Source organism: Streptomyces sp. WG5 (assembly GCF_049974565.1).
Taxonomy (GTDB): domain Bacteria; phylum Actinomycetota; class Actinomycetes; order Streptomycetales; family Streptomycetaceae; genus Streptomyces.
On record NZ_JBNGGC010000036.1, the window covers coordinates 1 to 55,290 of the forward strand.

Annotated in this window: 53 protein-coding genes and 1 pseudogene (1 of these 54 only partly in view); 24 read left to right on the plus strand and 30 right to left on the minus strand. The window is 73.3% G+C overall.

Annotation, left to right across the window (positions count from 1 at the left end; all coding sequences use genetic code 11):
* The first annotated feature begins 170 nt into the window (after positions 1-170).
* Together ACP4IX_RS29665 and ACP4IX_RS29670 are read left to right on the plus strand one after the other, a co-directional pair.
* Positions 171-1,172, plus strand: a complete 1,002-nt coding sequence (locus ACP4IX_RS29665) for a sporulation protein (RefSeq protein WP_426557607.1) — start codon at positions 171-173, stop codon at positions 1,170-1,172.
* 137 nt (positions 1,173-1,309) lie between these two features.
* Positions 1,310-1,765 (plus strand): tellurite resistance TerB family protein, encoded by a 456-nt coding sequence (locus tag ACP4IX_RS29670; protein ID WP_426557609.1) that lies wholly within the window; start codon positions 1,310-1,312, stop codon positions 1,763-1,765.
* 133 nt (positions 1,766-1,898) lie between these two features.
* Here ACP4IX_RS29670 and ACP4IX_RS29675 read toward each other — a convergent pair whose 3' ends face one another.
* The 3 genes and pseudogenes from ACP4IX_RS29675 to ACP4IX_RS29685 all read right to left on the minus strand — a co-directional run bounded on the left by ACP4IX_RS29675 (position 1,899) and on the right by ACP4IX_RS29685 (position 4,347).
* Positions 1,899-3,227, minus strand: a complete 1,329-nt coding sequence (locus ACP4IX_RS29675; protein ID WP_426557673.1) for an LCP family protein — start codon at positions 3,225-3,227, stop codon at positions 1,899-1,901.
* 342 nt (positions 3,228-3,569) lie between these two features.
* Positions 3,570-3,888: pseudogene (locus tag ACP4IX_RS29680) on the minus strand (M56 family peptidase); the annotation flags it as partial.
* A 72-nt stretch (positions 3,889-3,960) separates the two neighbouring features.
* Entirely contained in the window at positions 3,961-4,347 is a 387-nt protein-coding gene (locus ACP4IX_RS29685; protein ID WP_426520944.1) for a BlaI/MecI/CopY family transcriptional regulator, read from the minus strand.
* A gap of 150 nt (positions 4,348-4,497) precedes the next feature.
* On the opposite strand from ACP4IX_RS29685, the gene ACP4IX_RS29690 reads away from it, so the two are divergent.
* Positions 4,498-4,764, plus strand: a complete 267-nt coding sequence (locus tag ACP4IX_RS29690; protein ID WP_426520946.1) for a GlsB/YeaQ/YmgE family stress response membrane protein — start codon at positions 4,498-4,500, stop codon at positions 4,762-4,764.
* 57 nt (positions 4,765-4,821) lie between these two features.
* The gene (locus ACP4IX_RS29695) at positions 4,822-5,397 is read left to right on the plus strand and encodes a TerD family protein (RefSeq protein ID WP_426520948.1); all 576 of its coding nucleotides are present in this window, start codon (positions 4,822-4,824) and stop codon (positions 5,395-5,397) included.
* Between the two features lie 65 nt (positions 5,398-5,462).
* Here ACP4IX_RS29695 and ACP4IX_RS29700 read toward each other — a convergent pair whose 3' ends face one another.
* Positions 5,463-5,612 carry a twin-arginine translocase TatA/TatE family subunit gene (locus tag ACP4IX_RS29700; RefSeq protein WP_426520950.1) on the minus strand — a complete coding sequence of 50 codons (150 nt, stop codon included), beginning with the start codon at positions 5,610-5,612 and terminating at the stop codon, positions 5,463-5,465.
* A 349-nt stretch (positions 5,613-5,961) separates the two neighbouring features.
* Here ACP4IX_RS29700 and ACP4IX_RS29705 point away from each other — a divergent pair, with 349 nt between their 5' ends.
* Both ACP4IX_RS29705 and ACP4IX_RS29710 read left to right on the plus strand, forming a co-directional pair.
* The gene (locus ACP4IX_RS29705) at positions 5,962-6,546 is read left to right on the plus strand and encodes a TerD family protein (protein ID WP_426520952.1); all 585 of its coding nucleotides are present in this window, start codon (positions 5,962-5,964) and stop codon (positions 6,544-6,546) included.
* Between the two features lie 422 nt (positions 6,547-6,968).
* Positions 6,969-7,625, plus strand: coding sequence for a DUF1326 domain-containing protein (locus ACP4IX_RS29710; RefSeq protein WP_426520954.1), 657 nt, complete (start codon positions 6,969-6,971; stop codon positions 7,623-7,625).
* 109 nt (positions 7,626-7,734) lie between these two features.
* Here the strand turns inward: ACP4IX_RS29710 and ACP4IX_RS29715 are convergent, their stop codons facing one another.
* Positions 7,735-8,571, minus strand: coding sequence for a DUF2182 domain-containing protein (locus ACP4IX_RS29715; RefSeq protein ID WP_426557611.1), 837 nt, complete (start codon positions 8,569-8,571; stop codon positions 7,735-7,737).
* 380 nt (positions 8,572-8,951) lie between these two features.
* On the opposite strand from ACP4IX_RS29715, the gene ACP4IX_RS29720 reads away from it, so the two are divergent.
* On the plus strand, positions 8,952-10,328 hold the full coding sequence (locus ACP4IX_RS29720) for a YncE family protein (protein WP_426557613.1): 1,377 nt from the start codon (positions 8,952-8,954) through the stop codon (positions 10,326-10,328).
* Between the two features lie 86 nt (positions 10,329-10,414).
* Here ACP4IX_RS29720 and ACP4IX_RS29725 read toward each other — a convergent pair whose 3' ends face one another.
* Positions 10,415-12,043, minus strand: a complete 1,629-nt coding sequence (locus ACP4IX_RS29725) for an ABC-F family ATP-binding cassette domain-containing protein (protein WP_426557615.1) — start codon at positions 12,041-12,043, stop codon at positions 10,415-10,417.
* Between the two features lie 334 nt (positions 12,044-12,377).
* On the opposite strand from ACP4IX_RS29725, the gene ACP4IX_RS29730 reads away from it, so the two are divergent.
* Positions 12,378-13,151, plus strand: coding sequence for a polysaccharide deacetylase family protein (locus ACP4IX_RS29730; RefSeq protein WP_426520962.1), 774 nt, complete (start codon positions 12,378-12,380; stop codon positions 13,149-13,151).
* A gap of 66 nt (positions 13,152-13,217) precedes the next feature.
* Here ACP4IX_RS29730 and ACP4IX_RS29735 read toward each other — a convergent pair whose 3' ends face one another.
* The 3 genes from ACP4IX_RS29735 to ACP4IX_RS29745 form a co-directional block, all read right to left on the minus strand.
* Positions 13,218-13,724 carry an inclusion body family protein gene (locus ACP4IX_RS29735; RefSeq protein ID WP_426520964.1) on the minus strand — a complete coding sequence of 169 codons (507 nt, stop codon included), beginning with the start codon at positions 13,722-13,724 and terminating at the stop codon, positions 13,218-13,220.
* Between the two features lie 88 nt (positions 13,725-13,812).
* Positions 13,813-15,678 carry an alpha-keto acid decarboxylase family protein gene (locus tag ACP4IX_RS29740; protein WP_426520966.1) on the minus strand — a complete coding sequence of 622 codons (1,866 nt, stop codon included), beginning with the start codon at positions 15,676-15,678 and terminating at the stop codon, positions 13,813-13,815.
* On the minus strand, positions 15,675-17,714 hold the full coding sequence (locus ACP4IX_RS29745) for a flavin monoamine oxidase family protein (RefSeq protein ID WP_426520968.1): 2,040 nt from the start codon (positions 17,712-17,714) through the stop codon (positions 15,675-15,677). The genes ACP4IX_RS29740 and ACP4IX_RS29745 overlap by 4 nt, the downstream gene beginning before the upstream one ends.
* 720 nt (positions 17,715-18,434) lie before the next feature.
* On the opposite strand from ACP4IX_RS29745, the gene ACP4IX_RS29750 reads away from it, so the two are divergent.
* Positions 18,435-20,780, plus strand: a complete 2,346-nt coding sequence (locus ACP4IX_RS29750) for an esterase-like activity of phytase family protein (RefSeq protein WP_426557617.1) — start codon at positions 18,435-18,437, stop codon at positions 20,778-20,780.
* A 93-nt stretch (positions 20,781-20,873) separates the two neighbouring features.
* Here the strand turns inward: ACP4IX_RS29750 and ACP4IX_RS29755 are convergent, their stop codons facing one another.
* Positions 20,874-22,163, minus strand: a complete 1,290-nt coding sequence (locus tag ACP4IX_RS29755; protein ID WP_426520972.1) for a phosphatase PAP2 family protein — start codon at positions 22,161-22,163, stop codon at positions 20,874-20,876.
* A gap of 308 nt (positions 22,164-22,471) precedes the next feature.
* Between ACP4IX_RS29755 and ACP4IX_RS29760 the strand changes: the two genes are divergently transcribed.
* The 4 genes from ACP4IX_RS29760 to ACP4IX_RS29775 all read left to right on the plus strand — a co-directional run bounded on the left by ACP4IX_RS29760 (position 22,472) and on the right by ACP4IX_RS29775 (position 25,565).
* Entirely contained in the window at positions 22,472-22,696 is a 225-nt protein-coding gene (locus ACP4IX_RS29760; protein ID WP_426520974.1) for a hypothetical protein, read from the plus strand.
* Between the two features lie 486 nt (positions 22,697-23,182).
* Positions 23,183-23,386, plus strand: coding sequence for a cold-shock protein (locus ACP4IX_RS29765; protein ID WP_055418803.1), 204 nt, complete (start codon positions 23,183-23,185; stop codon positions 23,384-23,386).
* Positions 23,387-23,642: 256 nt separating this feature from the next.
* On the plus strand, positions 23,643-25,178 hold the full coding sequence (locus ACP4IX_RS29770) for a DEAD/DEAH box helicase (RefSeq protein ID WP_426557619.1): 1,536 nt from the start codon (positions 23,643-23,645) through the stop codon (positions 25,176-25,178).
* 66 nt (positions 25,179-25,244) lie between these two features.
* A complete protein-coding gene (locus ACP4IX_RS29775) occupies positions 25,245-25,565 on the plus strand; it encodes an SCO5918 family protein (RefSeq protein ID WP_426520978.1) in 321 nt (106 codons plus the stop codon).
* 137 nt (positions 25,566-25,702) lie between these two features.
* Here ACP4IX_RS29775 and ACP4IX_RS29780 read toward each other — a convergent pair whose 3' ends face one another.
* The 7 genes from ACP4IX_RS29780 to ACP4IX_RS29810 form a co-directional block, all read right to left on the minus strand.
* Complete coding sequence (locus ACP4IX_RS29780; RefSeq protein ID WP_426520980.1) at positions 25,703-26,206, minus strand: hypothetical protein; 504 nt, start codon at positions 26,204-26,206, stop codon at positions 25,703-25,705.
* Positions 26,190-26,681 carry an RNA polymerase sigma factor gene (locus ACP4IX_RS29785; protein WP_003975205.1) on the minus strand — a complete coding sequence of 164 codons (492 nt, stop codon included), beginning with the start codon at positions 26,679-26,681 and terminating at the stop codon, positions 26,190-26,192. The genes ACP4IX_RS29780 and ACP4IX_RS29785 overlap by 17 nt, the downstream gene beginning before the upstream one ends.
* Positions 26,682-26,728: 47 nt before the next feature.
* The gene (locus ACP4IX_RS29790) at positions 26,729-27,379 is read right to left on the minus strand and encodes a class F sortase (RefSeq protein WP_426520983.1); all 651 of its coding nucleotides are present in this window, start codon (positions 27,377-27,379) and stop codon (positions 26,729-26,731) included.
* On the minus strand, positions 27,376-27,771 hold the full coding sequence (locus ACP4IX_RS29795) for a sortase-dependent protein (RefSeq protein ID WP_426557621.1): 396 nt from the start codon (positions 27,769-27,771) through the stop codon (positions 27,376-27,378). The genes ACP4IX_RS29790 and ACP4IX_RS29795 overlap by 4 nt, the downstream gene beginning before the upstream one ends.
* Positions 27,772-27,949: 178 nt before the next feature.
* Positions 27,950-28,153, minus strand: a complete 204-nt coding sequence (locus tag ACP4IX_RS29800) for a cold-shock protein (protein WP_003975194.1) — start codon at positions 28,151-28,153, stop codon at positions 27,950-27,952.
* Between the two features lie 239 nt (positions 28,154-28,392).
* On the minus strand, positions 28,393-28,767 hold the full coding sequence (locus ACP4IX_RS29805) for a MerR family transcriptional regulator (RefSeq protein ID WP_426520987.1): 375 nt from the start codon (positions 28,765-28,767) through the stop codon (positions 28,393-28,395).
* Positions 28,768-28,983: 216 nt separating this feature from the next.
* The gene (locus tag ACP4IX_RS29810) at positions 28,984-30,234 is read right to left on the minus strand and encodes a sensor domain-containing protein (RefSeq protein ID WP_426557623.1); all 1,251 of its coding nucleotides are present in this window, start codon (positions 30,232-30,234) and stop codon (positions 28,984-28,986) included.
* 197 nt (positions 30,235-30,431) lie between these two features.
* Between ACP4IX_RS29810 and ACP4IX_RS29815 the strand changes: the two genes are divergently transcribed.
* The 3 genes from ACP4IX_RS29815 to ACP4IX_RS29825 are packed head-to-tail and all read left to right on the plus strand — an operon-like array spanning position 30,432 to position 33,964.
* Positions 30,432-30,677 (plus strand): hypothetical protein, encoded by a 246-nt coding sequence (locus ACP4IX_RS29815; RefSeq protein WP_426520991.1) that lies wholly within the window; start codon positions 30,432-30,434, stop codon positions 30,675-30,677.
* Positions 30,674-31,426, plus strand: coding sequence for an ABC transporter ATP-binding protein (locus tag ACP4IX_RS29820; RefSeq protein ID WP_426520993.1), 753 nt, complete (start codon positions 30,674-30,676; stop codon positions 31,424-31,426). Before ACP4IX_RS29815 ends, ACP4IX_RS29820 begins: the two co-directional genes overlap by 4 nt.
* Positions 31,427-31,429: 3 nt before the next feature.
* Entirely contained in the window at positions 31,430-33,964 is a 2,535-nt protein-coding gene (locus ACP4IX_RS29825) for an FtsX-like permease family protein (protein ID WP_426557625.1), read from the plus strand.
* 183 nt (positions 33,965-34,147) lie between these two features.
* On the opposite strand, the gene ACP4IX_RS29830 is transcribed toward ACP4IX_RS29825, so the two are convergent.
* Complete coding sequence (locus ACP4IX_RS29830; protein ID WP_426520997.1) at positions 34,148-34,543, minus strand: winged helix-turn-helix transcriptional regulator; 396 nt, start codon at positions 34,541-34,543, stop codon at positions 34,148-34,150.
* Positions 34,544-34,662: 119 nt separating this feature from the next.
* Here ACP4IX_RS29830 and ACP4IX_RS29835 point away from each other — a divergent pair, with 119 nt between their 5' ends.
* Complete coding sequence (locus ACP4IX_RS29835; protein ID WP_426557627.1) at positions 34,663-35,490, plus strand: enoyl-CoA hydratase/isomerase family protein; 828 nt, start codon at positions 34,663-34,665, stop codon at positions 35,488-35,490.
* Positions 35,491-35,588: 98 nt separating this feature from the next.
* Here ACP4IX_RS29835 and ACP4IX_RS29840 read toward each other — a convergent pair whose 3' ends face one another.
* The 3 genes from ACP4IX_RS29840 to ACP4IX_RS29850 are packed head-to-tail and all read right to left on the minus strand — an operon-like array spanning position 35,589 to position 38,542.
* Complete coding sequence (locus ACP4IX_RS29840; RefSeq protein WP_426557629.1) at positions 35,589-36,137, minus strand: hypothetical protein; 549 nt, start codon at positions 36,135-36,137, stop codon at positions 35,589-35,591.
* 45 nt (positions 36,138-36,182) lie between these two features.
* Positions 36,183-37,205 (minus strand): hemolysin family protein, encoded by a 1,023-nt coding sequence (locus tag ACP4IX_RS29845; protein ID WP_426521003.1) that lies wholly within the window; start codon positions 37,203-37,205, stop codon positions 36,183-36,185.
* A complete protein-coding gene (locus ACP4IX_RS29850) occupies positions 37,202-38,542 on the minus strand; it encodes a hemolysin family protein (RefSeq protein WP_426521005.1) in 1,341 nt (446 codons plus the stop codon). Before ACP4IX_RS29850 ends, ACP4IX_RS29845 begins: the two co-directional genes overlap by 4 nt.
* Positions 38,543-38,911: 369 nt before the next feature.
* On the opposite strand from ACP4IX_RS29850, the gene ACP4IX_RS29855 reads away from it, so the two are divergent.
* Both ACP4IX_RS29855 and ACP4IX_RS29860 read left to right on the plus strand, forming a co-directional pair.
* Positions 38,912-39,367: a tellurite resistance TerB family protein gene (locus tag ACP4IX_RS29855; protein WP_426557631.1), complete on the plus strand. Its 456-nt coding sequence runs from the start codon at positions 38,912-38,914 to the stop codon at positions 39,365-39,367.
* A 237-nt stretch (positions 39,368-39,604) separates the two neighbouring features.
* Positions 39,605-39,871 (plus strand): twin-arginine translocase TatA/TatE family subunit, encoded by a 267-nt coding sequence (locus ACP4IX_RS29860; RefSeq protein WP_426521007.1) that lies wholly within the window; start codon positions 39,605-39,607, stop codon positions 39,869-39,871.
* 59 nt (positions 39,872-39,930) lie between these two features.
* Here ACP4IX_RS29860 and ACP4IX_RS29865 read toward each other — a convergent pair whose 3' ends face one another.
* Positions 39,931-41,004 carry an alpha/beta hydrolase family esterase gene (locus tag ACP4IX_RS29865; RefSeq protein WP_426557633.1) on the minus strand — a complete coding sequence of 358 codons (1,074 nt, stop codon included), beginning with the start codon at positions 41,002-41,004 and terminating at the stop codon, positions 39,931-39,933.
* Between the two features lie 85 nt (positions 41,005-41,089).
* On the opposite strand from ACP4IX_RS29865, the gene ACP4IX_RS29870 reads away from it, so the two are divergent.
* Together ACP4IX_RS29870 and ACP4IX_RS29875 are read left to right on the plus strand one after the other, a co-directional pair.
* Positions 41,090-42,052 (plus strand): LysR family transcriptional regulator, encoded by a 963-nt coding sequence (locus ACP4IX_RS29870; RefSeq protein WP_426521009.1) that lies wholly within the window; start codon positions 41,090-41,092, stop codon positions 42,050-42,052.
* Positions 42,049-42,927, plus strand: coding sequence for a serine hydrolase (locus ACP4IX_RS29875; protein WP_426521010.1), 879 nt, complete (start codon positions 42,049-42,051; stop codon positions 42,925-42,927). The genes ACP4IX_RS29870 and ACP4IX_RS29875 overlap by 4 nt, the downstream gene beginning before the upstream one ends.
* Positions 42,928-42,981: 54 nt before the next feature.
* Here ACP4IX_RS29875 and ACP4IX_RS29880 read toward each other — a convergent pair whose 3' ends face one another.
* A complete protein-coding gene (locus ACP4IX_RS29880; protein ID WP_426557635.1) occupies positions 42,982-44,655 on the minus strand; it encodes a right-handed parallel beta-helix repeat-containing protein in 1,674 nt (557 codons plus the stop codon).
* 192 nt (positions 44,656-44,847) lie between these two features.
* Here ACP4IX_RS29880 and ACP4IX_RS29885 point away from each other — a divergent pair, with 192 nt between their 5' ends.
* Entirely contained in the window at positions 44,848-45,219 is a 372-nt protein-coding gene (locus ACP4IX_RS29885) for a DUF6479 family protein (RefSeq protein WP_426521013.1), read from the plus strand.
* A gap of 266 nt (positions 45,220-45,485) precedes the next feature.
* Here ACP4IX_RS29885 and ACP4IX_RS29890 read toward each other — a convergent pair whose 3' ends face one another.
* A complete protein-coding gene (locus tag ACP4IX_RS29890; RefSeq protein ID WP_426557636.1) occupies positions 45,486-47,156 on the minus strand; it encodes a glycoside hydrolase family 13 protein in 1,671 nt (556 codons plus the stop codon).
* A 370-nt stretch (positions 47,157-47,526) separates the two neighbouring features.
* Positions 47,527-48,513: a nucleoside hydrolase gene (locus tag ACP4IX_RS29895; protein ID WP_426521017.1), complete on the minus strand. Its 987-nt coding sequence runs from the start codon at positions 48,511-48,513 to the stop codon at positions 47,527-47,529.
* Positions 48,514-49,052: 539 nt separating this feature from the next.
* Here ACP4IX_RS29895 and ACP4IX_RS29900 point away from each other — a divergent pair.
* Positions 49,053-49,829 carry a hypothetical protein gene (locus ACP4IX_RS29900; protein ID WP_426557638.1) on the plus strand — a complete coding sequence of 259 codons (777 nt, stop codon included), beginning with the start codon at positions 49,053-49,055 and terminating at the stop codon, positions 49,827-49,829.
* A 91-nt stretch (positions 49,830-49,920) separates the two neighbouring features.
* Here ACP4IX_RS29900 and ACP4IX_RS29905 read toward each other — a convergent pair whose 3' ends face one another.
* Entirely contained in the window at positions 49,921-50,793 is an 873-nt protein-coding gene (locus tag ACP4IX_RS29905) for an aldo/keto reductase family oxidoreductase (protein ID WP_426521021.1), read from the minus strand.
* Positions 50,794-50,929: 136 nt separating this feature from the next.
* Between ACP4IX_RS29905 and ACP4IX_RS29910 the strand changes: the two genes are divergently transcribed.
* Positions 50,930-51,361, plus strand: coding sequence for a winged helix-turn-helix transcriptional regulator (locus ACP4IX_RS29910; RefSeq protein ID WP_426557640.1), 432 nt, complete (start codon positions 50,930-50,932; stop codon positions 51,359-51,361).
* A gap of 114 nt (positions 51,362-51,475) precedes the next feature.
* Here ACP4IX_RS29910 and ACP4IX_RS29915 read toward each other — a convergent pair whose 3' ends face one another.
* The 4 genes from ACP4IX_RS29915 to ACP4IX_RS29930 all read right to left on the minus strand — a co-directional run.
* Positions 51,476-52,201: a GAF and ANTAR domain-containing protein gene (locus ACP4IX_RS29915; RefSeq protein WP_426557642.1), complete on the minus strand. Its 726-nt coding sequence runs from the start codon at positions 52,199-52,201 to the stop codon at positions 51,476-51,478.
* 87 nt (positions 52,202-52,288) lie between these two features.
* Positions 52,289-53,104: a TIGR03943 family putative permease subunit gene (locus ACP4IX_RS29920; protein WP_426557644.1), complete on the minus strand. Its 816-nt coding sequence runs from the start codon at positions 53,102-53,104 to the stop codon at positions 52,289-52,291.
* Entirely contained in the window at positions 53,101-54,126 is a 1,026-nt protein-coding gene (locus tag ACP4IX_RS29925; RefSeq protein ID WP_426557646.1) for a permease, read from the minus strand. Before ACP4IX_RS29925 ends, ACP4IX_RS29920 begins: the two co-directional genes overlap by 4 nt.
* A gap of 73 nt (positions 54,127-54,199) precedes the next feature.
* Positions 54,200-55,290, minus strand: the 3' portion of a protein-coding gene (locus tag ACP4IX_RS29930) for a helix-turn-helix domain-containing protein (RefSeq protein ID WP_426557647.1). The gene runs 268 nt beyond the window's last position; 1,091 of the gene's 1,359 nt are visible here — the last part of the coding sequence; its start codon lies off the right edge, out of view; its stop codon occupies positions 54,200-54,202.

Sequence of the window (55,290 nt, forward strand, 5' to 3'; positions counted from 1 at the left end):
CCGGGCGCGCGTGGGTGTTTTTTTTTGCGCCCGTGGCCCCCCGCCCCCCCCCCCTCGTTGCGGGTCCTTTGGGGGGGGTGTTGGGGGGGGGGGGGGGCCCCCCCCCCGGGGGGGGGCCCCACGGCACCTTCCTGACGAAACACACGCACGCATAAGGAGTGGACGCCACCATGGTGTTCAAGCGACTTCTCGGCTCACTCGGCGTGGGCGCCCCCACCGTCGACACGGTCCTCGACCCGGCCCCCGTCCTGCCCGGCGGCGCACTCAGCGGGCAGGTCCACCTCAAGGGCGGTCAGGCCGACTTCGACATCGAGCACGTCACGCTCGACCTCGTGGCCCGGGTCGAGGCCGAGCACGAGGAGGGTGAGAGCGAGGGCGCCGTCGTCTTCGACCGCTTCACCGTCGGCGGCGGCTTCCGGCTGGCCGCCGAAGAGACGCGCAGCGTTCCCTTCACCGTCACGCTGCCCTGGGAGACACCCGTCACCGAGCTGTACGGGCAGCCCCTGGGCATCGTGCTCGGTGTGCGCACCGAACTCGCGGTCGCCGGCGCCAAGGACAAGGGCGACCTGGACCCGCTCACCGTTGCACCGCTGCCGGCCCAGGAAGCGGTCCTGGAGGCCCTCGGACAGCTCGGCTTCGGCTTCAAGTCCGCTGACCTCGAATACGGACACATCGGCGGCACCGGGCAGCAGCTCCCCTTCTACCAGGAGATCGAGCTCACCCCCGCACCCCAGTACGCGCACCAGGTCAACGAGATCGAGCTGACCTTCCTGGCCAACCCCGCGGGACTGGAGGTGGTCCTGGAAGCCGACAAGCGCGGCGGCCTGTTCTCCTCCGGCCACGACGCGCTCACCCGCTTCACCGTCGGTCACCACGATGCCCGCGACTGGACGGCCGAGGTCGACGGCTGGATCCGCCGGCTCGTCGAGCACCGGTCCGCCTACGGGCACGGCGCGCCCTTCGCCGACCACGGACACCACGGACACCACGGACACCACGGACACGGCGAGCAGCACCACCACGACCACCAGCGCTCGGGCCCCGGCATGGGAACGGCGATCGCTGCCGGAGCCGCCGGCCTCGCGGTCGGTGTCGTCGGAGGCATGGTCGCCGCCGAAGTCGTCGACGAGGTGGGGGACTTCTTCGAGGGCGACGACGAGAGCGAGGACTGAGCGGCAGCCGGCAGCCCGCGCCGGGCCCCGGGGACGGAGCCGCGCGCTCCGTCATCCGCTTCCCCACCGCAGTACGAGCTTTCAACTGCCCCGAGCCGCGTCGCGCCGGGGCTCCTCTTGACCCGTTTGGAGTGTTCATGGCCCTGTGGGACCGCTTCAAGGAGTCCGCGTCACAGATGCAGACGCAGCTCACGGCGAAGAAGAACGACCTCAAGAGCGGCGCCTTCCGCGACGCGAGCATGGCGATGTGCGCGCTGGTCGCCGCCGCCGACGGCACCGTCGACCCGTCCGAGCGGCAGCGCGTGGCCCAGCTCATCGCCACCAACGAGGTGCTGCAGAACTTCCCCGCCGACGACCTGCGCCGCCGCTTCGAGGAGAACCTGGACAAGCTGACCGCCGACTTCGCCTTCGGCAAGGTCGGCGTCCTGCAGGAGATCGCCAAGGCGAAGAAGAAGCCCGCCGAGGCCCGGGCCGTGGTGCAGATCGGCATCGTGATCGGCGGCGCCGACGGGGACTTCGACAAGGACGAACAGGCCGTCGTCCGCGAGGCGTGCTACGCCCTCGACCTGTCACCCCACGAGTTCGATCTCTGACCGGCAGACGGGCGCTCACGCCGGAACGATCACAGTGGTGTGCCGTTCCGGCAGTCTCCCCGCCCCTCGCGGCCCGGCCCGACGCGGGCCGCCCCGCGGACGGCCGGGTTCGATCAGGCACGCGAAGCGCTGCTCACCGGATGCGTTCCGGAACGAGATCGGTTCCCACGACGAGGGTCAGCAGACCGGCAGCGGCCTCCTCGTCCCGCTGGGACCGCGCACCGGGTGTCCTGCTTGCGAGCACCTCGGCCCGCTGCTCCAAGCCGGGCGGGTAACTCACCGTGGTACTGCTGCTCGCCTCGGCGTTGCCCGTGTCGACGACGGTGAAGCCCGCCTCACGCAGTTCCTCGGCGACGGCCGCGGCTCGCCCGGGCACTCCGGTGCCGTTGAGGACGCGCACTCGTACGGCAGAGGCATGGACCGGGTTCTTCGCCTCCGCCTCCACCTGTTCCTTGTGGATCTCCTCGTCCTTGGCCAGTGACGTGAACACCTCGGCCGCCTGGGGGTACTGCCACACGACGTTGGCCTTGTCCGTGGGCACATCGGCCTCACGGGGGTAGTTCGGCACGGTGAGGAAGGTGAGCCGGTCGCCGGGGATGCCCTTGAGCGAGGAGGCGAGGCCGTAGAGCGGCTTGATGCCGGCCAAGCCTTCGTCCGTCGTCAGGGACTCGGTGGCCGACCGCAGAAAGCCGTAGAGGGCGCTGGGGTCCGTCAGCTTGGACTGTGCCTTGGCGGCCAGAGCCTCCATGAACTCCTGTTGCCTGCCGATGCGTCCGACGTCCGATCCGTCGCCGACGCTGTAGCGGGCACGGACGTACCCGAGCGCGTCCTCGTCCTTGACGGTCTGGCAACCCGCCTCCAGGTCCAGGTGGGCCTTCTTGTCGTGGATGGCCTCCTCGGGACACACCTCTATGCCGTCCAGAGCATTGACCATGCCCTTGAAGCCCTGGAAGTCGACGGACACGAAGTGATCGATGCGCAGGCCGGTGCCGGCCTCCACCGTCTTGATGGTGCAGGCGGCGGCACCGGCCACCTCGCCACTCGTACCACCGATCGCGAACGCCTCGTTGATCTTGGCGTGATGGGGTGCGGACGTCGCGCCACCGCCCTTGTCGCAGGCGGATATCTCCACCCACGAGTCGCGCGGGATCGACACGACCGTGGCCCACTCACGATTCGCGGGGACGTGCAGCACCATCAGCGTGTCCGACTGCATGGTGGTCAGGCCCTTGCCGTACTCGGCGTTGTCGCCGTCCCGGCTGTCGGATCCGACCACCAGGATGTTCTTCGAACCGGGACTGAGGTTCTCGGGGCGATCACCGCCCAACTTGCCGTCGACGTCGGCGGCGTTGATGTTGCCGTCCAGATCCTGGTAGACCCATGCGCCGACCCCGGCGACACCCAGGATGAGCACGGAGCACACGCCGGCACCCCACAGCAGGATCCGTCCCCGCCTGGTCAGCCGGGCCGGCCTGTCCGAAGAAGCGCGCCGCCTTCCCTTACCGCTCACTGAGGTCGATCCTCCGCTCAGCCGTGCCGCCCGGTTCCTGGTGTCCGGTACCCGGCGTCTCTGGCGCCGAGGAGCGAAACTCTACAGTCATGTAGAAGTTGGAGGGAATGCCTGGCGATAGCCGCACCGCCGGGCACGGTGGCTCCGCTCCCCACGGCCGCACGCGTGCCGCCTGCCGCCGGCATCCCGGCCGGCGGACCGTCGCCGAACGCCGCGAACCCGCCGCATCGGCCCGCGCCGGGATTTCCGCCGGAGTCACGCGGGCAGGTCGCGCCTGGCTCTGGACCCTCTCGATCAGAGCGGTGTCGCCGCGTGCAGGATGAAGGACATGGTCACGGCCGAGTTCGCCGTCGACATCGCCGACGACATCGCCGATGACATCGCCGACACGGCGGTTCCCGCCGCCGAGGTGGGCACCGAGGGCCGGTCACGCGGCACCGGAGCGGGCTTCAGCAGGGCAGCCGTCCCGCGCGGCACCGGCGCCGGTTCGGCCATGCCCGTCAGTGTCGCCACGGGCACGTCGCACGACACCGGCCGCCTTGCCGATCGCATGCGCCACGGCCCGTCGGCTCCCCACGGCACGGGCCGCTTCCTCGCCGGCCCACCGCCCCGCCGCGATGCCGCCCGGCCAGGCGGGAGACCGGTCGAGCGGCAAGCGGCAGGAAGAGGGGGCCTCTATGAGGCGTCAGCCTCCTCCGTCGCTCCGCGGCTGGGCCAGCAGGTCGCGCAGAAGCCGTTCGTCAGCCGGGTCGAGGGCGGTGAGGAAGCTGGTCAGCACCGCCTCCCTGTCGTTCTCCGCGTCCAGGACCCGGCGCATCTTCCGTGCCGCCAGACCCGCCGGGCCGGCGACCGGCCGCCAGACGAACGAACGGCCTGCCCGTTCACGGGCCACCACACCCTTGTCCAGCAGTCGGGTCAGGATGGTGATCACCGTCGTATAGGCGAGATCCTCGCCAAGGTGCTCGTGCACCCGGCCGGCCGTGGCCGGCCCGCCCGTCTCCCGCAGCGCCGACAGCACCAGCGCCTCCAGCTCGCCCTGCCCCCGCCGCCGGGGACGCCGACTGTCCGCCACGTCCCGTCTCCCTTCCGCCCACCACCCGTTTCCCGGGCGGACATCGTATAGACGCCCTCCGCCCACCACACCCTCTACATCACTGTAGAAGATAGGCTGTCCCGGGGCTGTTCGCCCCAGGAACAACACGGCGGTAAGGAGCGCAGAAGGATGGGTGTCATCGCCTGGCTGGTGCTGGGACTGCTCGCCGGAGCGATCGCCAAGGCGATCCTGCCCGGACGGGATCCCGGCGGTTGCGTCGGCACGACGGTGATCGGCATCGCCGGCGCCTTCCTGGGCGGCTGGCTGTCGGCCGAGTTCCTCGACCGGCCGGTGCAGCGGGAGTTCTTCGACGCCGCGACGTGGGGGTCCGCCGTCGCCGGCGCCCTCGTGCTGCTGGTCGGCTACCGGCTGCTGTTCGGCAACTCCCGGCGTTGACCGGACCGTCATCCGCACCCCTCCGTCACGCCGCAGACATCGAGAAGGAGTACGCAAATGGGAGTCTCCCTGGCCAAGGGCGGCAACGTCTCGCTGAGCAAGGAGGCACCGGGCCTGACCGCCGTACTGGTCGGCCTGGGCTGGGACGTGCGCACCACGACCGGCACCGACTACGACCTGGACGCCTCGGCGCTGCTGCTCGACGCCTCCGGCAAGGTCCTGTCGGACGGGCACTTCGTCTTCTACAACAACCTCACCAGCCCGGACGGCTCGGTCGAGCACACCGGCGACAACCTCACCGGCGAGGGCGAGGGCGACGACGAGGCCGTCAAGGTGAACCTCGCCGCCGTGCCCGCCGAGGTGGACCGGATCGTCTTCCCGGTCTCCATCCACGACGCGGGCAACCGCGGCCAGAGCTTCGGCCAGGTCCGCAACGCGTTCATCCGGGTCGTCAACCAGGCCGACCACCAGGAGATCGCCCGCTACGACCTCTCCGAGGACGCCTCGACCGAGACCGCGATGGTCTTCGGCGAGCTCTACCGGCACGGCGCAGAGTGGAAGTTCCGGGCCGTGGGGCAGGGGTACGCCTCCGGGCTGGCCGGTATCGCCGCCGACTTCGGCGTCAACGTCTGACGGAGCCGCCTTCGGTCCTGCTCGCCGGAGCAGGACCTCGCTCTCCCCCCGGGCCGCGGCTCAGCTCACTGCTCGCGATCCTTCAACGCCTTCTTCTCGCTCTTGAGGATGCGCGCGGCCCTGCCCGCCGAGCGCATCAGCTCGGGCCCCTTCTTGACCCCGAGAACGACGACCACCACGACCAGCACCAGACCCAGTTCACTCAGACCGAACACCGGATCCGCTCCCTTCCACAACGGGCGCAGCCCGGAAACGGACGCTTCACCGACCGCACGGCGCCAACTACAGTGCTGTAGAAGTCTCTTGCCGGCGCGATCTTCCAGCAAGGTCGCATTCCAGCCCTGGTGGCCGGTACGACGACACCGCGGCGCCCCGCCACGCCCGCCGTACCCGGCGCGCGACGGCGGCTTTCCGGGCCGTCCCCGCCTGCCAGGCCGGCCTCCTCGGTTGCGTGATCGTCCCAGGTGACCACGGATGCACGGAGACGGCACCCGCCCACCCGGGAGCAGAGGGAGCGGGGCAGACTCTGTGCCGTAAGCACGCAAAACGGAGGACGACTCGGACATGATCACGCTGACGAAGGAAGACGGCCCCGCGGACCTGGACGGGGTGACCCACCTGTCCATCGGCGTCTCCTGGGACCCGACCGCCGGCAGCAGCGGCGGGGTGCTCGGCAAGCTCCGCCGCAAGACCGGCACCGACCTCGACCTCATCGCCGTCGCCCTGCAGGGCGGCGACCCGGTACGCCTGGCCGGCCTCGACTCCCTCGACCCCATGGGCAACGGCTCGCTCCTGCACAGCGGCGACAACCAGACCGGCCACGGGGACGGCGACGACGAGACGGTGACCGTCGAGTTCGCCCGCCTCCCCGCCCCCATCACGTCCGTCGTGTTCGTCGCCGCCGCCTACAAGAAGGGCAGCGACTTCCAGAAGGCCCGCAACATCAGCTTCAAGGTCTACGACGCCACCGGCGGCAGCACCCAGCAGGTCGCCGACATCTGGCCCAGCCTGCTCACCAAGGACAACGCCTGCGCCGTGGCCAAGGCCGTGCGGGTGGGCGGCGCCTGGAAGCTCGAGGTCGTCAACGAGACGGGGAAGGTCAAGCAGGGCGACGAGCACGCCCTGATGCGGTTCGCCGTCAGCAAGTAGGCGACGGCCCCGCGGCGCGCTCCGGTCCGCCGGTGTGGAGCGCCGACTCCTGCCCGTGCCGCGGCGCGGGGCGGGCCCGGGACAAGCGGCAGGGGGCTCTGTCCATGCTTCCGCCGAGGGCCGCCGGCGAACTCCGGCAGCAGGTCGCGCGCGCCTGGACGCGATGCTCCTCGGGCGAACGCACCACGAGCCGAGGGGAACCACGGAGCCGGGGGAACCACGGAGCCGGGAGCCGGCATCTCGATGCCGGGGTTTCCCTACCGGAATGCCGGGGTTTCCCTACCGGAATGCCGGGGTTTCCCTACCGGAGTGTGGGGTGCAAGCTGGAAGGGAGGCCGCCTCGTCATCCCGGGCGCGGACTCGGGACACGCGGTCTCGCCACTCCGAGTGAGCTCCCCCGAGCTCGGCGGGAGGGATGCGAGATGACGGATCACGTCACCACCGCTACGCGCTGGCGCCTGGCCGGTGACTGGTTCGATGTGTGCAAGTGCGCCATACCGTGCCCCTGCACCTTCGCCCAGCCCCCGACCTACGGCGACTGCGAAGGCGTACTGGTCTGGCACATCCGGGAAGGCAGCTTCGGCGATGTACGGCTCGATGATCTCAACGTCCTGATGCTCGGCTCCTTCGTCGGCAATCCCTGGACCGGCACGCACTCCGACTCGTACGCCGCGGTCTTCCTCGACGAACGAGCCGACGATCGGCAGCGCGCCGCGCTCAGGGCCGTCTTCGGCGGTGAGGCGGGCGGGTGGCCCGCGCAGTTCGGGGAGATGTTCCACCCCGAGATGCGCGGCATGGACGTCGCCCCCGTCCACGTCGAGATCGACGAGGACCTCGCCACCTGGCGCGCCGAGGTTCCCGGCCGGGTCACGGCCGTCGCCGAGGCACTCACCGGCCCGACGACGCCGGACGGCGCACGCGTGCAGGTGCACAACGCCCCGGGCTCCGAGGTCGGACCGGGCCAGGTCGCCACCTGGGGACGGGCCACTGCCGACCGCGCCGACGCGTTCGGCTTCTCCTGGGAACGCTCGGGGAAGTCGAGTAAGCACTTCCCGTTCGACTGGAGCGGCCCCGACTGAGACGGCACGCCCCGTGGCCGGGTCCGCGGGGCGCCGGAAACCGGACGGGCGGCATGGGCGGCGCTTCGCCCGGTGAGCGAGCGCACGGTCTTCGAGGGCGCCCGGTGCGTCACATGCCGTCCATCGCCGGCATCGGCGCCTGCAGGCCGGGCAGCAGCCAGGTCTGGAACGGCGCGAGCACGGCGAGCACGAGAAACGCGACGCCCACGCCCCGGGCGAGCAGCGGACCACGGGACCACAGCTTCTCCACGAAGATCACCACGGCCAGCCCGGCCATCGCCGCCACGTTCATCACCCCGAGCGGAACCAGGACGATCATCAGTCCCGCGCAGCAGCCGACGCAGTAGGCGCCGTGGTGGACGCCCACCCGGAGGTCGCGGGCCGGGTGCCGGAACCCGGCGTAGCGCACCAGCTGGCCCATGGGGTCGCGGCAGTGCCGCAGGCAGACGTTCTTGAGGGGGCCGAGCTGGTACAGGCCCGCGAGCAGGAAGGCCACGGCACCGATCCAGCGACCGGCGGCCGGCCGGTCGTCCACGAGGCCGCCGGTGAGGGCCAGGACCGCGTAGGCGAGCAGGCCGAAGGCGGTCCACACCAGCAGATACCCGCCCACGAACTCGGCGGTGCGCACGGTCCGCGTCCTGCCGGAGGACTGCCGGCCGATCCCGCGCGCCCACGTGAGGGCCACCGGCGCCATGGACGGCAGCATCATGGCCGCCATCATCGTCAGCCACAGCAGCAGGAACAGCGGCAGCGCCCTCCCCATCGTGCCGGGCTCGGCCCCCATGCCCCGGGACTGCCCGATCGTCAGCACCCAGGCGGGCACCGCGACCAGGACGATCAGGAACCAGGCGGCGGCGAGGTCCCGGGCCGGCAGCAGTCCTCCGCCCGCTCCGGTCGGCGCGGACGGCCGGGCGGATGCGAGAGCGGAGGTCCGGGTGTGACGCATCGGCATGCACTCCTGCGGCTGTTTCCAGGACAGCACGCATTCCTCCGCGCCGCTACCGCGCACGGCCGGCCCCGGCCGGGCACGCCCACGGAAGAGCACGGTCGAGAAGCGGCGCAACGCGCAGGTGTTCCCCGACTGGATCCAGGACCGGTCCCAGGCAGATGCGGTCTCCGCCCGCGCATGTGCTCCGCCCACTGCCGGGACACGCGCAGGGCGCAGCTGGTGTGACGTCCCGGTGGGCGTTCGCGCTGGGTAAGTGCCGCCCGTCGATCACGACGGTGGCAGTGGCAGCCGAGCACAGCGCCTGACCGCTGTGCTCGGCGTGCCTCCAGCGGAGTTCACCTCCGGAAGACGTCCCACTGAAGGAAGCGACCGACCACGTGCGCATAAGACACTTCGCAGGAAGAGCGGCGCTCTCCGCTGCTCTGAGCCTCTCGCTGCTCGGCCTCGGAACGGCCGCGGCCACCGCGGACACCAGCGCCGCGCTGCCGATCGGCTCGTACCGGGACATGGCCGTCGACGCCGCTCATCAGCAGGTCTTTCTCAGTGACCCGTTCGGTGACAGCGTGGTGGTGACGGACTACACGGGCCAGGTCGTGAAGCAGATCGGCGGTGCGGACGGCGCCTGGGGTCTCGCGCTGTCCAGCGACTCCAGGACGCTGTACGTGGCGCTCCGCGACGCCGGCGCGATCGCCGCGATCGACACCGTCACCCTGCGGGAGACCGCCCGGTACGACACCGGCACCGGTGCGGGCGCCTATGCCGGCCCGACCTCCCTCGCGCCGGCCGGAGGCAGGATCTGGTTCGGCTACGGCATCGACACCTGGAGGGGTGCCCTCGGTTCCCTGGACCTGAGCGGCGCCCAGCCGGTCGTCACCACGGGCCAGGGCCTGGACACGTTCCGCGGCTCGCCCCGCCTGACCGCCACGCCGCGGGATCCGAACACGCTCGTGGCCGCCGAGTCCGACGGCAACGCAGCCGCCGTGGCGGTGTACGACGTGAGCACCGGCCGGGCCGACACCCGGGCGAAGCGCGTCGATCCGGGGCCGGACGGATGCGCGAGCCTGCAGGACCTCGCCCTGACACCGGACGGCCGGCAGGTCGTCGTCGCCTGTGCCTCGGCCCACTACCACCAGGTGCTGCGCACGTCCGACCTTGCGGACGACGGCACCTACACCACCGGCTGGTCCCCCACCGCGGTGGCCATCGACCCCGACGGCACGACAGCCGCGGGCGTCTACGGGCCGTCCGGGCCCGACGTGCAGCTGTTCGCGCAGGGCACGTCGACGGCCTACACAGCCTGGGACTTCCCGGAGCCCTCCGACTACGCCGACACCACCGTCGTGTCCGGCGGCCTGGCCTGGGCTCCGGACGGCAGCCGGATCTTCGCGGTCACCGAGACGAGCGGCTCCTCGTCCCTGACGCTGCGGGTCCTGAACCACCCGCAGGTCGCCACCGCCGTGACCGTGCAGGCCCCCGCCTCGTCGCCCCGGAACCAGGACCTCACCCTGACCGGAAGGCTCGAAGCTCCGGTGGGCTTCGGCGCCGGGAACACCGTCGACATCTGGCGGATCGACGACCCCATGGCGGGTGAGGGCACGCTCATCGGCTCCGCGAGCGTCGCCGCGGACGGCACGTTCGGCTACACCGACCAGCCGAAGGCCAAGGGCGAGGTCCAGTACACCGTCCAGTACTACGGTGACGCGCGGCACGCCTACGCCTATGGCTCGGTCACCGTCGACATCACCTCGGACTGAGTCTCTTCCCTCTTCGTCACGGGCCCGGCCCGGACGCCGCGGGCTGCGTCCGGGCCGGGCCGGGCCCACCGCACCGCGTCGGCCGGTCAGCCGGCCGGGGCGATCTCCAGAACGGGTCCGGGCAGGGCGGACCGCAGCCGGCGGTCGTGGGTGACGACGATGAGCGTGCCCTCGTAGGAGGTGAGGGCGGCCTGGAGGTCCTCCACCAGGGAGGGCGAGAGATGGTTCGTCGGTTCGTCCAGCAGGAGCAGGTCGTGCGAGCCCGTGACCAGGCGGGCGAGTTCGAGGCGGCGGCGCTGGCCGGTGGAGAGGTCCCGTACGGGCCGGGGCAGGTCGGCCTCACGGAACAGGCCCAGGGCCAGCAGTTCGTCGGCGCGGTCCTCGCCGAAGGCCGCGAGCAGGGAGCGGCTCTCCTCTCCGGCCGGGGCCGGGGCCGCCACCTGGCGCAGGAGTCCGACCCGCGCGGGCCGTCGCACCGTGGCACCCGGCTCCGGGGCGAGTTCGCCCGCCAGGACGCGCAGGAGCGTGGTCTTGCCCGCCCCGTTGGGACCGGTCACCAGGAGCCGGCCGCTCGCGGGAACATGGAGCGAGTCCAGTAGCAGGCGCCCCGGTACGCACAGGTTTCCCACCTCCACCGCGCGGTCCGCCGATCCCCCGATGTCCGCGGAGAACCGCAAGGGTTCGGGGGGTGCGGGCACCGGGTTGTCGGTGAGCCGCTGCAGCCGCTCGCGTGCGTTGCGGATGCGGCTCATGGCACCGTGGGCGCGTGAGCGGGCCCTGAACGCGCCCGCGCCGCTGAAGGCCCAGGGCCCTTTGCGCGGGATCGCTCCGAGGCGGCCGATGTGCGAGTCGGCGAGCCGGGACTGGCGGGCCACCTCGGTGCGCCACTGCTCGTACTCCCGCTCCTGCGCGGCGCGTTCGGCGGCCTTGGCGACGAGGTACCCCGGGTAGCCGTCGCCGTAGCGGCGGACCGCCCGGGTGCACGGGTCGACCTCCAGGACGGTGTCGGTGACCCGGTCGAGGAACGCCCGGTCGTGGGTGACGGCGACGAGTGTGCCCCGGTGGGCACACAGCCGCTCCTCCAGCCAGGCCACGGCCTCGTCGTCCAGGTCGTTCGTGGGCTCGTCCAGCAGGAGCAGCTCGGGCGCCGAGGCGAGCGTCGCGGCCAGGGCGAGGCGGGAGCGCTGACCGCCGGAGAGGGTGCCGATCCGCCGCGAACGGTCCAGGCCGGCGGGCTCTCCGAGGTGGCGCAGGGTGACGTCGACCCGGCGGTCCGCGCCGTATCCTCCGCGCGCCTCGAACTCCGCCTCGAGCGCGGCGTACCGGTCGTGCACGGCCGGGTCGGCGCCGTGGAGCGCGGCGCCGGTGGCCCGTATCCGCCGTTCCAGGGCGCGCAGTTCGGCCAGGGCCAGGTCGATGGCGTCGCCGACGCGCGCCGTCTCCGGCAGGTCGAGTGTCTGCGCCAGGTGCCCGGTGCCGCCCGGTGCCACGACGCGGACCTCGCCGTTGTCGGGCCGCGCGGTGCCGGCGAGCAGCCGCAGCAGTGTGGACTTGCCGGAGCCGTTGTCGCCGATGACCCCCGCCTTCTCCCCGGGCCGGACCGTGAAGGACACCCGGTCCAGGACGAGGTGGTGGCCGTAGCGCTTGCTGACGTCGGTGACGGTGAGCTGGGAGACGGCGGTGCGGGCGGACGGGGCTGCGGGTGTACGGATCAAGTGGGTCTCTTTCGTCCGGGGCAGGGGTACGAGGAGCAGAGCGGCACGAGACGTTGCGTCTCGCTTCCCTGAAGGTAGCCCACGCGCCGCGATCACGCAAGACGCCGCGTCTCGTCGGCTGCCGGCGTCGGCGCCGGGATGCCGGGCGACGAAGGGTGAGGCGGCACCGAGCCACCGTCCCGCTCCGACCGCCGCCTGCCGAGTTGTCCGCGAACTCCGCCGGAATCGTCCGTGATCGGTAACAGACGCATCCCCCGGCCGCCGGTCTCCGTCCTGTCAGGTGGCCTCGATGCGACCGAGGCCCGACGGGCAACGGCGGGAAAGCGGGGCGGACATGGCACGGCACGGTGGCGGGCGGGGCTGGTACGGCAAGGTGGTCGGGGCGGCGCTCGGCGTGACGGTGCTCGCCGTCGGCGCCTCGGTGTGGACCGCGCAGGCCGGCTCCGTGGGCGGCCCGTCGCCGACGGCGACCGCGTCGGCCACGCCGGGCGGTGGCGTCGAGCCGGTCGATGTGACCATCGTGCACGCCTCGGACGAGGGTCCGCGCGGCGTCAACATCACCATCGACGACGGCCCCGACCCCGTGTGGACCCCTCAGGTGCTCGACGTGCTGCGCGAGTACGGGGTGAAGGCCACGTTCTGCGTGACGGGGACGCAGGCGCAGGCCCACCCGGACCTCGTGAAGGACCTGGTCGCGGCCGGACACCGGCTGTGCGACCACGCGGTGTCGCACGACACCGCCATGGACAAGAAGTCCGAGGCCTACCAGTCGAAGGAGATCCTCGACGCCGAGCGCATGATCACCGAGGCGTCGGGAGGCGTACGGCCCCTGTACTACCGGGCGCCCGGCGGCGCCTTCACCCCCTACAGCCGCGAGCTCGCCGCCTCCCGGGGCATGCGCCCGCTGGGCTGGAACGTGGACACCAAGGACTTCGAGCGGCCGGGCGCGGACGCCATCGTCGCCACCGTCGAGCGGGAGCTCCCCAACGGGCCGACGCTCCTCTTCCACGACGCCGGAGGCGACCGCTCCCAGACCGTCGAAGCCCTGCGCCGCGTCCTGCCCTGGCTCAAGGAGCAGGGCTACACCTTCGGCTTCCCGGTGCGCTGAGGCCCCGGACCCCGCCCCCGCCCGGTGTGCACGCGGCGCGCCGGGTGCACACCGGGCGGGGAGCCGTCAGGGGTTCTCGATGGTGATGAAGGGGTCCCACTGGAAGTACCCCTTCAGTTGCCGGTGGCGGTCCAGGATCTGGAAGTAGAAGTGGTACACGACCTTCCCCGTCCTTTTGACCGTCGTCCGCCAGTAGTGGTCCTGGTAGTTCTGCGTGACGAAGTCCGGGCTGCCTTCGGTCCCCTCCTTGGGCATCGGGTAGACGCCGTCGACCACCTCGATCTCCGGTGTCCTGATGAGGACGTTGTTGTCGTTGCTGACGTACCGGTACAGGAGAGCCTTGTAGTCGCTGCCGAGCGACAGCGTCGTCTCCCGCCACCTGACGCTGTCTCCCGGCTCGGCCCGCAGGTTCAGCTCGGCGCCCGACGTGCCGATGATGTGGTCCTGGCGCGTCGTCATGTAGATCAGGCCGTGGTCGACCTGGGTCGGCGCGTCGGGGTTCCTGGACGCGTTGGGGTTCCGCTCGACGATGGTGGCCGCGTCGAACGCGATCAGTATGTTGAGATCAGCCATTTCCCTGCCCCTTTCGGACATCCGGGTACGGTTTCCCGGGGCGCGCCGCCCGGGCGTGCCCCGTGCTCGCTCCGGGCCGGGCGGCCCGTCAGGCGGTCGTGCCGGGCTTCGGCACCTTGTACGCCATGGCCCTCGGGTAGTCGTGCCGGCGCAGTCGGACGCGGACCAGCAGCGGTCCGGCGTTGACCGGGTCGGCGGGGTCGGTGAGGCGGGCCAGCAGGGCGTCCAGCTCCGCGGTGTCCGCGACGGCGACCCCGGTCGCCGGGGTGTCCCGGCCGGCGAACACGGCGGCGAGGCGGTCGTAGTGCCAGGGGTGGAGGACGTTGTAGAAGTCCGGGTCGGAACGGTCGCCCTGGCCGGCCTGGTCGTCCCCGGCGTAGTAGGACGGGTGGACCAGCATCTGCTCGATGCCGTAGAAGTGCCCGTTGTCCATGACGAACACCACCGAGCGCAGCCCGAGCCGGGTGTGGGTGGAGATCTCCTGGCAGGTCTCCTGGAAGGCGCCGTCGCCGACGAACACCATCGGGCGGGCGGGCGTGCGCTCGGGGGCCAGCGCGGCGCCGGTGGCCGCGCCGACCGACCAGCCGATGGACAGCCAGCTGACCTGGGACAGGAACCCGCCCGCGGGCAGCGACAGGTTCATCGAGCCGATGAGGGAGAAGGCGGCGTCGGAGACGACCGTCCAGTCGTCCCGGGTCTCGCGGCCCAGGAAGTGGTTGATCCGGTCGAACACGCCGTCGTAGGTGAGGTGCCCGGGGTGGCCTCGGCGACGGGAGCTCGAGCCGCTGATGTGGAGGGAGGCCCGGTGGTGCTCCAGGGCGGCGGGGCGGTCCTCGGGCGCCCCGTGGTGGGCGTGGGCCTCGGCGTAGTAGTCGGCGGCGAGGCCGTCGGAGCCGTACGCCTTCACCAGGGCGTCCTGGAGGGCGGGCAGCAGCTGTCCGAGCTGGACGTCGGGGAAGTAGGAGGTGCCGACGCTCACACCGCCGTTCGCGGCCATCACCCAGTCGTCGCCGACGCACTGCTCGCCGCCGAGGTTCTTCGAGGTGGACCAGGCGCCGAGTCCGATCCGGCAGGTGGCCCAGTCCTTGAAGACCCAGTGCACGTCCGGATGGCTGGCGTGGCCGTTGTACACGCCGTGGAACTGCGGCAGGTCCTCGTCGACGACGGCCTTGGCGCCGACGGTGGTGCAGAACGGCACCCCGGTGGCCTCGACCAGGTCGGTGAGCCGCGCGCCCAGGCGGAACCGGTCGATCTCCTCGCCGGCCCACACGACCGGGCGGGGCCTGCCGTCCGGGCCGGGACGCTCCTCGATCAGGGTGAGGATCGCGGCGACGGCGCTGTCCAGCAGGGTCTGGCCGCGTGCGCCGAGCGGCCGCTCGCGGCGGCTGATCGGCTCCTGGGGCTCGGCGCAGGGCTCGTCCCACAGGTCCTCCATGACCTCCAGGTAGACCGGCCGGCGCTCGGTCAGGCAGGCGGTGAGCGCGGCGTCGATCTGGCCGGGGGCGAGGCCCGGGTTGGAGATGACCTGCGCGTCCACGGTGACCTGCCGGTAGACCTCCAGGTTGCTCTCCGTGCGGGGGCTCATGTGGGAGGTGAGCAGGCCGAGGGCGCGCTGGTTCTGCCACTGCTCGTAGGGCGGGGAGGCGTTGACGGCGACGAGCGGGACCCGTTCGACGTAGGCGCCGCCGCAGGCGTTGAGGAGGTTGAAGGCGCCCACGCTGTAGGTGACCGCGGCCGCGCCGACGCCGTGGATGCGGGCGTAGGCGTCGGCGGCCTGGCCGGCGCCGCCCTCGGTGGGAGTGCCGACCCACTCGATGTCGCCCTCGGCGTGCAGCGCGGTCAGGAACGGGCCGAGGTGGTTGCCGGGGACGCCGAACAGGTGGGTGATGCCCAGCTCGGCCAGGCGCCGGGCGAGGTAGCGGGCGACCGTGCACCCGGGGTTGATCGCGATCACGACGAGAATTCCTCCTTGTCCGGTCCCGGAACGGTGACCGGCGGGGCGTGGTGGACGGCGACGGCGGCGCGGACGGCGCTCTCCAGGGCGCCCTCGATCCAGGCGTGTTTGAGGGAGGTGTGCTCCCCGGCGAAGTGCACGGGGCCCTCGGGACGGGAGACGTCCAGGTGGAAGCTGGTCATCTGGTGCGCGGTGTAGATGGCGGCCTCACCGAAGGCGTACGGGTCGCGGGCCCAGCTCTTGGTGGCGCCCCGGCCGGTGAAGAACACCTCGATGCGGCGGCCGTGCAGGGCCTGGAGGTTGCGCAGGGCGTAGACGTAGCGCTCGGCGGGGCGCATGGAGTCCCAGCGCGCGGCGTCGTCGGACCAGCAGTACGAGGCGAGCACGACGCCGCCGGTGCTGCCCTCGACCCGGTGCGAGGGGTAGTACGTGAACCGGTTGGGGTTGTCGGTGGCGGAGCCCCCGCCGAAGCTGTGGGTGGCGGGGCGGACGGCCGGGCCGCGCAGCGGCATGGTGCCGTCGATCCGCCGCATCTCCTCGGTGACGCCGCTGTCCTTGACCGCGGCACCGAGCAGGCCGGCCTCCGGATCGGGGAGGGTGACGCGGGCCCGGGCGCCCTGGTCGGCGCCGAGCCGGTAGTGCTCGTAGAGTCCCGGCGCGATGGTCTCCAGCTCGTCGCGCCAGTCCTCCTCGGTGAACTCCCACCACCGGTGACTGAACTCCAGCAGCACCTTGGTGGCCTGGTCGTAGTGGGTCTCGATGACCGCGCGGCGCTTCTTGTACGACATCGAGGGGACGATCTCCACGAAGCGCAGGGCGGAGAACGGGACGGTGACGATCGCCAGGTCCGCGGTCCACAGGCGCGGCGGGGCCTGGGGGTCGTTCTCGGCGACGGTCTGCACGGCCACGCCCCATCCGTCGGGGCCGACGGCTCCGGTGCCCTCGGGGTCGGTGTCGCGGCTGGGGTCGTGGTACTCGAGGCGGATCATGCGGTGGCCGAGCCGCACCTCGTCGCGCAGGCCCTGGTGGAGGGCGTGCGGCAGGCGCCAGCTGCCTCCGGGTATCTCCCAGTAGCGGACGGTGGAGTTGATGTCGCTGCGGCTCAGGAAGCTGTGGAAGAAGGAGAGGTGCAGCCGTGAGGACATGTTCTCCAGCGTTCCGACGGCCTCGATCGCCTCGTCGCTGAGCCCGGCGTGGTCGCGCAGGAACCCGCCCATCGAGTAGCCGTCGAAGTCGCGGATCACCCGGGCCCAGCCCTCGACCCACTCGTCGAACGGTTTGTTGACGCGCTTTCCGTCGACCACGTCGGAGTAGTAGTCGCGCACGCTCTCCAGGGCGTCGTCGACCATCTTCACGACGGGGGCGCGGACCTCGTCGTCGGTGAGGTGGAATCCCTCGTTGATCCGTTCGGGGCCGGCGGCGTAGTCGGCCCGCCGCACCTGGACGCGGTTGGCGCGGATCCAGGTGTTGCCGCGCTTGTCGGGTTCGCGGAAGTCGGGGCTGTCGTCGCCGTAGGTCCACGTCCGTCCGGTGAAGGAGGTGTACGTCACCGGCGGGACGGGGACGTCGGGGCCGCTGCCGGTGGAGGGGTCCACGTCCACGTTGTAGAACTGGCGGCGGCCGAGCCCCAGCTTGTCGACGAGGGCGAGGACGAGCGGGTGGAAGTCGGGCAGCCGCATGGCACCGGCCTCGGCGTACTGGGCCGGGTCGGCGAAGGGCTGGTGGTGCTTGGTGGCGCGGAAGGTCTTGATGCGTCCGCCGACACGGTCGGTGTTGGCCTCGAGGATCGTGACGTCGTGGCCGGCGTCCTTGAGCAGACGGCCCGCGACGAGGCCGGTGATGCCGGCGCCGACGACGAGGATCTTCTTGCGCGGGTGGCGGGTGGCGCCGAGGCGGCCCGTGTCGATCAGGGTGTGGAGGTAGTCGAGCTTGAGGTCCTTGCCGTCCGGGCCGACGAGCAGGAGTTCGCGGGCAAGTCGGAGACAGGTCTGCCAGCGCGCACGGGTGGCGGAGTTTTCCCGTGGATTGTGGGTCATAGCTTGCGATCGTAGAGATGGAGAAACGATTTCCCGGCCCGTTCCGCGGACAAAGTCCAAAAAGCGGCGATCGCACTGCTCGACGGGAATTCGACTTGCCCGCATTACTCATGACGGGCAGGTGTTCCACCAGGGGCGGATGGGAAAAGGGAAACGCAGACGAATCGATAATTCGCTCACGGAAGAAGGAATTCCCGCTGTTTCCGCGGCGGGTGGCACCGCAGGCCGACGGGGGCGGGAAGGGGACCGGGACGGTGATTTTCCGCCCAGTCGTCGCCGCGGCCTTGCGCGGTGCCTCCCCCGCCCCGGACGGTGCCCGGCCGTACCGGCGCGGCGGCCGCAGGCACGGGCCAGGGCGACCGCGGCGACCGGCTCACCGGCTGCCGGGGCCCGCCCGGCAGGAGCACGAGCCCGTCGGCGTCCCGGCCGACCGGGCGGGTCCTTCTTCGCCACACCTGGTGATCTGCCGGACCGTGCCGCCGGGGCCCGGACGACACCGCCGTAGCCCCCCAGCGACCTCGGGGCGGGCTTGAGGGCGGTGGCGCCGGCGACGAGGGCGGCGCCGCCGAGAGCGTCGGCGGCGCCCGGCCGGGACCTCACGGGCCACGGGCCGCGCGGGCCGGCGCACGTGGTCTTCGCCGGTTGTTCATTCGGCGGTCCGGCGCGCCCCACCCACGGCTGAAACGATTCGGCATCGCAGTGGTCCGTAACGGAGGAACGATGTCCCCGAAGAGCAGGAGAACCTGCGCCGCGTTCGCGGCCCTGGCCGTGGCCGCCGGCACCCTCGCGGGCGCGGGCGCGGCCCACGCGGATCAGCGCGAGCGCGGCCACCACCGCCCGCAGCGGCCCGTGGCCTTCGAGCGCACCGCCACCTACCCGGTCTTCCGGAACCGGCCGGCCGGCGAGGACCCGGCCGCCGCGACCGTCGCGGAGATCTCGGCCGTCAGCGAGGACGGGCGCACCCTCGTCCACACCGACGCGGCGGCCCGGCGGATCGGTTTCCTCGACATCGGCGACCCCGACCGCCCGCGCGGCCTCGGCACCCTGTCGCTGGCCCGGCTCGGCGACGCCGAGGACGAGCCGACCTCGGTGTCCGTGGTCGGCCCGTACGTCCTGGTCGTGGTGAACACCAGCGCGAGCCACACCGCCCCCTCCGGCCGGCTCGACGTCATCTCGCTGCGCGACCGCGAGCGGGTGGCCAGCTTCGACCTCGGCGGGCAGCCCGACTCGATCACGGTCAGTGAGGACGAGCGGTACGCGGCGATCGCGATCGAGAACGAACGCGACGAGGAGGCGGCCCCGCCCGGCGGCGAGGAGGGCGATCTCCCCCAGGCGCCGGCCGGCTTCGTGCAGATCGTCGACCTGAAGAAGGGGTCGTCACCCGCGCACTGGCGGACCCGGGCCGTGCCCCTGACGCGGGCCGACGGTTCGGCGCTGCCCGTGCTGGCCGCCGCCGGGATCACCGCGCCCACCGACCCGGAGCCGGAGTACGTCTCCGTCAACGGCCGCGGCCAGCTCGCCGTGACGTTGCAGGAGAACAACGGCGTCGTCCTCGTCGACCTGCCGACCGGCCGGATCACCAAGGCGTTCAGCGCCGGTACGGCGACGGTGCACGGCATCGACACGGTCGAGGACGGCACCATCGACCTGACCGGGTCGATCACCGGCGTGCCGCGGGAGCCCGACGCGCTGGGCTGGATCGACGACCGCTACCTGGCGACCGCCAACGAGGGTGACTGGCGCGGCGGCACCCGGGGCTGGTCCGTCTTCGACAGCCGGACCGGGAAGGTGGTCTGGGACGCGGGCAACGGCTTCGAGCGGCTCGCCGTACGGTACGGGCTGTACGACGAGGGCCGCTCCGAGAAGGGCAGCGAGCCGGAGGGCCTGGCGATCGCCGAGTACGACGGCGTGCGCTACGCCTTCGTCGGCTCGGAGCGCGGCAACTTCGTCGCCGTCTACGACATCAGCCGGCCGGCCCGTCCGGTCTTCCGCCAGCTGCTGCCCACCACCAACGGCCCCGAGGGCCTGCTGCCGATCCCCTCGCGCGGCCTGCTCGCGGTCTCCAGCGAGGAGGACGACGCCGAGGCGGGCGTACGGGCCACCGTGAGCCTCTTCCGGCTGGGCAGGAGCACGCCCGGCGCCCCCGCCGTCCCGGGCGTCGTCTCGGCCGCCGACTCCACCGGCGCGCCGATCGGCTGGGGCGCGCTCGGCGCGCTGTCCGCCGTACCCGGCAGACCGCACCAGCTGTACTCCGTCACCGACGCGGCGTACTCCACCACCAGGATCCTGACCCTCGACACGGCGCGCGCGGGCCGGCCGGCGGTCGTCACCCGGGCGCTGACCGTCAAGGACGCCGCGGGGCAGCCGGCCGGCTACGACGCCGAGGGCATCGCCGCCCGGCCGCGCGGCGGGTACTGGCTCGCCGTCGAGGGCGAGACGGGTGCGGGCAACCGGCTGGTCCGGCTCGACCGCGACGGGGTGACCCGGCAGGTCGTCCCCCTGCCGGCGGACGTCGCCGCGGGCCTCGGCAAGCAGGGGCTCGAAGGGGTCGCCGCCACCACGGACCGGCGCGGCCGCGAGGTGGTCTGGGCCGCGCTCCAGCGCGAGGTCGAAGGCGACCCGGCGGGGGTCGTGCGGCTCGGCCGGTACGACGTCGGGGCCGGTACCTGGAGCTGGTACGGCTACCGGATCGCCTCCACGACCACGCCGGGCGACTGGATCGGCCTCTCCGAGATCACCGTGGTCGGGGACAGGCTGGCGGTCGTCGAACGCGACAAGCTGAACGGACCGGCCGCCAGGGTCAAGCGGATCCACACGGTCGACATGCCGGGGTCGGCGGCGCCGTCGGGGTCCCTGCCGGTGCTGCCGAAGCGGCTTGCGTACGACGTCCTGCCCGCCCTGCGGGCCACGAACGGCTGGACCCAGGAGAAGCTCGAAGGGCTGGCCGTGGCCGGCGACGGCCGGGTCCACGCCGTGACCGACAACGACGGCCTGGACGACGCCACCGGGGAGACCGTCTTCCTCGATCTCGGCTCCAGCAGGACCGTCTTCGGCCGTCGAGGCTGACGGCCGGGCCGACGGCGAGGACGCGGGCGGTCACCGGTGAACGGCCGGTGACCGCCCCTCCGGGGGCGGGGAGCGGAAGGGGTGCCGAGGACGTCAAGCCAGTTCGAGCTGCGGCTCCGTCTTGCGCGCCGGTGCCGCGGTCTTCGGGTTCCACAGCCTGGCGGTCCGCACGTAGCCGTGGACGACCGAGGCCGTCGCGAGAACGAGAAGCGGCCCGCACACCCATGGACGCGCGGCCATTTCCATCGGAAGATAGCGGGCCGACGCCAGGAGCGCGGCGAAGACCACCGTTCCGTAGGCGACCAGCCGGATTCCCGGCCGGTCCCAGCCGTGGTCGAACGAGCGCAGTCCCGCCTCGATCGTGACCGCGAACACCACGCCCGCGAGAATGTCGATGCCGTAGTGGTAGCCGAATCCCAGCGTCGCGCCGAGCGTGGCGATAAGCCAAAACGTTCCTGCGAAACGCAGCACGCGTGGGGCCCTGCGGGAGTGGATGAAGATGGCGGTGGCCCACGCCGTGTGCAGGCTGGGCATGCAGTTGCGGGGTGTGACGCCGTCGTACGTCCACGGGTGCGGGGGGCTGACCGGCGGGGGCGTGTGCGGCCACAGGTCGGCCATCGCCCACTGCTCGCCGCCGGTGCCGAACGCGCCGGTGCCGTAGGTGAAGACCGGCCCGACCACCGGGTAGATCATGTACACGGCCGGCCCGAGGAGACCTATCACCAGGAACGTACGGACCAGATGGTGGCGCGGGAAACGGCGCTCGGCCGCCACGTTGCGCAGCTGGTACAGCGCGACGACGACGGCGGCCACCGCGAGTTGGGCGTAGACCCAGTCGAGTACGTGCTCGCCGACCGGGCCCGTGGCGGCGACCAGCCGGCCTGCCAGCCACGACGGACTGCCCAGCGCGTGATCGGCGAGCGCCACGTAGGGGTCGAGTACCGCCGGGCGGGTCTTCGACGTGACCAGCAGCCAGGTGTCGCCCGTCTTGCGGCCGGCCACCAGCAGCAGGCCGAGTCCGACCCCCTTCAGCATCAGGACGCGTTCCCGGCCGGTGCGGCGGGTGACGGCGACGACCGCACAGCCCAGGATCACCCACAACGCACCGTTGCCGAAGGAGTGTCCGTCACTCACTTCGGCGTCGAACGCCCACCGCACCAGCAGGAAGGCGACGTCGATGCCGATCGCGGCACCGGCCGCGACGAACCGCTGCCGCCAGGTGAGTACCACCATCATCAACGCCATGCTCGCGTACAGCAGCGGCCCCGACGCGGGGGCGAACACCACCTCTTTCGCCTGGTTGGTCAACGGCCCTGGCAGGCCGTAGCGGCGCGCGGCGATCTCCAGCGCGATGCTGAATGCGAGGGCCGCCACACCCGCCACGACCCAGAGTCTCGTACGTGGTCGACCCCATGCGGAGAAGGTATTTCTCCACTTTATTCGCGAAAATACCTGTGATGGCATTTGTCTCAATCTTCATGGTTCCGGAAGAGCAGCCCGTCGGCAGAGGAGACGGGAGGATCACATTGCGGGTTCCGGTCCTGAATTGTCGAGACCGGCGCCGGCGCCCGGGCCGGGGGGAGAAAAGAGCGGCGGGCCGTCGCCCGCCGCCGTACCGCGGGCCGGCCCGGCGGACGCTCCGTGCCTCCGCCACGGCTCCATCGGCGCGGCGGAGGCACATACTGGTGGCAATGACAAAGCCAGTCGGATCAAAACGCCATGCGTTGCCCACCAGCCCCTTCAAGGAGCCGGTCGCACTGCCTCCCAAGCACTTCGAGGTGGGCGACCGGGTCACCCACGACACCTACGGCCTCGGCCGGGTGATCGCCCTCGAGGGCGGCATCGCGGTGCTCGTGGACTTCGGCTCGGCGCAGGAGCGGATCACCGTGCCCTACGCCAGGATGAGCAAGCTCTAGGACCACCCCGGCCACTCCGGCCACTCCGGCCACTCCGCCCCAACGGGAGCCGCCCACGGCACGACAACGCCCCGCGCCCGCGCGCCGGGCCGCGTCCGCTGCCCCGACGTACGACGTGTCCTTTGTCTCGACAAGCCCGTCTCGCCGCTTATGGCACTTTCGCCGTGCCGGCGGGGGCGGAAGGCGGCACAGACACCATCACACGTGGTCATGACGCCGCCGACGGGAGCCCGGACGGCAAGACTGCGACCTCCGGAGGGCAATATCTGCTGCCATGACAGGAGAAATCAACAGGACGCCCGGGGAATATTCCTCGGTCGGCCAGTCGGAGCAAGATTATTGCCGGCTCCCGGTCGATCACGGCGTGCTAGTGTCGTGGGAAGTTGCAGTTGTGGTTGCCTGAAGGTTTTGTCCGACGGGGTGATCATCACGGCGACCGGAGTTCACACAGGGTGAACTCCGAGCACCGTACCGAAGGAGAAAATTATGGCTTCCGGCACCGTCAAGTGGTTCAACGCGGAAAAGGGCTTCGGCTTCATCGAGCAGGACGGCGGCGGCCCCGACGTCTTCGCCCACTACTCGAACATCAACGCCCAGGGCTTCCGTGAGCTGCTCGAAGGCCAGAAGGTGACCTTCGACATCGCGCAGGGCCAGAAGGGCCCGACGGCCGAGAACATCGTTCCCGCCTGACGCTCACGCATACTTCGCAGCTGGGGCCCGCGCCTAGGGGTGCGGGCCCCAGCTCGCCGCGTTTCCGGGCGCAGAGCGCCCTGCGGGGTTCCGCTTCTCTCCCCGCGCATTTCATTCCCTCGGTTTCATCAATTCTCTCGGTCCACTCGGCTCCCTACGCCGAGACCGACCGGGGCCGGCTCGTTCTTGCGATTCCCTGCGCCGCTCTTTTGCTGCGGGTCTCCCTTGATACGTGCCATATCAAGGAAGGTTCCCCATGAACCGCGTACGCACCAACGACCGCCGACGCTCCGGTGGCGGCGGCGGCCCCCGCCGCTCGCAGACCTCCGGTCGCCGGCCGGCCGCCCCCCAGGGCGGCGAGTTCGCGCTGCCGAAGACGATCACGCCGGCGCTGCCCGCCGTCGAGTCCTTCGCCGAACTCGACATGCCGGCCCGCCTGCTGACCGCGCTCACGGCCGAGGGCGTGACCACGCCGTTCCCGATCCAGGCGGCGACCCTGCCCAACTCCCTGGCCGGCCGCGACGTGCTCGGCCGCGGCCGCACCGGCTCGGGCAAGACGCTCGCCTTCGGCCTCGCCCTGCTGGCCCGTACGGCCGGGCAGCGCGCCGAACCGCGACGGCCGCTCGGCCTCGTCCTCGTACCCACCCGTGAGCTGGCCCAGCAGGTCACCGACGCGCTCGCCCCGTACGCCCGCTCGCTGGGCCTGCGGTCGGCCACCGTGGTCGGCGGCATGTCGATCGGCCGGCAGGCCTCCGCGCTGCGGGGCGGCGCGGAGATCGTCGTCGCGACGCCCGGACGGCTCAAGGACCTCATCGACCGGGGCGACTGCCACCTCGGCGACGTCGGCATCACCGTCCTCGACGAGGCCGACCAGATGACCGACATGGGCTTCATGCCCCAGGTCACCGCCCTGCTCGACCAGGTGCGCCCCGAGGGCCAGCGGATGCTGTTCTCGGCCACCCTGGACCGCAACGTCGACCGGCTCGTCCGCCGCTACCTGACGGACCCGGTGGTGCACTCCGTCGACCCGTCGGCCGGTGCCGTCACCACGATGGAGCACCACGTGCTGCACGTGCACGACACCGACAAGCACCGCACGACCACCGAGATCGCGGCGCGGGACGGCCGGGTGATCATGTTCCTCGACACCAAGCACGCCGTGGACCGGCTGGTGAAGCACCTGCTGAGCAACGGCGTCCGCGCCGCCGGCCTGCACGGTGGCAAGTCCCAGCCGCAGCGCACGCGGACCCTCGCCCAGTTCAAGGACGGGCACGTGACGGCGCTGGTGGCGACCAACGTCGCGGCCCGCGGCATCCACGTCGACAACCTCGACCTGGTCGTCAACGTCGACCCGCCCAGCGACCACAAGGACTACCTGCACCGCGGCGGCCGTACGGCCCGCGCCGGCGAGTCCGGCAGCGTCGTCACCCTGGTGACCCCGAGCCAGCGGCGCGACATGACCCGGCTGATGGCCTCGGCCGGCATCACGCCCCAGGTCACGCCGGTCCGTTCGGGCGAGGCGGAGCTGTCCCGCATCACCGGGGCGCAGGCCCCGTCCGGTGTCCCGGTCATCATCGCCGTACCGGTCGTGGAGCGCCCGCGCCGCGCCGCGTCCGGCGGGGGTTCCTCGTCCCGTGGCCGCCGCGGCCGTTCCGCGCAGGGCCGCACCGGCCAGGGGTCCTCCACCCAGCAGAACCGCGCCGGCCAGGGCCGCGGTACCCAGGGCCGGCCCGCCGGCGAAGCCCCGCGCCGCAGGCCGCGGCGCCAGTCCGCCGGTGGCTCGGCGGCCTAGGGGCCCTGCTCCAGACCCACCGCGAACGGCAACCCACCCGTCCCATCTCCCCCTTGTGGAGGCATCATGCGCTGTGTCATCGCCCGGTACCCGTTCGACCTCACCAAGGGCGGGGTGCTGGATTCGATGAAGGGCGTCACTCCCGAGCCCATCACGGGTGAGTCCGTGACCATCGGCCGCCGCCGCTACCCCGTCAAGCAGGTGGGCGAGGTCGTCACCCGGCAGGACCGCCGCGACTTCTCCAGCGGCGAGGTCACCCGGGCCATGACCCGCCTCGGTTTCACCTGCCACGCCGACCCCGCGGCGGCACCGGCTCCGGCGCCCGCCGCCACGCCGGTCGAGACCGCGTCGGCGCTGCTCGGCGGTACGGCGCCGCTGGACGCGTAGACGCGGGGACGTGTGAGAAGAGGGCGGGACGGAGGCGGAAGCCTCGGTCCCGCCCTCTCGCTGTCTCTCCTGCCGGCTTCTCCCGCCTCTCTCTCACCGTTCCCGTATCGCTCTCGCACCTCTCTCCCGCGTCCCTTCTAGGAGGGCTCCGTGGCAGCCGCGCCGTGGGGCTCCGACGGCGTCGGCGCCGTGCTCGGCCGGGCCGAGGGCCCGGCGGCGGGCGGGGTGCTCGGCACCGCCGACGGCGCGGAGCCGGGCGGGGAGACCGACGCGGTGGGCGGGTGCGTCCCGGGAAGGGGTCTCTGCGAGGGTTCGCGGGGCGGGGCGGGACTCGGTACGGCCGTCGGCGTGGGCCCGGCGGGGGCCGGGGCCAGCGGGGCCGTCGGGCGTGCGGGGGACGCGGGGGCCGCCCAGTGCAGCGGCAGCGCGATCAGGGCGGCGGCGGCAGCGGTCGCGGCGGCGCCGGCCGCGGCGCGCAGCAGGCGCCGCCGGGACGCCGCCCGGCGGACCGCCTCGTAGCGGCCGGGGGGCGGTCCCAGGTAGTCGCCGCCCGGCCGCAGCACGACCAGCAGCGGATCGTCGCCGTCCCACGCGGACCCGGGGCCGTCCTGGCCGTCCCCGTCCTCAAGGCGTGTGGTCAAGGCTTCTCCTCAGATGGACGCGGAGCAGTTCGCGGGCCGCGTGGAGGTCGGCCTTGACGGTTCCTTCCTTGCGCCCGGTCAGCACGGACACCTCCCGGATCGGCATGTCAGCGTAGTAGTGCAGAAGGATCGGCACGCGCAGTCGCTCCGGCAGGGACTGCACGAGCAGCCGTACCGAGGGGTCGGCCTGCTCGGGGTGCGGGCGGACGGCGACCTCTGCGGTGACCCGGCGCACCGCCCGGCGTTCGCGCTCCAGTTTGCGCCAGTGGTCGCGGACGAGGTTGGCGGCGGTGACGTAGAGGAAGCCGCGGGGCTCCTCCACGGACGTCCAGCGGGCCCAGAGCCGGGTGAACGCCTCCGAGGCGATCTCGTGGGCCGTCTCGTCGTCGTCGACCAGGCGGCGGCACCAGCCGGCGAGGCGCGGATACAGGGCGGCGAACAGCTCGGACGCCGCCCTGTCACGGGACCGTTTCAACACTCTCCATGGTCGTGGGGTAGGGGCTGCACGGTACGGACGGCCGGTCAGGAGGCCTCGGGGCGCGTCGCGTTCGTGGTCGCGGCCAGTTCCGCGAAGACGATGACGTTGTCCCGGTACTCCTCGCCGATCCGCGGGCCGGCGCAGGTGATGAGCCGCAACTCCGGGCGGTCCACGTCCCCGTAGACGTCGTCCGTCGGGAAGTCGGCCCGCGCCACCGTCCGTACGGAGGTGACCGTGAACTCCGCCGCCGTGCCGTTCTCCAGGCGCGCCTCGATCCGGTCGCCTTGGCGCAGCCGCGCCAGGTGCCGGAAGACGCCGTCCCCGTGGGTGCCGACCGTGACGTGGCCGAGGAGGACCGACGGTCCCGTCTGGCCCGGCGTCGGCGAGTGCCGGTACCAGCCCGCGCGGTCGTCGTCCGTGACGGGCGGGACCTCCACCGTGCCGTCCGACGCCAGTCCCAGCCGCATCACCGGGGTGTCGACCCCGATGGCCGGGATGCGCAGGCCGACCGGGACCGAACGGCCCAGGGGGCGGGGCGGCTTCGCGGTGGCGTGCGCGGGCGGTGTGGCGGCGGTGGGCGCGGTGGTGGCGGGGCCTGCGGGCGTGTCCCGCCCGGCCTCCGGGCCGGCGCCGCACCCCGCGAGGAGTACGGCCAGCGCGGCGGCGGCGAGGGCGCGTCCGGAGCGCGGGGTCATGCCCCGGTCGCCGCCCGCCGGCGGCGTACGACGAAGAGGACCGCGCCGCCCGCGACGAGTACCGCACCGGCGCCCGCGCCGATGAGTCCTTCGTCGGTCCCGGAGTCCTCCGCAGCCGCCACTCCGGTGTTGGGCGCGCCCTCGGGCACGGTGGAGACCTGGCCCTCGGCCGGTGCCGGGGCGGGCGCCTGGGACGGTTCGGCCGCCTGGGCGGGGAGGCTGACGGACGGTACCGGCACGGCGTCCTCGCTCGGCCCGGTGCCGGTGCTCGGGGCGTCGGCGGCCGGGGGGTTGGAGGGGACCGGGGCGGGGTCGTCGGCGAACGCGGGCGCGGTGCCCGCCAGGACGACGGTGCAGGCCAGTGCTACGGCGCTGAGGATGGTTCGGCGCATCGGGTCGCTCTCTCTCATGGGTCGGCGCGTGTGCGTGCCGCTCGGGGTGCGGGCGCGAACGCGGATCGGACGGAGAGACGAGGCGACGGCGGGACGGGTTGTAAAGAGATGGCAAAGTCCCGGACCATGCAGAAGGCCCGCACCTTGCGGTGCGGGCCTTCCGTGCGGTTCGCGCGCCTTAGGCGGGAACGATGTTCTCCGCCTGCGGGCCCTTCTGGCCCTGCGTGACGTCGAAGTTGACCCGCTGGCCCTCCTGGAGCTCACGGAAGCCCTGGGTGGCGATGTTCGAGTAGTGGGCGAAGACGTCGGCGCCGCCGCCGTCCTGCGCGATGAAACCGAAGCCCTTTTCGGCGTTGAACCACTTCACGGTACCGGAAGCCATGTCTTTTACTCCTAGGCAGTGCTGGAGGCCCGCACCGTGCGGGCCTTCACATCGCTGCGATGATCACCTGCCCGGAAAACCGGTAACACAAATGGCAACCACAACTGCAACTGATGTCCAGCCTAGCACGAAATGAATCGGCTGCACAGAAATGAATCGCACGGAAAGACGCCCTCGATTTAAGGAGAGGATAGTTTTTCCGGCGTCCGCCGAATATCTGTTTCGCAGAGGTCAGGTTTTCACTCGCCGCGCCGTTCTCCGTTCCCGCCGGGCCGCTCGGCCTCGCGCCGGAGCTCCTCGTTCATGCGCAGCGCCGCGTCCAGATCGTCCTCCAGGCGGACGATCCGGCAGGCGGCCTCGATGGGCGTGCCCTGGTCGACCAGCTCACGGGCGCGGGCGGCGCGGCGCAGCTGCTGGCGCGAGTAGCGGCGGTGCCCGCCTTCCGAACGGGTCGGGCTGATCAGCTCCGCCTCACCGAGGGCACGGAGGAAACCGGGTGTGGCACCGATCAGCTCGGCCGCCCTGCCCATGGTGTACGCCGGGTACTGATCGTCGTCGAGCCGGTCGGCGGCCTGCGGCCGGTCATCGGCGGTCAGCCTGCTCTCCGGGGACATGCATACCTTCCCGCGGACCGCTGGGGACACGGCCCGCCGCAGGGAATCCGGTTCCCCCGCACCTGAACTCTAGTCGCGCGCGTCGGATACCTGCCGCGGCGAACACATATCCGCAGGGCCCGGCGGACGTGCCGGTCCGGTCCGCCCCGGGCCGGCCCCCTCACCTCCGGGGGCACCGCCGCGCGGGTCACCCCCTCGCGGACGGGTCCGCTCCGGTCACCTTCCGCAGGGGAGGTCCACTTCCAGGGTCGTCGGTCCGCCGGGCGGGCTGTCCAGGCGCAGGGTGCCGTCGTGGGCCGCGACCCGGCGCCGGATACCGGTCAGGCCCGAACCGCCGCCCTCGTCCGCACCGCCGCGGCCGTCGTCCTCGATCACCAGCCGCAGCCGGCCGCCACGGGCCCGGACGGTGACGGTGGCCCGCCCCGCCCCGCTGTGCTTCGCGATGTTCGTCAGCGCCTCCGCCACCACCAAGTACGCCGTCGCCTCGACCGACGCCGCACACCGCTCGGGCACATCCGCCGCCACCCGGCACGGCACCCCGCAGTCCGCCGCCAGCCCCGACAGCGCCCCCGCCAGCCCACGGTCCGCCAGCACCGGCGGCAGGATCCCCCGCGCCACCGCGCGCAACTCCGCCAGCGCCTGCTCCGCCGCCGACTGCGCCCGCTCCAGCAGCTCGTCGGCACCCGCGGGATCGCGCGCCGCCATCCGCCGCGCCGCTCCCAGCAGCACCGTCACCGACACCAGCCGGTTCTGCGCACCGTCGTGCAGGGACCGCTCGATCCGCCGCAGCTCCGTCGCGTGCGCGTCCAGCGCCGCCGCCCGGGTCGCCGTCAGCTCCGCCACCCGCAGCGACAGGTCCGTCTCCGGGCCCGCCGCCAGCAACCGCCGCGCCGGGCCGGCCTGCAGCCGCGCCATGCCCGGCCCCAGCCCCAGCAGGATAGCGGTCCAGCCGAGGCCCAGCAGGCCCACGGCGACGGCGTCCGGCCAGGCCTCGGCGGTCCCGATCCCGATCGACGTACTGGTGACGCCCTCGGGCACGAGGCGCCACCACAGGGGGAAGGTGGTGTCCCGGACCGCGCTGACCGGGAGCAGGAGACCGAGCAGGCCCAGGAGGAGCCCCAGGGTGGCGTGCCGGGCCAGCCAGCGCAGCTCGCGCCGGGTGGTGGCGTCGGCCAGGGCGGGCCGCAGCCGGGTGGGCGGGGGATCGGGCGGGATGATCTCGGGTCCCCGGCTGGAGAGGCGTTCGCGTTCCCTGCGAGCCAGGGCGTGCAGGGCGCGCAGCACGACGGGGGCGAGCAGGAGCCCGACACCGGCCGGCGCGGTCACCGCGGCCACGGCCAGCAGCACCAGCACGCCCAGCGCCAGGGTCGCCGTACCGAGCCCGCCGACGAGCTGCCCGGTCGCCGCGCCGGCGGCGCTCAGGGTCCGCAGGGCGCTCTGCCGCACGGACGTGATCGGGACCGTCATCCGCCCGCCTCCCTCAGAGCCGCTCGCCGCACTCCGGCGTGCCCGACCCTATGACGCCCGGCGCCCCGGTGGCGGCGCGGAGCCGGAAAGTACAGCCTGCTGTACCTCGGACCGGGCGGCTGGCGGGATCGGCCCGAGGGGGCCCGGGTCCATAGCGTCGGTGGCGGACCGAGAGCGAAGCCACGGAGGACGCCGCCATGTCGCACCAGGACCCCTACCGCCTGAGCACACCCCCGCCCCGCACCACCGGGCAGGGCCCGGACGCCGTCTCCCGCGGGGACGTCCTCCGTGCGCTGCTGTGGGCCGTCGTCGTGGTCAGCGCGGTCGCCAACATGGCCGCCTCCCTCGCCGGTGCCCCCACCGCGGTGCACCTGGCCAGCGGCGTGGTCACCGTCCTCGCCGCCGGAACGCTCGTCGTGCGCGGTCTGCGGGGGCGTCGATGAGCACCGCGGTCGCGGCGTCCACCGCGCGCAGGGCGCCCGCCATCGCGCTGACGCACCTCGCCCGGACGTACCCGGGTGGCGTGCGGGCCCTGGACGACGTGTCGCTCACCGTGGAGCACGGCACGTTCCTCGCCGTGATGGGGCCCTCGGGGTCCGGCAAGAGCACCCTGATGCACTGCGCCGCCGGCCTGGACTCCCCCACGTCGGGCAGTGTCCGCATCGACGGGCAGGAGATCTCCGGGATGGGCGAGACCCGCCGCACCGAACTGCGCCGCGAACGCGTCGGCTTCGTCTTCCAGGCGTACAACCTGATCCCCTCGCTCAGCGTCGAGGACAACATCACGCTGCCGCTGCGCCTGGCCGGCCGGCGCCCGGACCGGGACTGGCTGCGCACGCTGACCGAGCGGGTGGGGCTCGCCGACCGGCTGTCGCACCGTCCGGCGGAGCTGTCCGGCGGGCAGCAGCAGCGGGCCGCCGTCGTGCGGGCGCTGGCGGCGAAGCCCGCCGTCGTGTTCGCGGACGAGCCGACCGGCGCGCTGGACCTGCGCAGCGCCCACCAGGTGCTGGACCTGCTGCGCGCGCTCGTCGACGACCTGGGCCAGACGGTGGTGATGGTCACCCACGACCCGGCCGCCGCGGCCCGCGCGCACCGGGTCCTGGTGATGGCCGACGGCCGGGTGGTGGAGGCGCTGGAGCGCCCGGCCGCGCCCCGACTGGCCGAGCGCCTCGTCGCGTTGGGGGAGCGGTAGACCGTGCTGCACCTTGCCTGGCGGATGGCCGCCCACCGGATCACCGCACTGCTCGCCGTGGCGTGCGCGGTGCTGGGCGGCGCGGCGCTGATCACCACCACGGGTGTCCTGGCCGAGTCCGGACTCCGCTCCCAGCTGCCACCCGGGCGGCTCGGCGGCGCGGACGTCGTGGTCGCGGCCGACCAGGAGTTCCACCCGAGCGGGGACCTGCCGATCGCGCTGCCCGAGCGCGCCACGGTCCCGGGCCGGCTCGTCGGCCGGCTGGCCGCCCTGCCCCGGGTCACCGAGGCCGTCGGTGACATCGGCTTCCCGGCGGCGCTGGTCGACGCGCGCGGACGGGTCGTGGCGTCCGCCGAGGACCCGAGGTCGGCGGGTCACGGCTGGTCGACGACGAAGCTGCTGGCGGACCCCCGCGTGGAGGGCCGGGCACCCTCGGGTGCGGGCGAGGTCGCCGTGGACGCGGCGGCGGGCGTCGCGGTGGGCGAGCGGGTCCGGGTCGTGGTGAACGGCCGCCCCGCCGCCTCCTACCGGGTCTCCGCGGTGGTCGACGCCCCGGGCGCGGGCGTCTACTTCGCGGACGGGACGGCCGCGCGCCTGGCGGGGCGGGACGGCGGCGGTGACGGGCCGCGCGCCGGGACCGTCGACCTGATCGGCCTGCGCGTCGACGACGGTGCCGAGGAGCGGGTCGCCTCGGCGGTCCGCGAGCAGGTCGCGGGCACGGGGCTGGAGGTCGTCACCGGCGCGGACCGGGGGGAGGCCGTGGCGCCCGGCGTGGGTTCGGCGCGCTCGCTGCTGATCCTGCTCGCCGGTTCGCTCGCCGGGATCGTGCTGCTGATCACCGGGTTCGTCGTCGCGGGCGCGCTGGGGGTGACGATCGCCGGGCAGCGCCGCGACCTGGCGCTGATGCGGGCGGTCGGGGCGACCCCGAGGCAGATCCGCCGTCTGGCCGCCGCGCAGTCGACGGTCGTCGCGGCGGTGGCCCTGGTGCCGGGCGTCGCGGCCGGCTACCTGCTGGCGGACCGGTTCCGGCGGGTGCTGGCGGAACGGGGGGTGCTGCCGGAGGAACTCCCCCTCACGGTGGGCCCGTTGCCCGCGCTCGCCACGCTGGTCCTGATGGCCGGGGCCGTGCAGCTCGCGGCCCGGTGCGCGGCCTGGCGCACCTCGCGCAGGCCGGCCACCGAGGCGGTCGCCGAGTCGCGCAGCGAACCGCGCACCCCGTCACGGGTGCGTACGCACGCCGGTCTGCTGCTGATCCTCGGCGCGGGCGTGATGTCGGCGGCGCCGCTGCTGTCCCGGACCGTCATCGGGGCCTCGGCCACGTCCATCGCGGGCATCCTCTCCGCGATCGGCCTGGCCCTGTCCGGCCCGGCGCTGGTGAAGCGCGCCGGGGAGGCGGCCGTACGGCGCCTGCGCCCCGGGGTGGCGGCCCCGACCTGGCTGGCGCTGTCCCACGTACGCGCCTACGCGCTGCGCCTGTCGGGCGTGGTCAGCCCGCTGGCCATGGCGGTCGTGTTCGTCCTGACGTACACGTTCGCGCAGACGACGGTGCTGGCCGCCACCTCGGACGACACCCGCACCGGCACGCTCGCCCAGTACGAGGTGAGCGCGCCGGGCCTGGGCGGGCTGCCCGCGGACACGCTGCCCGCCGTGCGGGACGTGCCGGGCGTGCGGGCGGCGGCGGCCGTCGGGACGACCACGGTGGTGTGGGAGTACGACCAGTTCGGCGAGCCCGTGGCCGAGTCCGCCTCGGCGATGGTCCTCACCCCGGACGCCCGGGACGTCGTCGACCTCGGTGTCACGGACGGCGGCCTGGCCCGGCTGACCGGTGCCGCGGTCGCCGTCAGCGGCGAGGCGGCGCGCGCCCGCGGGGCCGGGCTCGGGGAGCGGGTGCGGCTGGTGCTCGGCGACGGGACGCGGGCCGACGCCGAGGTCGTCGCCGTGTACGACCGGGGCCTGGGCTTCGGCCCGGTCGTCCTCTCCCGTGACCTGGCCGCCGGGCACACCACGACCGGCCTCGACCAGAGCGTCCTGGTCCGCACCGACGGCACCTCCGCGGCCGGGCAGGGCCTGACCGCGCTGGCCGCCGGCCGTACCGGCCTGGCCGTGTCCAGCACGGACCCGGACCCCGCCGGCGCGGACACCCCGCCCGAGGTGTGGGTCAACCTGGCCACCATCGTGGTGCTGCTCGGCTATCTGCTGCTGAGCATCGCCAACAAGCTGGTCGCCGCCACCGCCCAGCGCCGTGCCGAGATCGCCGCGCTGCGCCTGGTCGGCACGACGCCGCGCCAGATCCGGGCGATGATGCGCCGCGAGGCCGCCGTCATCGCCGCCGCGGCCCTCGTCTCCGGTCTGCTCCTGTCCGCCCTCCCGCTCGCCCTCCTGGGCCAGGGCTTCCTCGGCCGCCCCTGGCCGGCGGGCCCCGCCTGGCTGCTCCCGGCGGTGGCGGCCACGGTCGCGCTGACGTCCTTCCTCACCGTCGAACTGCCCACCCGGCACGCCCTGCGGACACCTCCGGCGGATGCGCTGCGGGCGGCCTGAGCCGCTGGAGGGGGAGCAGCCGACGCCCCGGGGCCGGCCGACGCCGACGCCCCGGGGTCAGCTGACGACCCTGAAGCTGCTCAGCCCGAACTCGTGGTGGTAGACCGTGTGCGGCGGCACTGTCGCCGTCCGGCTGGAGGCGCACTCCCAAGGGCATGTCGGAGCCGCCTCATGGTCTTGGTGTCAGCGCGGAGCTCGCTGGTCGTAGTCGCGCTGGCGTGCTCGGATCTCGGGGGCGTTCGCTACGGTCCAGTCGTAGAGGTGGGCGAACGGCTCGCGCAGGGATTCGCCGAGGGGGGTCAGCGAGTACTCGACGCCGACCGGCGAGGTCGGCAGCACGCGGCGCTCGACCATCCCGTTGCGTTCGAGCCGGCGCAGGGTCTGCGTGAGGACGCGTTGCGTGACGCCCTCGAGACGGCGCTTGATCTCGTTGAACCGGCGTGGTTCGACCAGGACCGCCATCACCATCATCGACCACTTGTCGGCGATCTGGTCGAGGATCGGCCTGCTCGGACAGTCGGACCGAAACGCCACGTCGTGCTCGGCGATGGCCCGGTAGACGGCCTCGGAAGTGGCCATGGCGGTATCCTCCACGATCCCTGGGATGCCTGAAGTGCGTTATTGACGCAGGTCAGAGACGGTTTCACGGTAGGTATGCAACAGGAACCAGAGCCCTGTCGGATACCTAGGAGAACGTTATGGGCCACGACGCCTACCAGACCTTGCGGGTCAGCCGGAAGGACGGAGTCGCGCAGGTCACGATCGACAACCCGCCGGTCAACGTCCTCAGTGTCGCGGTCATGACCGATGTGCGGCGCCTGCTCACCACGCTGGCCGACGACGACACCGTACGCGTGATCGTGTTCGACAGCGCGGACCCCGACTTCTTCCTCGCCCACGTCGACATGACCGTCACCCCCGACGCCCTCGCCGGGCTCATGGCCGACCTGCCGGACGGCGTCAACGTCTTCCAGGCCGTTGGGGAGCAGCTACGCCGCCAGCCTCAGGTGACCGTCGTCAAGCTCGCGGGCAAGGCGCGCGGCGGCGGGGCCGAGTTCGTCGTGGCCGCGGACATGGCGTTCGCGGCGATCGGCAGGGCCGGGCTCGGCCAGATCGAGGCCCTCATGGGCATCGTCCCGGGCGGCGGTGCCACGCAGTACCTCGCCGAGCGCGTCGGCCGTAACCGTGCCTTGGAGATCGTGCTCGGCGCCGACCTGATGGACGCCGAGACCGCCGAGCGGTACGGCTGGGTCAACCGAGCCGTCCCCGCCGACCGGCTCGACGAGTTCGTCGACCGCCTCGCCGGGAACATCGCCGCGCTGCCCGGCGGCGTCGTCGCGGCGGCCAAGCGCGCCATGGTCCTCCGCGATCACTCCGATGGTCTGGCGCGGGAGAACGACGCCTGGGCCGGGCTCGTGTTCCGCCCCGCCACAGCACAGCTCATGGACGCCGGGCTGGCCAACGGCGCCCAGACCCGGGACGGCGAACGGGACCTCGAGGGTCTGTTCCGCGGTCTCGCCGGGTAGCCGGTCCGCTTCGTCGGCTCACGAGGGTCGACCCGCTCTTGGTCCCGCTGCCCACGTACACGATGTCCGTCGCGTGCCGGAGGGCTTGCCGGCAGGTGTCAGGCGGAGGCCGTCGTCCACTCCCGCAGCAGGGCCAGTCGCTGGTCCCTGGTCGGGGCGACGTCCTCGGGTTCGTCACGGCGCCAGGCGAGCAGGTCGTCGACGGGGGTGGCGCCGGTGGTGAGGCGGGTGAGGAGGGTGCGGGAGAGGTCGTACTCGTCGGGGGTGTGGATGCCGCCGGGGACGGCGGCCAGGGCGGTCGCCTCGACCGTGCCGTCGTCCTCGGTCTCCACCCGTACGGTGAAGGCCGGGGGCTGTTCGCCGTCGCCGGTCACCATGGCGTAGACGGAGTCGAACGCCATCGAGGCCAGCCGCCGTGCGGTGGAGCGCACGGCGACGTCCTGGACGTCGAGCCCGCGGACGTCGTCCCAGGCCCAGAAGCGGCCCTGGCCGAGCCCGAGGGTCTCGACCCCGTCCTTGGTCAGACGCACTCCGGACGCCGTGCCGACGGGTTCGGCACCCACGTACACGGCGTCCTCGGTGATCCAGAACAGGCCGACCATGGCCACGAGCGCCTCCCCCAGCGGTGCCGGCGCCGCTGTCGGCACCGTTTCGCTGTGGGAGACGCCCGTGGTCGTGCGGGAGTTCCCGGGTCAGGCCACCGGTGTCGTCGGGCCCACCAGTTCCGTCAGGACGTCCTCCATCGTCACGAAGCCCAGCACCGCGCCCGTCTCGCCGGTGACGGCGGCCAGGTGGCTGTCCTCGGTGCGCAGGGCGGTGAGGGTGTCGTCGAGCGGGGTGTCGATGCGGACCCGCGTGACCCGGTGCAGGGCCGTGCGCGGGAAGGGCCGGTCGCGGTCGGTCAGACCCAGCGTGTCCTTGATGTGCAGGTAGCCCAGCACGGTGCCGCCGGGGCCGGTGACCGGGAAGCGGGAGTAGCCCGCGTCCGCGGCCATGCGCTCCAGTTCCGCCGGGGTGACGGTGTGGCTGACCGTGCGCATCTTCTGGGCCGGGACCAGGATCTCACCGACCGGGCGGGTGCCCAGTTCCAGCGCGTCGCGCAGCCGTTCGCCGTCGGCCGGGGTGAGCAGTCCGGCCTCGCTGGCGTCGACGACCATGCGGGCCAGCTGGTCGTCGGTGAAGACGGCCTCCACCTCGTCCTTCGGCTCCACCCGCAGCAGCTTGAGCAGCGTGTTGGCGAAGGCGTTGATGCCGAAGACGAACGGCTTCAGGGCCCGGGTGAGGGCGACCAGCGGCGGGCCGAGGACCAGCGCGGTGGTCGCCGGGGCGGCCAGCGCGATGTTCTTCGGGATCATCTCGCCGATCAGCATGTGCAGATACGTGGCGAGGGCCAGGGCGATCGCGAAGGCGACCGGGTGGACCAGCGCGTGCGGCATGTGGACCGCCTCGAACACGGGCTCCATCAGGTGTGCGATGGCCGGTTCCGCGACCGCGCCGAGCACCAGCGAGGAGACGGTGATGCCCAGCTGGGCCGTGGCCATCATCGCGGAGATGTGTTCCAGGCCCCACAGCGTCATCCGGGCGCGCTTGTCGCCCGTCTTCGCGCGCGGCTCGATCTGGCTGCGGCGCACGGAGATCATGGCGAACTCGGCGCCGACGAAGAACGCGTTGGTCAGCAGCGTCAGGGCGCCGATGAGGAGCTGTACGGCGGTCATCGGGCCACCTCCGGCTCGCGGTCGGCCGACGGGGCCGGCGCGGGCGCGGTGACCCGCAGGCGGTCGGCGCGGTGGTGGTCGACGTCGAGGACGTCCAGGCGCCAGCCGTCCAGGTCGACGACGTCGCCCTTGGCGGGGATGCGTGCCAGGTGGGTGGCGACCAGGCCGGCCAGGGTCTCGTAGGGTCCGTCCGGCGCGGTCAGGCCGATGCGCTCCAGGTGGTCCAGACGGAGCGAGCCGTCGGCCTCCCAGGCCGCGCGGCCGTCCGCTTCGGCGGGGGCGGGCAGCAGGTCCGGTATCTCGACCGGGTCGTGCTCGTCGCGCACCTCGCCGACGACCTCCTCGACGATGTCCTCGACGGTCGCCACGCCCGCCGTGCCGCCGTACTCGTCGATGACGACGGCCATGGTGCGGGTGGCGCGCATGCGCTCCAGGAGGCGGTCGGCGGGCAGGCTGTCCGGCACCAGGAGCGGCGCGGTGGCCAGCTCGGTGACGGGGGTGGACCTGCGCCGGTCCGGCTCCAGGGCCAGGACGTCGCGGATGTGCACGGTGCCGATGACCTCGTCCAGGCTCTCCCGGTAGACCGGGAAGCGGGACAGGCCGGTGGCGTGCGAGAGGTTCGCGGCGTCGGCGGCGGTGGCGTGGGCCTCCAGGGCCTTGACGTCCACGCGCGGGGTCATGACGTTCTCCGCGGTCAGCTCGTTCAGGTGCAGGGTGCGCACGAAGAGCTCGGCCGAGTCGGCCTCCAGGGCGCCCTCGGCGGCGGAGTGCTGGGCCAGGGCGACCAGTTCCTCGGCGCTGCGGGCGGACGCCAGCTCCTCGGCCGGTTCCAGGCCGAAGCGGCGTACGAAACGGTTCGCGCTGTCGTTCAGGTGCCGGATGAAGGGGCCGAACGCGGTGGTGAAGCCGCGCTGCGGGCCCGCGACGACCTTCGCGACGGCCAGCGGGCGGGAGATCGCCCAGTTCTTGGGGACCAGCTCGCCGACGACCATCAGGACGACGGTGGAGACGACCACGCCGAGCACGGTCGCGACCGTCGGGGCGGCACCGCCCAGGCCGATCGCCCGCAGCGGGCCGCGCAGCAGCACCGCGAGGGACGGCTCGGCCAGCATGCCGATGACCAGCGAGGTCACGGTGATGCCGAGCTGGGCGCCGGAGAGCTGGAGGGTCAGGGACCGTACGGCCTTCAGGGCGCCGTCGGCACCGCGCTCGCCGGACTCGGCGGCACGTTCCAGGTCACCGCGCTCGACCGTGGTGAGGGAGAACTCGGCCGCGACGAAGAGCGCGCAGGCCAGGGTGAGGAGGAGGGCCAGCAGGAGCAGCAGGACCTCGGTCACCGTGCCACCCCGCTTCCCTCACGCGCAAACAGCAGGGGGGACTGCGGGCCGGCCATGGCACGGCCGGTACTGGGAGGCTCCATTACGGAACGGGACTCCTTAACGGGGTCGGCGGGCGCCGGTACCAGCCGGTCGCCCGAGGTTTTCCCTCTCATGGTAAAGGACGGGCAAAAGCATGGGGAGTCCTCACATGCCCTCGGATCCCTGCGCTTCTACTCGACTGTAGAGAACGGCGGGACGACTCCGCTTGTTCCCCGGACGGACGTGAAGCCGGGGGGCGGGGACGGCTTCCGAGCCCGGCGGGGAAGCCTGGTAACTTCTACACGGGTGTAGAAAGTCGCCCGCTCTCCCGACCCGTACGGAGTTCTCATGGCCCTGTGGGACCGCTTCAAGGAGTCCGCGTCGCAGATGCAGACGCAGCTCGTGGCGAAGAAGAACGACCTCAAGAGCGGCGCCTTCCGCGACGCGAGCATGGCGATGTGCGCGCTGGTCGCCGCCGCCGACGGCACCGTCGACCCGTCCGAGCGGCAGCGCGTGGCCCAGCTCATCGCCACCAACGAGGTGCTGCAGAACTTCCCCGCCGACGACCTGCGCCGCCGCTTCGAGGAGAACCTGGACAAGCTGACCGCCGACTTCGCCTTCGGCAAGGTCGGCGTCCTGCAGGAGATCGCCAAGGCGAAGAAGAAGCCCGCCGAGGCCCGGGCCGTGGTGCAGATCGGCATCGTGATCGGCGGCGCCGACGGGGACTTCGACAACGACGAGCGGGCCGTCGTCCGCGAGGCGTGCTACGCCCTGGACCTGCCGCCGCACGAGTTCGACCTCTGAGACCACTGCGGCCTCTGGGGCCTTGGGGCCTTTGGGGCCTTTGGGGCCTCTGAGGCCTCCGGGCCTTCTGGGTCCTCTGTGGCTTTACCAGGCCTCTGGGGCCTCTGAGACTTCCTGGGCCTCGAGAGTCTCTGGAGGCCCCGGGGCCTCTGGTCCCTTCGACGCCACCGGTCATGCCGTAGATTCCGTGCGGGCCCGTGCCGCGGGCTCGCACCGTACGTTCACCAGGGGAGCGCCGTGTTCGGACTGAGCGAACTCGCGATCATTCTCATCGTCGTCATAGCCGTTCTCGCCGCCAAGAAGCTCCCCGAGCTGACCCGCTCGGCGGGCAAGTCCGCCCGCATCCTCAAGGCCGAGGCCCGCGCGATGAAGGACGAGGAGCGGACGCCGCCCGAGGACCGGGAGGCGCCCCGGGTCATCCAGGGCGAGGCGATCCGCCGTGATGACGCCGGAGGCGGGACTCCCGGTACGGCACCCGGCGGACAGGGCACCTCCCAGGGCTGACGGCACTTTCCGGGGCCGGTGGCACTTCCCGGGCCCGGGAAGTGCCACGTCACATCACGTCACTCAGCGACCGGTGCCGTGAAGAAGTCGAGGATCGTGTCGGTGGCGTTCAGGGCCTGGCTGATGGGGCCGAATCCCTTGGGCGGGGCGACCGACGAACCCGGCCAGGTGTGACCGGCGTCCTCGACGACCAGGAGCTGGACGGTGGCGGCCCCTCCGCCGGACGCCGGTGCGTCCTTCGCGCCCTTCGCGCCCTTCGCGCCCTTCGCGCTCTTGGGACCCTTCGCGTCCTTCAGGTGCCAGACGGTGCGGTCGTAGCCCTTCTCGTCCTCCGTGACCGGCTCGCCCGCGCCACCCGCGTCGGCGAACGCCTCCGCGCTGTCCCGGGCCGACAGGCTCGGGAGGATCGGCTCCTCGGGGTTCGGCGGCGGGGAGGGCCAGCCCTCGAGGGGGCGTACGGGGTCGTCGGCGCCGTAGACGACCATGACGGGGACGGGCCCGGTGGGCTCGACCGCGGCGTCGCCCGCGGGCAGCTGGCCGGAGACCGAGGCGGCGCCCGCCAGCAGGCCGGGACGCTCGGCGGCGAAGCGCAGCGCCATCGAGCCTCCGTTGGAGAAACCGGCGACGTACACCTGCTCGGGGTCGGCCCCTTCGGTGCGCACCAGGTGCTGGATCAGCGCCTCGGTGAAGCGGACGTCGAGGTCGGGGTCCGGCCGCTGCGCGGTCGCCTGCGTGCCCGCGCCCCAGCCGTTGTCGAGGCCCTCCGGGTAGGCGACCAGCATGCCGCGCTCGCCGGCGGCCCGCTCCAGCCGGCTCTTCTCGCGCATCTCGGCCGCGTCGGCGCCGCGGCCGTGGAAGGCGATGACGAGGGGCCTCGGACCGCCGGCGGTGGAATCGGCGGGCCGGTGCAGGAGGTACTGGCGGGTGCGGCCGTCCACGCGCAGCTGTGCGTGGGCGTCCGGTGCCGCGGAGGCCGTACTGCCCGAGGCCCGGGACGGTCCGCCGCTGGTCGGCGGCGTCGCGTCCGGACGGCCGGACTCGGTGGCGCAGCCGGCCAGCGGGAGGGCGAGGGCGAGGGCCAGCACGCCGGGCCACCGGCGGGTGCGGTGCGAGAGATCACGGAAGGAACGCATGCCCCGAGGAGAGCAACCCGGCGGCATCCCTGTCCAAGATCGATATGAATGTCGATCCGATCAATTTCCGATATGGTTCCTGATCGTGGACCTGGTGCGGCACCTGGAGTGCTTCGTGGCTGTTGCAGAAGAGTCACACTTCGGCCGTGCCGCGGCCCGCCTCGGCATGGCCCAGCCACCCCTGTCACAGCGCATCCAGCGGCTGGAGAAGGAACTCGGCGTCCGGCTCTTCGAGCGCACCAGCCGCCAGGTGACGATCACCGAGGCGGGCACGCTGCTGCTCGCCGAGGCCCGCGAGCTGCTCGCCCGCTCCGACTCCCTCCGGGCCGCCGCACGCCGCATCCGCGACGGCGAGAGCGGCCTGCTGCGCGCCGCCCTGTCCCCCGACATCTCCGGCGAGACCGTCGCCGCGCTGCTGGCCGACTTCCGGCACCGCCGCTCCGGCCTGGAACTCGAACTGCACGAACTGCCCACCGCCCAGCAGCTCGCCGGTTTCGCCGCCCACGAGCTGGACGTCGGCCTCATCCACCACCCGTGCGACGTCACCGGTCTGGAGCTGGGCCCGGTGCTGCGCCGCGACCTCGGCGTGCTGCTGCCGCGCGGCGCGGCCCAGGCGGATCTCGACGAAGTACCGCTCGCCTCCCTCACCGGCTACGACCTGGTCCTCTTCCCGCGGGCCGGCGCGCCCGCGGTCTACGACGACCTGCTCACCGCCTGCGCCCGGGGCGGCTACACCCCCGCCGCCGTACGGCACGGCCAGGGTGCCAGCTTCGTCCGCGGACTGGTGCTGTCGTCCGGGGCGGTCGCCCTCGGCCCCCGCGACACCGGGCTCGCCGCGGCCGGTGACCGGGACCTGGTCTGGCGTCCGCTGGCCGGGGCCCCGCTGGCCTGGCGGCACTCCGTGGCCTGGCCCAGGGGGCGCGGTGACACCGCCGTCGGCGCCTTCGCGGACGCGGCCACACACGCCCTGCGCACCACGGCCGGCGCCCGTTCCGAGGCACCCGCCCGGCCACTGCACCTTCGTCCGGCATCGGAGTTCTGGCTGTGACCGACACCGCGACCACCGCCCGTCTGGACGCGGCCTTCGCCGACGCCGGGGTCACCGGGTGGCTGCACGCCGTCGACATCGACTCGGGCGCGCAGGTCGGTGCCGGGGCGGACCAGCCGGTGTGCACGGCCAGTGTCCACAAGCTGTGCGTGCTCGTCACGCTGCACGAACTGGCGGCGGCCGGGGCGCTGGACCTCACCGAGCAGACCGAGTGCCCGCCCGCCGGGCGCACCCCGGGTCCCACGGGGCTGGCGGCCATGCTCGACCCGGTCCGGCTGTCACTGCGCGACGCGGCGTTCCTGATGATGTCCGTCAGCGACAACACCGCCGCCGACCTGCTGCTGCGCCGCGTCGGCCTGGACGCCGTCAACCGCACCGCGGCCCGGCTCGGCCTCACCCGCACGCGAGCCGTGTACGGCTTCGGCGACATGCTCGCCGCGATGCGCGAGGACACGGGACCGGCCGGTGCCCAGGCCCTCACCGACCCGCACGTCATCGCCCGGCTCCGCGCCCTGGACCCGGCCCGCACCAATCACAGCACCCCCCGCGACATGACCCGCCTGCTCGCCGCGGTCTGGCGGGACGAGGCGTGCCCGCCCGAGTACGGCGCCGCCGTGCGCCGCATCATGGGCCTCCAGGTGTGGCCGCACCGCCTGGCCTCGGGCTTCCCCTTCGACGACGTCCACGTGGCCGGCAAGACCGGCAGCCTGCCGACCCTGCGCAACGAGGTCGGCGTCGTCGAGTACCCCGACGGCGGCCGCTACGCCGTCGCCGTCTTCACCCGCACCGCCCACACCGCCGCCGTCCTCCCGGCGGCGGACGCGGTGATCGGCACGGCGGCCCGCATCGCGGTGGACGCGCTGCGGGCACCGTGAGACGGCGGGCGGCGCCGTCCCGCCCGGCGGCGGCCCCGGGGGGCGGGCGGCGCGTCAGCCGTCGTTGTCGCGCCAGCGCCCACCGCTCGGGGCCGAGTCGAAGCGGGTCGCCGCCGAGGCGTTGCCGCTGAAGTCGTTGCCGGAGACCCGGCCGCCGGTCCAGGTGGCCTCGTGCGCGATCCACAGGGCGTGGGTCTGGGTGCGCGGGCGCCCGTCGTCCCGGACGCGGTTGCCGTGCACGTACGGGTGGGCCACGGCCGCGGCGGCGGTGAGGCCGGTGCGCGGGGCCGGGCAGTCCGGGAGGCGGTAGGCGGCGCCGGGGGCGGGGGTGCCGACGGGCCAGGCCGTTGCCGCGCCCGGGCGTGCGGGGGCGAGGGTGAGTTCGGTGGCGGTGTTGTCGACGACCACCACGGTGACCTCGGCGGCGGTGCCGGGCGCGTCCCCCGCGGCGGTGCCGGGCGTGTCCTCGGCGTTCCGGTCGCCGACCGTCAGCTCCTTGCCGCGGTGGCCGCCGGGGAGCCAGTCGGCGTTCTCGTCGGTCAGGGACAGCGGCCCGCAGTGGACCCCCTCGCCGCCTCCTCGTGTGGGGGGCGCGGCACGGCGGCCGTTGTTCCGGACCCGGTTGCCGAAGATCGCCGGCTCGTGCAGCGGGGCGTCGACGCGGATGCCGTCCAGGGCGTTGTCGTGGAGGTCGTTGGACTCCAGGACGATGTCGGTGGCGGGCTCCTGGTCGCCGCCGGCCAGGTTGTGCTGCCAGTAGCCGTACCGCCCGTTGTTGCTGATCCGGTTGCCGCGGAAGGCGTACGGACCCGGGGTGTTGCCGAGGGCGACCCCGTCCCCGGCGTTGCCGTCGATCACGCACCCGGTGACGATGCCGCCGCGCCCTCCGACGCTCGTCGTGCCCTGCGCCGACACGTCGAACCCGGCGACGTGGTTGCCGAGCATCGTGCAGCCGGTGACCAGCAGGCCGTCGGCGCCCCAGTCGGAGATGCCGTAGCGGTTGTCCTCGGTGTGGCAGGCGGTGACGCGGATGCCCCGGGGCGGAACCCAGTCGTCCTGCTGGAGTTCGAGGAAGATGCCGTTGGTGCCGTTGCCGTTGGCGGTGCAGTCGGTCACCGCCGTGCGTTCGACCGGCCCCCAGCCGCCGACCCCGATGCCGATGCCCGCGCCGCCCATCTTCTCCCCGGGGTCCTGCCGCCCGCACCGCTCGGCGAGCACGCCCTCGACGACGGTGTCCTGGAGGAAGTCGCACCCGAAACCGGTGGCGGCGGTGTCGTGGATGTACAGGTCGCTGAAGCGCCCGCGCAGCACGTACTGGAGGCCGAGCCCCTTGGCCAGCACCTCGTACTCCTCGGTCTCCACCCCGGAGCCGTCGATCTCGAAGTGGGCGAAGGTGACGTCGGCGATGTGCTTGTCCCGCCCGGCGCCGTGCTGGGCGGTGGTGAACCAGGCCAGCGGCACCGGCCGCGTGGGGGCGCCGGGGTTGGTGAGGGCGAAGCAGGTGGCACCGCGTCCGGCGCCGGTCAGCGAGACGCCGCTGCGCCAGAGCACGGGCCGGTCCCGGATCACGTACCGCCCGGCGGGCACGCGTACGGTGCGCGGCCGCCCGTCCGCGGCGGTGGCGTCGCCCAACGTGTCCACCAGCTTCTGCAGTGCCGGCCGGTCGTCGGCGGTACCGTCCCCGACCAGGCCGTACTCGTGGGCGTCGGCCGTCAACGGCACGGTCATGGGGGTGCTCCTTCCAGCGGCGACGCGGGGCCGTGTGCGGGCGGCGGGCTCGGCGCCGACGCCGCCGCACTGCCGGCCGGGTACCAGGCACCGACCGCCCTCAATCAGCACGGCCCCACCCGGAAAGCCCCCCGAAGGGACTACTCGGACATTCCTGGCGCTTTATCTCATTTGGGGGTACATAATCAGAACATGAGTACGGCAACGCTTGAACTGCTGGCCGCGTCCTCACACGCGCTCAACGTGACGATCGCCTTCATCGGCGGGCTGGTCATCGCCGGCGCGCTGATCTGGGCCGTGCGTATGGGCATGCGGGTCATGGAACAAGAACCCGAACGCCCCCACGCCGACGAGCACGGCAGACTTCCCGCAACCGGCGCCGTCCACGAGGAACGGGAGGTGCGGGAACCCGACGAGATCCCGCTGATCACGGACGGGAGCCCACGGCTCATGCCGTACGAGCTCCACCACTCGGGCAGCCGCCGGGGCCAGGACCAGATCCGCCGCCGCTGGCTGCCGGGGTCGAGCGGGTCCTTCGGCGGCGGTGGCCCCGGGCACGTCTGACCCGGCGGCCCCGCCCGGGCGGCAGGCCGGGCCCCGCCGGGCCTGCCGCCCGGCACGGGCCCACTCACTCGCCGCCCGCCCGCCCGCCGCGACGGGCGCGCGCACGTCCACTGCCCCCCGGTCCGGCGGGGCACCGGCGTGCGTGACGGCGCCCCGGAACCTTCACTTTCACTGGAGGAGCCCCGCGTGCTCTCGCGGGGCTGCACCCACCAGGTCCCTGGAGCAGGTCCGCAGGCCCGGCCGCCCCACAGGCCCCCGTGCGACCGCTACAGCCCCAGCCACACCGTCGTGTCCGGCCCCAGGCGGCCGCCGACCAACGGTGCGCTGCTCAGCAGCACCTCGCCGGCCGGCAGGTCGACCGTCGTGCCGGAGAGGTTGGTGACGCAGCGCCAGCTGTCCGAGCGGTCGAACCGGAGGACCCCGGCCGGGACGTCGTCCGACCAGGTCAGCGACTCGCCGTCGAGCAGCTTGCGGCGCAGGCGCAGGGCCGTGCGGTACAGCTCCAGGGTGGAGCCCGCCACCCCGTCCTGGGCCTCGACGGCGTACGCCGCGAAGCCCGGCGGCTGCGGCAGCCACGCCGCGCCCGCGCCGAAGCCGTACGACGGCCCGTCCGTCGTCCACGGCAGCGGGACCCGGCATCCGTCGCGGCCCTTGCGGACGTGCCCGGTCTGCTCCCAGATCGGGTCCTGGAGGACCTCGGTGGGCAGGTCGGCCACCTCGGGCAGGCCCAGCTCCTCGCCCTGGTAGACGTACGCCGAGCCGGGCAGCGCCAGCATCAGCAGCGTCGCCGCGCGCGCCCGGCGCAGGCCGGCCCGCTCGTCGACGGCCGGTGCGTGGCCGCCGGACAGCAGCCAGGCGTCGGTGTCGGTGCCCGGCGGGAGGACCAGGCGGGTGGCGTGCCGGACCACGTCGTGGTTGGACAGCACCCAGGTCGCCGAGGCACCGGCGGCGTGGGCGTCGGCCAGCGAGCCGGTGATGACCTCGCGCAGCTCCGCCGCGTCCCAGCCGGCCTGGAGGTACTCGAAGTTGAAGGCCTGGCCCAGCTCGTCCGGACGGGCGTACAGCGCACGCCGGGCGCCCGGCACCCAGGCCTCGGCCACCGCCATGCGGGGCGGGGTGTAGGCGTCGAGGATCTTGCGCCAGTCGCGGTAGACCTCGTGGACGTCGTCGCGGTCGTAGAACGGGTGGGTGCCCGGGGCGAACTCCGCGAGCGCCGCCTCGCTGCTCAGCTCGGGGGAGCCGAGGTCGCGCAGCGGCTCGGTCAGGTCCTTGACCAGCGCGTGCGCCACGTCGACGCGGAAGCCGTCGACGCCCCGGTCGGACCAGAACTTCAGCGTGGTGCGGAAGTCGGCGCGGACCTGCTCGTTCTCCCAGTTCAGGTCGGGCTGCTCGGGGGTGAAGAGGTGGAGGTACCACTGGCCGTCGGGCACCCGCTTCCAGGCGCTGCCGCCGAAGACGGACTGCCAGTCGGTGGGCGGCAGCTCCCCGCGCTCGCCCCTGCCGTCGCGGAAGACGTAGCGGTCGCGGGCCGGAGAGCCGGGGCCCGCGTTCAGGGCCTCCCGGAACCACGCGTGGCGGTGCGACGTGTGGTTGGGGACCAGGTCGACGATCACCTTCAGTCCCAGGCGGTGGGCCTCGGCGGCCATGGCGTCGAAGTCGTCCAGGCTGCCCAGGCGCGGGTCGACGTCCCGGTAGTCGTCGACGTCGTAGCCGCCGTCGGCCAGCTCGGACGGGTAGAACGGGCTGAGCCACAGGGCGTCCACGCCCAGCGCGGCCAGGTGCGTCAGACGCTGGGTGATGCCGCGCAGGTCACCGAGCCCGTCGCCGTCGGCGTCGGCGAAGCTGCGGGGGTAGACCTGGTAGATGACGGCCTGCCGCCACCAGTTGGGGTCCTTGGACGACAGGTCGGGCGTGCGGGTGGTGCTGCGTACGGTCACGCGGGCTCCTTCGCGATGCGTGCGGGCGACACGAATAGATCTGTCCACATCACCCGAAAAGCGAACCCGCGCGCCCGCGACGCGCCGGGGACTACGCGCCTTGGCGCTGCCGCGGGGCGAGGACCGCCGGCCGAAGCCCTCCCCTTCTGCTCGGATCGCGCACCGCTGTCGCGCGGGGAAGCCCTGGCCGGCCGGCGCCGGACCCGGAGTACCGGCGCTTCGTGTCCCCGCCGGACAGGCTGGACGGCTTCCCGCACACGATGCCGCTCCTGTGGATCAACGGGTCGCCGGTCCGGCCGTGCCGTTGGCCCTGCGTGCAGAGAGCACGGATCGGGCCGTTGCCCCCGGACCGGACGGCGAACCGGACTGCCTAGGCCGCGAGCCCGCGGGGCTGCTCCACCGCGGTCAGGTACAGCTCCACGTACCGGGCCACGTCCACGTCCAACGCCACGTCCACCAGGGGCTGTTCGCGTGTGCCGTCGTGCAGTTCGGACTCGCCGACGCGCAGGCGGCGGTCGACGAGGGTCTGGCCGCGGGCCGGGCCGGGGGCCAGGGACACCTCGACGGGCAGCCGGTGCGTGGTCAGGCCGCCGGGGTCGATCACCGCGCAGACCGCGCCCGCGTCGCCGAGGCCGCCGCCGGGGTCGGACTCGTCGGTGGCCGGGCCGCGGTGGGCGAGCAGCTCGCCGGCGAGCCGGGTGCCGGGCTCGGTGCTCGCACGCAGACGGCGTACGTCCGGGCCGGGGACGATCACCCGCTCGAACACGTCGAGCCCGTACATGGTGATCGGCACCCCGGCGGTGAGCAGGATCGCCGCCGCCTCCGGGTCGTGCCAGACGTTGAACTCGGCGACCGGCGTCGCGTTCCCTGTGGCCACCGCGCCGCCCATGAACACGATCCGCTCGATGTTCCGGGTGACCTCCGGGTGGGTGCGCAGCAGCAGCGCGATGTTGGTCGCCGGGGCGGTGGGGATCAGGGTGACCGGGCGCGGCGAGGCGAGGATCTCCCGGCGCAGCAGGGTCACCGCGTCCACGTCGACGGGGGTGCGGGCGGGGGCGGGCAGGCCGAGGTCGCCCATGCCGTCGTGGCCGTGCACGTGCCGGGCGGTGCGCACGTCCTCGATCAGCGGACGCCCGGCGCCCCGGGCGACGGGGACGTCGGGGGCGCCCGCCTGCTCCAGCACGGTCAGGGTGTTCCGTACGACCCCCTCCACATCGGTGTTCCCGGCCACGCAGGTGACCGCGCGCAGGTCGAGCCCCGGATGGCGGACGGCCAGCAGCAGGGCCAGTGCGTCGTCGATGCCGGTGTCGCAGTCGATGATCACCGGGATGGGCTGCCGGCCGGTGTCGGTCGTCACGGCGGGGCTCCTCGGGCTCTGTGGGGGGGTGGTTCCGGTGTTCCGGTGACCCTACGCGGCCTCGCGCGCCTTCCCGCTGCTCGGGCCCACCGCTCGGGGACGCGCACCCGGACCCGGCCGACGGGCCACCGCGGTGGCTCCGCGCCGGGGACCCGGCCGGAGCGGCGACCGTCCCGCGGACGGCCGCCCGCAGGTGTACGTCCCGCAGATGTACGTCCCGCGGACGCCCGCCCCGCAGGTGTACGTCCCACAGGTGTACGAATCCCGCAGGCGACAAGTCCCGGCAGGCGGACGTCCATCGGGTCGCCTCCCCGCCGGACATGCGCCAGGGCGCCGCCCACCGCCTCCCGTACGCCGGCCACCACCGGGTACGGGACCCTCGGCACCCTCGGCACCCTCCGGGCCGCCCGGACGCGGGCGCGCGCGTCTCACCCGGACGGCCCCGCGCGCTGGTGGCGAGGTGGGGGTGGTGGTGCCGTGGAGGGTGCGACCGGTCCTGCACGGCGCCGGTCACCCCGCCCGCCAGGAGGCCACCCCCGATGCAGCACGCCCCCGCCGCACGACCCCTGCTCGCCTCCGCGCTGTCGGCGGCGCTGGCGCTGACGGCGGCGGCCTGTTCCAACGGCGGGCGGGCGGCGGACCGGCCGGCCGGCACCACGTCGGCGACCGCGCAGTCCCCGGCGGCGCTCCCGTCACCCGCCGTGCCGCCCGCCCTCACCCGGGAGCAGGCGCGGGCGGCCCTGATCACGGAGGCCGACCTGGGGGAGACGTGGGAGCCGACGCGGGGTGCCGCGACCTGGCGGGACGAGGTGCTCAAGGCCACCGCCGAACATCCCGACTGCGGGCGGCTCCTGGACGTCCTCTACACCGAGGAGCTCTTCGGTGCCGCCACCGCCCCCCGTGCCTCGGTCGCCCTGGACGACGCGGCCGGCGGGGCCCAGCTGCACTTCCGGATCACCTCGCACCGCGCGGCCGGCATCGACAGGACGCTGGCCTGGCTCGCGACGCTGCCGGACACGTGCGGGCGGTTCACGGCCCGGACCGCCAACGGCGCCACCCGGGACGCCCGGGTCACCGGCCTGGCGCTCCCGGAGGCGGGGGACGCGCGGCAGGGCCTGAGGGTGACGGTGAGCGCCGAGGGTGCCGAGGGTGCCGTCCTCACCGTGGACCTCGTCGCCGTACGGGTCGGCGACGACGCGATCAGCCTCACCAACGGCGGCCCCGGCGAACCGGCCGACGACGCCACCCGGGCAGCCGTCGGGGTCGGGACGGAGCGGCTGGTGGAGATCCGGCGGCAGGGGCGGGCACAGGTCTAGCGAGGAAGGGTTCCCGGGCGGCGAGCCGGACGATCACGCCATCGGCCGGTCCGCCCGATGGCCGGGTCCCCGTTGGTGGGCTGTGTGCCGTTCAGTGGCCGATGCCGTCCAGTTCGGCCACGTCCTCGTCCGAGAGGGAGAGACCGGCGCCTGCGATGTTCTCGCGCAGGTGGGCGGTGGACGAAGTACCGGGGATGAGCAGGATGTTCGGCGAGCGCTGCATCAGCCAGGCCAGCGCGACCGACATCGGCGTCGCCCCCAGTCGGTTCGCGACCTGCGAGAGGGCCTCGGACTGCAGCGGCGTGAAGCCCCCCAGGGGGAAGAACGGCACGTAGGCGATGCCGTCGGCGGCGAGGTGGTCCACGAGGTCGTCGTCGTGGCGGTGGGCGAGGTTGTACATGTTCTGCACGCACACGATCGGCGCGACGCCGCGCGCCTCGGCGACCTGCTCGCCGGTGACGTTGCTGACGCCGAGGTGGCGGATCAGGCCCTCGTTCTGGAGGTCGACGAGCGTCTCGAGCGCTTCGGTGATCGAGCCGGGCTGCGGGCCCTGAGCATCGCCCATACGCATGTTGACCAGGTCGAGGGTCTCGACGCCGAGGGATTCGAGGTTCTCGTGGACCTGCTTGCGCAGGTCTTCGGGGCGCCGGGCCGTGGGCCAGCCGCCCTGCGCGTCGCGGGTCGCACCCACCTTGGTGGCGATGAACAGCGACTCCGGGTAGGGGTGCAGTGCCTCACGGATCAGCTCATTGGTGATGCGCGGTCCGTAGGCGCCGCTGGTGTCGATGTGGGTGATCCCGTGGCTGACCGCCTCGCGCAGCACGGCCAGGGCACCGTCGTGGTCGGCGGGCGGTCCCATGACCCACGGGCCGGCGAGCTGCATCGCGCCGTAACCGAACCGGGTGACGGCTGAGTCGCCCAGCGTCCAGGTTCCGCCGGGGAGGGGTGTGGAGGGCGTGTCCATCGCGGTGCCTTTCCCTTCGTGACAGGGGTGGTGTCTCCAGCCCCTTTGCACCAGCATGGGAGAGCAGCTTCCTGCGGGGAAGTAGGCACCTTGAAGTGCGTAACCACCCAGAAGGGGAGAGGCGAGGTCAGCGACCATGAAGGCCGACAAGAAGGCGCAGGCGAAGGCGGAGTACAACGCGTTCCTGGCCGTGTGCCCCAGCCGTCAGCTCCTCGACCGGATCTCGGACAAATGGGTCGTCCTGATCCTGTGCGCACTGGGCGGTGACACACCCGAACAGCCCGGCGCGTCGCACGCCCCCAAGGCGATGCGCTACTCCGAACTGGCCCGGCTGCTGGCCGGCGTCAGCCAGAAGATGCTGACCCAGAACCTACGGGCTCTCGAACGCGACGGCTTGCTCATCCGCACGGTGACACCCACGGTCCCCGTCACCGTCACGTACGAGCTGACCGACCTCGGCCTCTCGCTCCATCACCTGACACGCGGACTCAGACAGTGGGCCCAGACCCACATGGATCAAGTCATCACCCATCGCGAGAGCCACGACGCACGAGCTTCCCAGGCGTGAACGGCGTTCCTGGCGTGGACAGCGTTCTCCAGGTCGAGCCCTTGTTTCGAGCCCTTGTTCTCCGGACCGGCCGCCACGGCCGGAACGCCAGGTGGACGATCCGGACGAAACGGCCTAGTGGTCGCGGTCGAGGCGTCGGCGGTGGGTGAGTACGTCGCGCGCCACGTCGTGGGCGGTGCGGTCGCGGGCGAACGCGTCGGCACGCAGGCGGGCCAGGGCCTCATCGGCGCCGACCCCCAGCTGGGCCATGATCATGCCGACGGCCTGGTAGACCTCGTCGTGGTCACCGGCCAGCTCGTCCAGCCAGGCCTCCTCCCCGCGCGGCAGCGCCATCAGCGCCACCGTCATGACGCCGGCCACGAGCCGCGCCACGTGCAACTGCGGGCCGGTCAGCCGGCCGGGGGTGTCCCGGTAGAGGTCGAGCGTGCCCAGGCAGACGGCGTCGCTGCCCAGCGGCAGCGCGTAGACCGCCCGTACGCCGACGGCCGTCGCCTGCTGGGCAAAGACGGGCCAGCGGCCGGCGTCCGCACCGGCGGTCAGGTCGCAGGCGAGCACCGGCGCACCCGACTCGGCGGCGCTCACACAGGGGCCGTCACCCAGAGTGGCCTGGATCTCCGCCAGGTAGGACGCCCGGTCACCGCTGGCACACAGCCGTACCGGCACGCCGTCGCCGCGCAGCGACGCGCTCGCCCCGGTCACCGGCAGCAGCCGGACGGCCGCCCCGCACAGCCGTCCCGGCACCTCGCCCGGCGGGGCGTCCCGCACCTCCCCGGCGATCACCTCGGCGGCGCGTGCCCCCTCGGAGGACCGTCCGGGTTCCTCGCTGGGCCGCACGCGCACCGCCTCCTTCGCTCACGCGGCCGGAGGCTCGACTACCCGTGCCGGACCAGGGGAAACCCGGGCGTTCCGCAGGTGGTGGACGAGGGATCAGCGCTTCTCGTACGGGTTCGCGGGCTGCGTCACCCGCCGTACGTCCGTCGCGTCGAGGACCGGTGGCCAGGCCGCCTCCGAGCCGAGCCCGCCCTCCGGGTGCCAGGTGCCGGTGACCGTGACCCACGTGTCGACGGGCGGAGCGCCGGCCCCGCGGATCTCGGCCTTGCCGGCGGTGGCGTCGGCGGCGCAGCAGGAGACCTGGAGCCGGGTGACGTACCAGGTCCCGTCGTCACCGCGGGTGACGAAGCCGGTCAGGCGTACGGTACGGCCGGTCAGTGACCGTTCGCTGTCGTAGATCGCGCGGGAGCCGAACTCGGCGAGGGTCAGCTCCACCGGGTCCCCGGACGGCAGCGCCGGGAAGGCGCCGACGCCCTGGGCCGCACGCTGCGCCGCCTCGCGTTCCGCGCTGTAGGAGCCGAGCGCGGGCGGCGGGAACAGCAGCAGGGCGAGGGCGGGCAGGGTGAGGAGCCAGGCGACGCGCGGGCCGGCCGGGCCGTGGCTGTGACCGTGGCCGTCCGCCTCCTCCGATCCGTGGCCGCGGCCGTGGCCACGGACGTCCGCCTCCCCGGAGCCGCGGCCGTGGACGTCCGGGTCCTCGCCGTCGCGGTACTCGTCGCGGTCGCGGTACTCCTCGCCGTGCCGGGTGAGGGCCGTCGCCGCCGCGAGCAGCACCAGCACCGCTCCGGACACGATCAGGTACGGCCGCAGCCCCGGCTGCACGTACCGCAGGTAGAGGTCGCCGAAGAGCGAGATGCGCAGCACCGCCGCGCCGGTCAGTGCGAGGAGGACGGCCGGTCCGTAACGGCTCACAGCAGCCACCACCCCACCAGCACGCTGCTCGCCACGGCCACCACCCAGGTCACCGACGCGAAGCGGACCGCGAAGGCCCGGCCGAAGGTCCCGGTCTGCAGCGCGATCAGCTTCAGGTCGACCATCGGGCCCACCACCATGAACGCCAGCCGCGCGGTCGGTGAGAACCCGCTCAGCGAGGCGGCGACGAACGCGTCCGCCTCGCTGCACACGCACAGCAGCACCGCGAGGACCGCGAGCAGCAGCACGGACAGCCAGGCCGAGTCGGTGAAGACGTCCAGCACGGACCGGGGGACGGCGATGTTGAAGGCGGCCGCCGCGCCCGCGCCGACGACCAGGAAACCGCCCGCGTGCAGGAAGTCGTGCCGCAGTCCGGTCACGAAGCCGGTCCAGCCGTACGACGACGCACCGGGTGCCGTACGGCTCTTCGGCAGCCGCAGCCACTCGTCCTTCCCGAACCGGACCCACAGCCAGCCCATCACCACCGCCGCCGTGAGGGAGGCGACCAGGCGCGCGGCGACCATGGCGGGCTGCCCGGGGAACGCGATCGACGTGGCGACCAGCACCACCGGGTTGATCGCGGGCGCCGACAGCAGGAAGGCGAGGGCCGCCGCCGGGGCCACCCCGCGCCGCATCAGGCTCCCGGCCACCGGCACCGACGCGCACTCGCAGCCGGGCAGCACCACCCCCGCCGCACCGGCGACGGGCACGGCGAGGGCCTGGTTGCGGGGCAGGAGGCGGCTGAAGACGCGCTCCGGCACGAACGCCCCGATCGCCGCGGAGACGACCGTGCCGAGCAGCAGGAAGGGCACGCCCTGGACGACGACGGCGGTGAACACCGTCCACCAGGCCGCCACCGGGGGCGTGTAGAGGTCGAGGGCGAGGGTCGGGCCCAGCACCGAGGCCACGGTCACGATGGCGAGCAGCGCGGCGCCGCCGAGCACCGCGTACACCAGCGCACGCACGGTGAGCCGCACACCGTCGGCCACCGTCCGGCCGGTCACTGTCCGCTGGTCGTCCACGTGCCTCGTCCCGCTCGTCCCTGTCCCCCCGGCGACACGCTGACCGGCGCCGCTGTGCACCGCCCAGGATTCCCTACAGCGGCGGCTGTGCGGGCGCCGGGCCCAGGGTGGTCGTGCCGGGTGCCGTGCGGTGCCCGAGGCCGGTGCGGTAGGCGTCGAGGGCCGCCTCCACGCGGCCGGTGCGGCGCAGCAGGTCGCCCAGGAGCCGGCACAGGTCGGCCAGGTCGCCCGCGGCCCCGGCCCGCTCCAGCAGGCTCAGGGCGCGGACGTAGTGCTCCTCGGCGGCCTCGGTGTCCCGGGCGTCCTCGGCGATGATGCCGAGGAGCCGGTGCGCGCCCGCCGCGTGCACGGCGCCGCGTTCGGAGGAGAGGTCGTCCAGGATCCCGTGCAGCAGTTCGGCGGCCTCCCCGGACTTGCCGCGCCGGTGCAGTACGTCGGCCAGCTCGACGGCGACCTGGCTGCTGTAGAGGGCGGCGCGGGTGGCGGAGAGCATGCCGAGTGCCTCCCGCATCTCCTCCTCGGCGCGCGGGAGTTCACCGTTCTGGGCACAGACGTAGCCGCGCATCCAGTGGCAGTTGGCCAGTTCGGTGCGGAGCTGGAGCGTGCGGTAGAGCTCGGCCGCCCTGGCGAGCGAGGCGTCGGCCTCGGCGAGGCGGCCGTCGGCGAGCAGGGTGCGGGCGACGGAGCGGTGCATGCGGGCCACCAGGGCGGGGTCGCCGGCGCTGGGGGCGAGGGAGAGGGCGAGTTCGGCGGCCTGGGCGGCGCGCGCGTGCGCGCCCATGTCCATGTACGGGCCGATGGCGCTGGCGTAGAGCAGCAGCAGCGCGTCGGGGTCGTGCAGGCCGCCGCGGTTCAGCTCGTCGAGGGTGGACTCGAGGAGGTAGACGGCGTACCGGAGTTCACCGGCGAGGTAGTGGGCGAGGGCGCGTCCGCGCAGGGCGGGGACGCGGGCGGGCAGCGGGGCGCCGGCCTCGGTGAGGCACTCCTCGGCCTGTTCGAAGTACCGTCGGCCGGCGATCAGTTCACCGGTCTCCACCGCGCACTCCCCGAGGCCGAGCAGCGCGGCGGCCCGCTCCTCGGGCAGCTCGTACGCCTCGGCCTCGGCGAGCAGCTCGGCGTACTGTCCGGCCGCCTGTTCGGCGCCCTCGGTGGCGAGCGTGCGCC

Coding starts and splice junctions, on each gene's coding strand:
- ACP4IX_RS29905 (WP_426521021.1), bottom strand. CDS start 50,793: ATGGACACGCCCTCCACACCCCTCCCCGGCGGAACCTGGACGCTGGGC.
- ACP4IX_RS29855 (WP_426557631.1), top strand. CDS start 38,912: ATGGCCCTGTGGGACCGCTTCAAGGAGTCCGCGTCGCAGATGCAGACG.
- ACP4IX_RS29800 (WP_003975194.1), bottom strand. CDS start 28,153: ATGGCTTCCGGTACCGTGAAGTGGTTCAACGCCGAAAAGGGCTTCGGT.
- ACP4IX_RS29750 (WP_426557617.1), top strand. CDS start 18,435: ATGTCCCCGAAGAGCAGGAGAACCTGCGCCGCGTTCGCGGCCCTGGCC.
- ACP4IX_RS29910 (WP_426557640.1), top strand. CDS start 50,930: ATGAAGGCCGACAAGAAGGCGCAGGCGAAGGCGGAGTACAACGCGTTC.
- ACP4IX_RS29670 (WP_426557609.1), top strand. CDS start 1,310: ATGGCCCTGTGGGACCGCTTCAAGGAGTCCGCGTCACAGATGCAGACG.
- ACP4IX_RS29880 (WP_426557635.1), bottom strand. CDS start 44,655: ATGACCGTGCCGTTGACGGCCGACGCCCACGAGTACGGCCTGGTCGGG.
- ACP4IX_RS29745 (WP_426520968.1), bottom strand. CDS start 17,714: ATGACCCACAATCCACGGGAAAACTCCGCCACCCGTGCGCGCTGGCAG.
- ACP4IX_RS29835 (WP_426557627.1), top strand. CDS start 34,663: ATGGGCCACGACGCCTACCAGACCTTGCGGGTCAGCCGGAAGGACGGA.
- ACP4IX_RS29845 (WP_426521003.1), bottom strand. CDS start 37,205: ATGACCGCCGTACAGCTCCTCATCGGCGCCCTGACGCTGCTGACCAAC.
- ACP4IX_RS29830 (WP_426520997.1), bottom strand. CDS start 34,543: ATGGCCACTTCCGAGGCCGTCTACCGGGCCATCGCCGAGCACGACGTG.
- ACP4IX_RS29820 (WP_426520993.1), top strand. CDS start 30,674: ATGAGCACCGCGGTCGCGGCGTCCACCGCGCGCAGGGCGCCCGCCATC.
- ACP4IX_RS29760 (WP_426520974.1), top strand. CDS start 22,472: ATGACAAAGCCAGTCGGATCAAAACGCCATGCGTTGCCCACCAGCCCC.
- ACP4IX_RS29715 (WP_426557611.1), bottom strand. CDS start 8,571: ATGCGTCACACCCGGACCTCCGCTCTCGCATCCGCCCGGCCGTCCGCG.
- ACP4IX_RS29770 (WP_426557619.1), top strand. CDS start 23,643: ATGAACCGCGTACGCACCAACGACCGCCGACGCTCCGGTGGCGGCGGC.
- ACP4IX_RS29795 (WP_426557621.1), bottom strand. CDS start 27,771: ATGCGCCGAACCATCCTCAGCGCCGTAGCACTGGCCTGCACCGTCGTC.
- ACP4IX_RS29730 (WP_426520962.1), top strand. CDS start 12,378: ATGGCACGGCACGGTGGCGGGCGGGGCTGGTACGGCAAGGTGGTCGGG.
- ACP4IX_RS29705 (WP_426520952.1), top strand. CDS start 5,962: ATGATCACGCTGACGAAGGAAGACGGCCCCGCGGACCTGGACGGGGTG.
- ACP4IX_RS29765 (WP_055418803.1), top strand. CDS start 23,183: ATGGCTTCCGGCACCGTCAAGTGGTTCAACGCGGAAAAGGGCTTCGGC.
- ACP4IX_RS29665 (WP_426557607.1), top strand. CDS start 171: ATGGTGTTCAAGCGACTTCTCGGCTCACTCGGCGTGGGCGCCCCCACC.
- ACP4IX_RS29865 (WP_426557633.1), bottom strand. CDS start 41,004: ATGCGTTCCTTCCGTGATCTCTCGCACCGCACCCGCCGGTGGCCCGGC.
- ACP4IX_RS29790 (WP_426520983.1), bottom strand. CDS start 27,379: ATGACCCCGCGCTCCGGACGCGCCCTCGCCGCCGCCGCGCTGGCCGTA.
- ACP4IX_RS29775 (WP_426520978.1), top strand. CDS start 25,245: ATGCGCTGTGTCATCGCCCGGTACCCGTTCGACCTCACCAAGGGCGGG.
- ACP4IX_RS29735 (WP_426520964.1), bottom strand. CDS start 13,724: ATGGCTGATCTCAACATACTGATCGCGTTCGACGCGGCCACCATCGTC.
- ACP4IX_RS29690 (WP_426520946.1), top strand. CDS start 4,498: ATGGGTGTCATCGCCTGGCTGGTGCTGGGACTGCTCGCCGGAGCGATC.
- ACP4IX_RS29900 (WP_426557638.1), top strand. CDS start 49,053: ATGCAGCACGCCCCCGCCGCACGACCCCTGCTCGCCTCCGCGCTGTCG.
- ACP4IX_RS29885 (WP_426521013.1), top strand. CDS start 44,848: ATGAGTACGGCAACGCTTGAACTGCTGGCCGCGTCCTCACACGCGCTC.
- ACP4IX_RS29810 (WP_426557623.1), bottom strand. CDS start 30,234: ATGACGGTCCCGATCACGTCCGTGCGGCAGAGCGCCCTGCGGACCCTG.
- ACP4IX_RS29710 (WP_426520954.1), top strand. CDS start 6,969: ATGACGGATCACGTCACCACCGCTACGCGCTGGCGCCTGGCCGGTGAC.
- ACP4IX_RS29805 (WP_426520987.1), bottom strand. CDS start 28,767: ATGTCCCCGGAGAGCAGGCTGACCGCCGATGACCGGCCGCAGGCCGCC.
- ACP4IX_RS29815 (WP_426520991.1), top strand. CDS start 30,432: ATGTCGCACCAGGACCCCTACCGCCTGAGCACACCCCCGCCCCGCACC.
- ACP4IX_RS29695 (WP_426520948.1), top strand. CDS start 4,822: ATGGGAGTCTCCCTGGCCAAGGGCGGCAACGTCTCGCTGAGCAAGGAG.